We start from the raw sequence: 57,671 nt of genomic DNA, 5'->3' as shown, positions 1-57,671 counted from the left end.
AAAAACTGGAAAAGTAATCAAAAGAATTCCGGCTTTTTGCCGGAGGAACGTTTATGGATGACGCGCTTGTTTGATGAACAAGGTTGGGTTGACGTGTATCGCCGCTTGCATCCGGATACGACTGGGGAGGCTTATACCTGGTGGAGCAATCGTGGCCAGGCATGGGCGAATAACGTCGGTTGGCGAATTGATTATCATGTAGCAACGGGGGGCATTGCGGCTAAAGCAAAAACAGCCGCTATCTATAAAGACCAGCGCTTTTCAGATCACGCGCCACTGATTATCGAATACGCATAAAGCTGTCTTTAAGAAAAAATACTCCCTGTATGTATATGATATCAAGCTTAGATTGTCCAGATAATCATTGGACAATCTAAGCTTAACTATTAATACTCCCTCTATTATCTAAAATAGATCAAAAATCGTTTGCTAATCTATTCACTTCGTTTGACACGGTCTGTCGCCACAGTAGCCAGTTTGCCACCCTCGGCGCGGACATAAGTTTCTAGTGCATCCAAATCACGTCCGGCCAGTTGGCGATCTTGTCCTTGCTTAAACATAGTGAATGCATCGCCACCATCGGCCAGAAAACTATTCACAACGACCTTGTAGATTTTTGCCAATTCCAGAGGTTTGCCATTAATCAGAATATTTTGCACCCGCTGGGGTAGTGGCAGAGCGGCGCTCCAGCGGTAGCTAAAGCTACTCGAAACGAATAACTTTTTAGGATTATCCGCCTCGCGTCCTTGCCATTGCTGCTGCAAAACCGCCATGATCTGCTCTCCAGATAAGCTCATACGAACCAGATTGTTACCAAATGGCTGTGATGCGTAGATATCGCCAAAAGTCACGGCTACCGATTTGGTCTCCGCACCCGACGGCAAGTCACTGCGAATACCGCCCGAATTCATGAAGGCAATATCTGCTGGACCACTATTTTGCGCGTACTTCAATTGCGCATCGGCGATAACATTACCCAAACTGCTGTCAAAAATACCCTTAGCACTCTCACGCTTTAAAGGTGCGGCTAGCGTTGTAACCGGGCGCAGGCGGATTTCTGTGGTCAATGCTGCGACTTTATCCACTAACTGCTGCGCTTGCGGATCAGGTTTTAGCTTCTGCTGATCCACAAGATAATTAGTGGCGCTACTAGCAATCACTTGCTTGCTGCCGCGGTCAATAATGAGTTTGGTTTCTGTGAGATAAGCACCGTAACTGCGTGCCTGTACGACTAAGCGACCGTCGATTTTGCAGGTGTATCCTTGGTGGGTATGCCCGGAGACCACCAGGTTGATTGCTTTATCGAGCTTTTTGCTGATATCAATAATCGGCCCGTCTAAACCATCGCATGCATAACTTGCATCATTGGCATCGCCTTTATAATTACCACCCTCATGGATCAGCACCACGATAGCGGAGACGCCTTGCTGTTTAATCTCGGGCACATAACGATTGATCGCCGTTGCCTCGTCCTCAAACTGCAAACCCTTTACACCGTCGCCTGCGACTAAATTGGGCGTGTCGGAAGTAACCGCACCGATAAAAGCGATTTTGACATCACCGACCTGGCGAATCACATAGGGCTTGAGCCAGGATTTAGCTGTCTGAGTATCAATCACATTGGCAGCAATATATTCGTATTTGGCGCCAGAAAAACCTGGGAATGGGCAGCCGCTCAGCGGACACTCGCCTTTTATCTTGCTCAATAAATCAGCACGGCCAGCGTCGAATTCATGATTGCCAACCGAAGTAACTGATAAGCCCATTTGATTAAAAGCCTCAATCACCGGCTCATCCTTTAACAAAGCAGAACCGATAGGCGATGCGCCCATCAGATCGCCGGCCCCGACAAAAATACTGGCAGGTGCTACCAGACGGCGCTGTTTTAAAAGTGCGGCCAGATAAGCGTAACCGCCGGCGGGCGTGGTCATGGCCTCACCGTGATCGTGCCCATGTTCTACCGGTGCCACCGGTGCCAAATAAGGTACAGGTTTATCAGACTGCAAATTGCCATGAAAATCGTTGATACTAAAGATCGTAATTTCACTTGTGCCAGCAGCGATTGACTGTTGTGCCGACTCCAGCCCTGATTGTTGTGTTTTTTGTGACACCGCACAGGCAACTAGCAGTAATGAGACCATCAATGCTGGTACCGACTTCATCGTTAACATATCCATCCTTACAAAAAATGAAAAAAGCCTGCAATCGCGCTAAGCATGATTGCAGGCTCAAATACTGAAGAAGTTGCGACTAAGCCTAAGCGCATCGCAACCTCCGGTCTTGCATTGACTGGTTAGAAATCAGCAGACAAAGTGACAGACATGAAACGTGGTGCGCCTAAGTAATAGAAAACACCTTTTGCCGCAGCAGTGCCATAGGGCAGCGCATTGGTTACGTTAAAGCTAGATGGATTACGATATTTCTCGTTAGTCAAGTTACTAACATTGAGGCGCAACGTTGGCTTTTTCAAATAAGTTGTGTTTGGGAATTGGTAACCAGCGTCAAATCCAAGCAAAGTATAAGAAGGCACCAGTTCGTCGTTAGTCATTGTTGCTTGTTGACTGCTTGTGTACTTAGCCGTCATTCGCGTATACCAAACACTAGTTTCATACTGTGCGCTCAGACCAGCTTTCCAATTAGGCGTCAAAGTCATTTCTTTACCTGCAGTCGGTAAAGTTGCCGTTGAACTGACGACTAAGTTATCTTGAATCTCGCTCTTCGCATAACCCAATGAGCTGTAGAACGACCAGCCATTGATTGGAGTATTACCTAATTCAACTTCAAAACCATGGGTCTTCACTTTACCCACGTTAGCCAAACTGCTTGTATTTGTAGTTGGATCGTAAGCTGTTGCTTGGCGATTTTGGAAATTCACTGCATATACTGTCGCTTGAGCAGTTAATTTATCGCTTTGTAAACGGTATCCAACGTCAAGATTGTATGAAGTTTCAGCTTTGACATCGATAGGCAATGTAGCGACGCCATTAGTTACAGGCAAATTTGAATAAACAAAATTTGGCGGAGCCTTCATATTGCGCGCGAGGCTAGCAAAAATCGAATTGTTGTAGTCAATCTGATAACGGGCGCCTAGTTGTGGCAACAATTCAGAGTAGTTTCTCTTAATGTTATAACCAACTCCAGCACCCTCGCTTGCGTAATTTGTAAAATCACGTTTCATGGTCGGCGCACGCAAACCAAGATTCAGTGACAATTTATCATCCATTAAACTGATTGTATCTTGTGCAAAGAATTGATAAGCGGTACTGATCGTCTTCCAATCACGACTTTCAAATGGAGTGCCGTCTGGACGAGTAATACGACCCTCTCTCAGCCAAATATCGTTCGCGTTGCCATTTGCATCAACGGCAACCATCGGTCCAAACTGCTCATGTACAGCGCGCTCAATCCAGAAACCCGCTAGTAACTGATGATTAGCAAATGAGTGTGTCAAAGAAGCTGTAATACCAGGACGGTTAGTACGTGTAACGCTGCTGTTAGCAACAATAACTTTGTCCAAAGTATCGCCGTCACCGTTCAAATCAACAGTAGCTGTATTTTTGCCCGTGGCGGGATTCAGGAAGGCATTCTCTGCCTGCAAACGTTGTTGGACCCCACCAGTACCATAGCCGTACCAAAAATAAGGGATGATCTTAAGGTCTGTATTTTCACCAATCCGGAACTTGCCGACGACAGATGCGATTACATTTTGGAATGGATTTTTAGTCAACTGGTAGTAAGTATCAGCATTCGCTTGGTTCGGATCACTAGAAGCCTTGCCTGGGCTAGGAGGAACGTGTCCAATGAAACTAGTAGAGTAATCGTAGTAGTAACCGTTCTTCGCTAAGTCCGCTAAATTAAAAGTACTAATATTTTGATTAATCGCGCGGTTATACAAAATCGTACCGTTAATCGAATTAAAACGATCAAAATCAGTGCGGAAGCCAAAATCGACGTGATCACGGTTAGCACCGCCTTGACCTTTCCACTTATCGGCTTGAGCATGCGACACCGAAATGAACATGCGTGAACGCTCATCTAACATACCAGTATCGTAACGAACATACGTTTTGGAGAGCGATAAACCACCCAAAGTTTGCATTATACGTATATTTCGTTGCTTAGCCGGATCACAAGTTGTAATGCCAATGTTACCGCCGGTAGCACCAATTTGTGGTGAATCTACGTCCGTAGAACCTTGAGTAACAAATTGCGTACAAGTGTTTTCCTGATCAACGAACTCTTGCGGAAACACAGAGAAGCTACCTGAATCATTGACAGGCACACCGTTAATAGTCACACCGATCTGATCGCTGTTAAAACCGCGCAAAGTCAAACCACCACCGAACAAACCCGTAGCGTCATAGTTATAGCTATTAACCGCTGGCATCAATTCAAGCGCTTGGTAAGCATTACCAGTTGGACGCTGTTTTGACAATTCTTCTGCGGTCACTGTACTACGCGCTTTGGGCGCTATTTCTTGCACCATCAGACCCATACCAACTTTTTTGCCAGTGATCGTGACGCGATTTGGATCGACTGGTTCATTTGATTCTGCTGTTGGTGCTGTTTGCGCATAAGCAGACATGCTCAGGCAAACCAACTGGCAAGCGACAGCAACCATCGACAAACGCGATGGGAATGTCGATGAAAGTTTTCTTGATTGCTTCATTTACTACTCCTTGATCAAGGTTTTTTTTGGAATTTACTAATAGATATAAAAAATGCACTAAAAACTATTTAAACAAACATCTGATACCAATTTAAGTTACTAAATAAACAATCTATTCCGCTTTTATTTACGAGCAATTTCAACACAGCGAAAAGCGGATCAAAAATTTGAAAATATCTTCCAATCGACATAAGGAGCGTTGCATCATCACAACAAACTCTTCGTTTTAGAAGAAAAATTGCACAAAAAACATTCCAATTTCGATCAGCGCAAACGATTGCTTTGTAACTAAAAACTTTTAATTCCAAAACGCGCAAACGATTGCTTTACCAACTAAAAAAAACGATAAGGGCTGCATCCGGATTTTGTTTTTCAATTCTTTGGCTACAAATTCCATACTGCTACAGAGGAGAACATCATCGTATAATTTTATTAAAAGCAGAGAACGTGCCACGCTTTGGAGTGCCTTTCAGCAAAAACTAAGCTGAGACAAATATCGGGTGATTTTTACACTTTCTTACCAGATATACATTCACTGAAATAAAGTCTAGCACACAAAATTTTGGGTAAGCAAAGTCTGGCATTCAATTATGAACAGTTGATGACAGGTACTAAATTCGCATTAAAACGTGTCATAAATGCGACTTTTTGGACTTTTGAGTCAAATTAGCACCACAGATGTGCGAAGCACATGAGCCGCTAGGCAAGCTGCTTAGGTAAGCAGTTGTCTCAATTAATAGCGGGGATAGTTTTGATATTCGTTCGATAAGGCGGCAGATTAGCGAGGAGAATGCCTTGTTTCTTGGCAAACAAAGGTAACACTTCTGGCAAATGGCGTTGAATTTCAGCAATTCTATTTTGACCAGCAGGATGGGTAGATAGCCATTGTGGTGGCGCACCTTTATTGACCATTGCCATTTTTTTCCAAAGCGCAATACCTGCGCGCGGGTCGTAACCAGCACGGGCAGCGATGTCTAATCCGACCACATCGGCTTCGGTCTCGTCGTCGCGGGAAAATTTCAGCATGCCAACATTGGCGAGACCGCCTGCCACAGAACCTGCCACGTTAGGATCATAGCCTTTTGCACCCGCTACGATTTCTGCCAGCTTGATACCAAAATTGGCGGCAGCCGCCTTGCCCGCCCGCTCTGCGCCATGTTCGCGTAAGGCATGCGCAATCTCGTGTCCCATGACAATAGCGACTTCATCGTCCGTCAATTTGAGTGTATCGAGAATGCCGGTATAAAACGCGATTTTGCCGCCAGGCATGCAATAGGCGTTGATTTGCTTGGAACCGATTAAGTTGACTTCCCACTTCCATTGCGGCGCACGCTCGTTCCAGCGCAATGCGAATGGGATTAAGGCTTTGGCGATTGCACGTAAACGTATCAGTTGTGGGTTGCTGTCTAGCGCTAGGGCATTTTGCTGTTGAGCTTGCTGCATCGTCTGGCTATATTGCATAGCCGCTTTGGATTCTAAACCGCCACCCAATTTGCGAAAGATCGACATTTCACCAACCTTGACGCCATCCTGGTCGCTATTTTTTTGCGCCTGACAGTTTGTTGTCAGAATAAAGAAAATCAGCAGTATGAAGTATCTTTTCATAGCATTAATCGTGTAATTAGCGATCTAACGTTCATAGGTTGTTTAGGTGAGTGCCGAAATGTGAAAACCACGACCGACAGGCTAACCACATTGACCAGATAGCCAAGTGCTACCGGTAAAAGTCCACCTATGCGCTACGAGCTGCGCGCACCTGAATCCGCCACAATAATGCGAGCAAGATGAGCGGCGGAATTGCAGTAAGGCCGGTAGCGACGAATGCAGTGGCGTACGCATCGAGCAGCCCATAAGTGGGAGTTAGAGCCTCTACCGCAGCACCGGAAAAGCCCTTAAGAAACTTGCCCAGCAAAGCATAGGTTGACGAAAGCAACGCATACTGCGTGGCGGTATAGCCCAGACTCGTGAGGCTCGACATGTAAGTGACTAGCGCGACACCAGCGTATGCTTGCGCGAAGCTATCGAGCGTCATCACAGTGGCAAACAAGGTCGGTTCAGGATGCATGCCCAGCAGCGCAAAAGCTGCGGTTCCGACACCTTCTATTACGAGTCCTACGATCAGAGTCGGCATCATGCCGAGCCGCACGGCACTCAGGCCACCCGCCGCGATGCCCGCGAATACCGCAACCAGTCCAAAAGTGCCACGTACAAACGCAACTGTATCCTTTGTCAGTCCGAGGTCGTGGTAATAAGGGTTATACATCGGCCCCATTACGAAATCGGGAAGCCGATACAGCGCGACCATCAGCAACATCAAGAGACCTGCAGTCTTATGCTTGGCGAAAAAGTCAACGAAGGGGCCGATTACTGCGTCGAGGAGACCCCGTAGCGTCCATAGCGGTGGCTTGCTCGTAAGTACGATGTCAGCACGAACAGGCTCAAAAGCAAAGAGTGTCGCGACTACACCAATCGCCATCAGCATTGCCATCGCAACATACGACAGAGACCAGCCTAAGCGCGCAGCCATCGCAATCACGAGCGCATCAGTCACGAGTAGCGCAATGCGGTAACCTAGTTGCGCGGCTGACGTCATCAGGCCAACTTCATCCGAATCTTTAGCCGCCTCGATGCGCCAGGCGTCAATCACGATATCCTGCGTCGCAGATGCGAACGCCGTTAGCAATGCGAACACGCCTATAGCAGCGAGACCACCATTAGTACCAACAACCGCCATACCGAGAAGTCCTATAGCAACCAGCAACTGGCACAATAACATCCAACCACGACGTCGGCCTAAGCGCCCAAGCAGCGGAAGATCTAGCCTGTCTACAATAGGCGACCAGTAAACCTTGAATGCATACGCAAAGCCGACCCAGGAAATAAAGCCAATGGCGAGCAAACTAGTGCCTGCATCGCGCAACCAGTAGCCGAATGTATTAGCGGTTAGCAGGAACGGCAAGCCCGACGAGAAGCCGAGCGCGAGCATTACTGCTACTTTCGGCTGCTTTAATTCGCGAAGCATATCTACTAAGGTACGCTTGCGGTTTGCTGGGGAACTAGAAATTTTTGACATCACTCGCCAATTATCGATTTTCTGGCTTGCGCGCGAGCGCAAGCCAGAGCTAAGGAGGGCTCAGCAGAATGAACACGGACAAGCCCGAACTGGAGCCGAGAAAGGAACCTATCATCACGCATCATACTTGGTAGCCACTGCATGAAAACATCATTTCTTCCGCAATCTAAAGACCGCCAAACTACCGCGCAAATTAGGTAAGAATTGTATCGGCTTGCCTTCACGCAAAGCGACGCACTCTAAAACTTCCAGACCGACTTCGGTCGCCAGATCAGAAAAATCATAAATCGTCGCGCAGCGTAAATTGGGTGTGTCGTACCACTCGTAGGGCAAGGATTTAGACACCGGCATTTTGCCGCGTAGCAGCGCAGTGCGATGCGGCCAATAACCAAAGTTAGGGAAAGACACAATCGCCTCGCGCCCTACTCTGGCAATGTCGCGCAGCAAAGGCTCTACATGCTTCATCATTTGCAATGACGATAAACACAACACGGTATCAAAACCATTATCCTGAAACATACTGAGGCCGTTTTCCATATCTTGCTGAATCACATTGACGCCGCGTTTGGCGCACGCCAATACTTTGTCGTCGGCGATTTCTGTGCCGTAGGCGCTGCATTGCTTATCGCTTTTTAAATAATCGATCATGACACCATCGCCACAACCGACGTCTAGCACCCGCGATTGCGGTTTGATCCAATGTGCAATAAATGCCAGATCAGGGCGGAGCTGACTGAGTTCAGAAAAATTCATGCAAGCTCCTGGTCGATATTCGCAAAATAAGCAGCGATCAAATTCAAATAACGAGCGTCGTCGAGCAAGAAGGCATCATGCCCATGCGGTGCATCGATTTCTGCGTAGCTGACGGTGCGCTGATTACTGACCAGAGCCTGCACAATATCCCGGCTGCATTGCGGTGAAAATCGCCAGTCCGTCGTGAATGAGGCAAGCAGAAATTTTGCCTTGGTCTTTGCCAGCGCCTTACTCAGATCGCCATCAAACGCGCGGGCGGGATCAAAATAATCCAGCGCTTTCGTGATCAACAAATATGTATTGGCGTCAAAATAATCCGCAAATTTATCCGCCTGATAGCGTAGGTAAGATTCAATCTCAAAATCAATCCCAAAGCCGAATTGATATTCGCCGGTACGCAAATCACGACCAAATTTTTCCGCCATATCGTCGTTGGATAAATAAGTAATATGACCAATCATGCGTGCGACTCGTAAGCCGCGACGCGGGACCACATTATGTGCATAAAAATCGCCACCATAAAAATCCGGGTCGGTCAAAATCGCCTGCCGTGCGACATCATTGAAGGCGATATTTTGCGCTGACAATTTAGCGGTCGAAGCGATCACGACACAATGCCGCAAACGATCTGGAAATAACATGCTCCACGCCAGCGCCTGCATGCCGCCCAGCGAGCCGCCCATCACCGCAGCAAACTGCTGTATACCGAGATGATCCGCTACCCGCGCTTGCGCTTGCACCCAATCCTCCACCGTCACCACCGGAAAATCCGCGCCATACGGTTTGCCCGTTTGCGGATTATTGTGCATAGGTCCGGTGGAACCAAAACAAGAGCCAAGATTGTTGATGCCGATCACAAAAAACCGGTTGGTATCGACCGACTTGCCAGGGCCAATCATGTTGTCCCACCAGCCGATATTTTTTTGGTCGTCGGCATAGGCTCCGGCAACATGATGCGAGGCGTTGAGCGCGTGGCAAATCAGTACAGCATTAGATTTGTCAGCATTCAGCGTGCCATAGGTTTCTATCATCAGATGATAGTCGCTGATCGTTGCGCCACTTTGTAAAGTCAGCGGCTGATCAAATTGTATCGTCTGCGGCGTGACAAAACCGATTGATGACGTTGGCGTTGTTGGCACTGGTGGCGCCGATGCCGGTGTTGAAACTGATGTTGTCGATGACGGTACAGTAGTCATGCGTCTTCCTAGCGAGAATCATCTCGTTTTACATTAATTCAGGAAGGCTAAAAGAAGGGCTGAATGAGGAAGAGAGGCGGCATTCAAGCTCGCTTTAGCCGTATTTATTGTTTCAGAAAGTTTTCCAAAACGGCGCCCGCAAGCTGATTTCAAATCGGCGCAATGGGTGAAGGATAACGAAGTATCGCGGTGGCGTCAAACCGGAACAAGTCCAGAGATGTCTCACTCAACGCTCTCGATGGTATCCAAGCAAAACTAACGAGGTTTTAAGTACGAGGCGTTAGAATTTCGCGCCGTACTGATTAATGACTTCGACGTTTGTAAGCAATTGATAGTGACAGCAATATTCACATGGGGAGCTCAATATTTAAAATGTAGTTTAAATGCAAATCATATACTCCCCATATGTATATATAAAATTACCCCTATATACGTGGACAAATCCACTTTTTAGATAATTTATTCTGGAGTATATGACTAAAAGCACTCTCCCACACTCAAACAGATGTGGCCACTGCATATGTCAGTGTCATTTCGTTTAGCGACTTCGGAAGGTCTCTGCGAAAACTATCTAAATAATTTGCAGACCCGAAGTCAAAGCATTCTCTCTAAGAGCGATAACTCACAAGTAAATACCTAAAAATACAGGCTTTGACCGATACGCAACATGTCTGATGTCGTAACACAGACCTATCTGTTCACAAACATCTCATTAGTGACCAGCTTTTGACCTAGATCAAGGAAAGATCATTCGTAGAGCCTATGCTTAAAGGTATGGCATTTTGCTGATTGTAACTTTCAAGACGCTCACGGATCACTCTATCCAATAATTACTCGATAACAAGCACTTTCTTTGCTATTACTTAGGAAATCAAATGTCAAACCGCAGAAAATTTATAGCCCAACTGAGCTGGGGGAGTGCTACCTTTTTATTAAAAAACGCCAGTGCCCAAGTTGTGATGGTTAATGAAACGGATCCACTGCCCTCGTCTATGGGCTACAAAGAAAATAGTAATAAAGTCGATGGTACAAAATATCCTAAGCACGCTACCAGCCAGCAGTGCAGTAATTGCACTCTATACCAAGGAAAAACGGAGAATATTACCGGAGGTTGCGCACTTTTCTCAGGAAAGCAGGTAACTAGTGTGGGCTGGTGCAACGCCTGGTCAAAAAAACTGTAAACGTTGAACACAACAAACAGAAGGAGCAAGGCAAGCGATGAACTCCCATGAGAAACCCATTTCTTTAATTAAATACTGGCACTACAAAATACTATTCATTTTTTGTAATTTTTTAATTCTCTCTTCAGTACACGCATTACCTTCTTTCGCCAGACAGACAGGACAAAACTGTGTTGCATGCCATGCCGGGGGACAATTTCCTGAATTAACGCCATACGGGCGGCTATTCAAAATGACTGGTTACACCATAGGTGAAAGAGGAAATCCTTTAGCAGTGATGGCAGTCGCAAGTTATACAAAAAGTGCGACTCCAACCGCTGACGCCGCGTTTGCAAAAGATGCAGTAGCGCTTTTTCAAACAGGTAGCGTTTTTGTGGCAGGCAAAATCACAAATAATGTCGGCATATTTGCTCAATTTACTTACAACAATTACAGCAGTCAAAATACAGATACGAATCAATGGGAAGGCAAATGGGGATCAGATAACTTTGACCTGCGCTACGCTGATCGATATATCGATGCAAACCGGGATTTGATTTTTGGGTTTAGTGTCAATAACAATCCATCTATATCGGATCCTTGGAACACCGCTCCCGCATGGTTGCAATATGTTCCGACTGGCTTTGGCGTGACCGGCGCCGACGCTAGTCCAATAATCACACAACTAGGCTCGCAAGTAGCAGGCACTGGTGCATATATTTTCTTAAATCAAACTATATATGCTGAGATTTCGGGTTATCAAACTGCGAACGGCTCATTCTCTTTTTTGAGTAAAGGTATAGCTAATACTGATCAGACCAAACTAAAGGGAATTAATCCCTACATTCGCTTGGCACTTAGCCACGATTGGGGTCCGCATAGTGCTATGGTCGGCCTGTTAGCGATGAACACTGATGTCTACCCTGATAACCTGACTCTTGCAGGTCCTACTATTAAGTACCGCGACAGAGGAGTGGATGCCCAGTATCAATATTTACTCGATCCCCATTCTGTTACTGCACAAATCAGCTATGTACGCGAAACCATTAACAATGGAGACATCACTGGCGTAAGTGCAAACGCTTCCAACACGCTGAATCAGCTAAAAATGAAAGCCAGCTACATTTACCGAGCCAAATATGGAGGTAGCCTGAGTTATTTCAGTACGACAGGAACATCCGACAATATCTTATATCCTGATCCTGCCAGTAACCCGGATACTCGAGGATTTGTGCCAGAGTTATTTTGGACGCCAGTACAATATCTAAGAATTGGTGCGCAGTATTATCGATTCAATAGATTCCATGGTGCATCTGTTAATTACGACGGATCAGGACGAAATGCGAAAGATAACAATACGTTTTTTCTGTACGCATGGGGAGCCTATTAAATGATCAATCGTGAACAAGCAACATATCTGCGTCACCAATTTCATGGGGAACAGAGGCGCCGTAAGAGCAATACATTTCTCTTACTCCTGTTAGGTACTAGTATTTTCTTAAGTGCTTGTACTTCAGAGGAAAGGTCGCGAGCGCTAGACGATCCTACAGTATTACCTAAAACGGTGGCGCTTCAGGTTTGCTCAAATTGTCATGGGGTAAACGGTATTTCGACTTCGCCGATTTTTCCCAACTTAGCGGCGCAATCAAAACTCTACCTGACTGAACAATTGAAATCGTTTAAAACTCATGGCCGTTCAGACCCTGAAGGATATGAATACATGTGGGGTATCAGTGCACGTCTGACAGACAATCAGATTGAGGGGCTAGCGCAGTATTTTTCTGAACAGCGTGCTCCTGCAGGGAAAAAGTCCAGCGAAAATCTGTTAATTGCAGGAAAAGCGATTTATGAAAAAGGCATTACAGCAAGCAATACTCCCGCTTGCGCCAGTTGTCATGGCCCTAAGGCTGAGGGCATGCAACTATTCCCTCGTTTGGCAGGTCAGCATGCGGACTATACTAAGAAACAATTAATGGTCTTTAGAAATACCGATCAGCGGCCTGAGGGTGCGCTGATGAAAACAATCGCGCATGGATTGAAAGACCAAGACATCGAAAACATAGCCATTTATTTAGAGGCGATGCCGTCTAGTTGAGTTAAGTTGATCGACGTCAGGTCTGTCTGCAAAAGCAGATCCGGCGTAAATCTACTTTTTTTAAGCCATTCCCAATATCAAATCAGGCGATGGCTAACTGAGCCAAACTTTCTTGAATCACATCAGGATCGTAAGAACGCAGAATCTTTTTGACTAAAGATTGCAAGGACTCGATATTGGTATTGAGGATTTCTTGTTTAATCTCTGGCAGCAAAGCCGGGGGCATCGATAACTCGCGGAATCCCATCCCGATCAGCAAGCGCGTCAAACGGATATCACCCGCCATACCTCCGCAAATCGCGACCGGAATTTCGGCCTTTTGTGCGGCGCTGACGGTCATCGCCAGCAATTGCAAAATGGCGGGATGAATGTCGCTGTATAAATGGGCGACCTCATGATCAGCGCGATCAATTGCCAGCGTGTATTGGATTAAATCGTTGGTGCCGACTGATAAAAAATCCAGCTTTTTGACAAACATCGGCAAGCTGAGTGCCGCAGCAGGAACCTCGATCATGGCGCCGACCGGGACTTTGTCATCAAACTTTTTATCTTCTGCCAGCAAGGATTTTTTGGCCTGTTCTATCATCGCCAGAGATTGATCAATCTCAAATGCGTGCGCCATCATCGGGATCAGAATGTGTACCGGTCCAAAAGCGGAGGCGCGCAAAATCGCACGTAATTGCGTAAGGAATAATTGTGGCTCGGCCAGGCAATAGCGGATTGCGCGCAAGCCCAGTGCGGGGTTCAGAATATTGTGATCGGTGGTGTCGAGTGGTTTGTCAGCGCCTACATCGAGTGTACGGATGGTGACGGGCTTGCCTTTCATGGCGAGCACGGCATCGCGGTAGGCGACGAACTGTTCTTCCTCGGTAGGTAATTCTTGCTCGTGGCCGGTACGTCCCATGAACAAAAACTCTGAGCGAAATAAACCAACGCCGCTGGCACCGGCTTCCATCGCGGTGATGGCATCTTGCGGCAATTCAATATTCGCCAGCAGGGTGATCTCGATACCATCTTGGGTAATGGCTGGGGTCTTTTTGAGCCGGGTTAATTTTTTACGGGTTTTGAGTAAAACCGCTAGCAGGTTGCGATATTCCTCAATCACCTGAGCCGAGGGCGCGACGATGACTACACCGGCGTCGCTATCAATAATCAGCCAGTCGTCTTGCTGAATCAGATGAGAAGCGTTGCCCAAACCAACCACGGCGGGAATACCCAAACTGCGCGATACGATTGCTGTGTGGGAGTTTTGGCCACCCTCGTCCGTCACAAAACCGCTGAAAGCCGCATCGCGGAATTGCATCATATCAGCGGGTGAAATATCCCGCGCAACGACAATCATATTCCCGCGGCGTTCATTCACATTGGCGTCACGTGGTAAGTCATTGGCGCTACCGGTTAAGACTTTGAGCACGCGCTCGGCAACTTGCTGGATGTCGGCTTTGCGTTCACGCAGGTAGTCGTCTTCTATCTCATCAAACTGCGCAGACAAGGCATCGATCTGAGTCACCAGCGCCCACTCTGCGTTGTAATTGCGGGTGCGGATGATTTCTAGCGGCGCTTCAGAGATCATCGGGTCGGACAAGATCAGCGCATGTACATCCAGAAAAGCGCCAAGCTCGGTCGGCGCATCCAATGGCAGATCGGCCCAGATGGTTTGTAGTTCTTTGTGGACCTGAACGATGGCATCTTGCAGACGCAGCACTTCTGATTCGATCTGCTCCTGGGCAACCAGGTAATGCTCGACATCCAGCGCGGCGGGACGCATTAAGTGAGCGCGTCCTATGGCGATACCGCGTGAAACGGGGATGCCCTGCAATGTAAATGATGCCATGCTGTTGTGTCCCCTTTTACTCTTTTTATTTTTGCTACGAGCTAATGGTGTTGGCTTTAGCAGCCAGAATTTTGGCGCTAGCGATGTTCACTACTCGCCTTCACCAAACTTGTCATTCACCAACGCAAGCATGGCGTCAAAACAGGCTTGTTCGTCCTCACCTTCGGTCTCCAGCAAGACTTTGCTGCCTTTGCCTGCGGCTAGCATCATCACGCCCATGATCGATTTACCGTTGACCCGGCGGTTATTGCGGGTGAGCCAGACCTCACACTTAAATTTGCCCGCCAGTTGAGTGAATTTTGCTGATGCTCGTGCATGCAGGCCCAGCTTATTTACGATTTCAATTTCTTGTTGGATCATTGCATTTTCACTTTACTCGACATAATGAACGACCTTATTGGTTTATTAGCTTGAATCTGAACCTACCTATAACCGTACATATAACCGTATTTATCCACTTACTGACAACCTCAATTACCTACTCAGTTAGGAGAAAGCCTTACCCGGTTATCCACTCGCAAAGCGCCATTTTGCCCGCCCGCCAAAGCCATCTCCACCACTACATCCAGAGTATCGTGACGATAGGTAATAGCGCGCAGCAACATCGGCAAGCTAACGCCGGCAATGGTTGCCACCTGATCAGGCTCACCTAACTGACGACAACAGTTCGACGGTGTACCGCCCAACACATCTGTCATGACCAGCACACCTGTACCAGCGTCGAGACGTTTAATCGCTTCTTTTGCAAGGCGATTAACGTCATCAATATTCTGGTCAGCGATAACATCAATCGCTTCAAAATGTTCTGGCATGCCGCGAAACACATGCGCCGCGGCCTGCATAAAGGCCGACCCCAGCGGGGCATGGGTTAATAAAAGTATTCCAACCATATTCACATTTCTTGGGAGTATGCACAAAAACCATGCTTACAGCCCATTATTTATCTGGACACCAGAATATACTCTATAGCAGTATATTCTTACATCAAATAGCGGACTCCAGCGCATCGATGAACATGCCAGCCACATTAAAGCCTTTTTGCTGCGTAATTTCTTGAAAACAAGTCGGGCTGGTGACGTTGACTTCCGTCAAATAATGCCCGATGACATCTAATCCTACCAGCAACAGACCACGCTGGTACAGTATTGGCGCCAAAGTCTCTGCAATCTCCAGATCGCGCGCCGTTAATTCTTGTGCCACGCCAACGCCACCGGCGGCCAGATTGCCGCGTACTTCGCCGTTTTGCGGGATGCGTGCCAACGCAAACGGGACCACTTTGCCGCCAATCAGCAAAATCCGTTTGTCGCCATGCACGATCTCAGCAATGTAGCGCTGCACCATGATGGTTCTGGCACCATTGAGCGTCAAGGTTTCGATCACCGAACCGAGATTCATCCCGTCATCACGGATGCGGAAAATGCCGGCACCGCCCATGCCATCCAGCGGTTTTAAAATAATATCCTGATGGGTTTGGTGAAAAGCGCGAATCCGCTGCTCGTCACGCGTTACCAAAGTAGGCGTAGTAAATTGACTGAACTGAGCAATGCTCAATTTTTCATTATGGTTACGGATCGCGGCCGGCTTGTTAAAGACGCGCGCGCCCTGCTGCTCCGCCAGCTCCAACAGATACGTTGCGTAGATATATTCCATATCAAATGGCGGATCTTTGCGCTGTATAACCGCATCATACGCACTTAGTGCTGACGCTTGCGGGGCTTCGGCACGATACCAGTCATGCGCGTCACCCGTCAGAGTGATCCGACGGACATTTGCCACCACCACGCCGCCTTCTAAGGCCATGTCGTCTGGTCCGAAAGCAAACAACTGGTGCCCGCGAGAATCCGCCTCGCGCATCATGGCGAAGGTGGAGTCTTTATAGGTTTTAAATTGATCGAGCGGATCGGTGAGGAATACGATTTTCATGATGGATCTTTAAATTACTTCTCAAATTAGAATTGCTCGGCATGTCAATCTCCCTCACCCCCAACCCCTCTCCCGCAAGCGGGCGAGGAGAGCGGACGAGACTAATCCGATATCGGCTTAATACACCTCAGGATTTGGATCTGTTTTTTCCAACTCCAGCGACGCTGCCAATAAGGCCAGACGTGCTACTACGCCATACATATAAAAACGATTCGGTGCGGCGGTGCCTGGTTTGGCGGTGATATCCGGTACGGCATGTTGCTGGGCAAATGCCAGCGGCACAAAATGCATGCCCGGTGCGTTTAAGTTTTCATCAACGCCGCGATCTTCATGCACGCGATAGAAGCCGCCAACGACGTAGCGATCCATCATGTAGACGACAGGCTCGGCGACGGATTCGTTGATCTGCTCGAAGGTATGTACGCCCTCTTGTACGATCACATCGTTGACTTCCAGACCTTCTTTAACGACCGACATTTTGTTGCGCTGTTTGCGGTTTAAATCACGTACTTCGCTACCGTCACGCACCGTCATGATGCCCATGCCATAGGTACCGGCATCGGCTTTGACGATGACAAACGGTTTTTCTTTGATGCCGTATTCTTTGTATTTTTTGCGGATCTTTGCCAGAATCGTATCGACGGTATTGGCCAGTTCATCCTCACCGATCCGTTCGTGGAAATTGATGCCGGTACATTTGGCAAAATAAGGATTCAGCATCCACGGATCAATATCAATCAGCTTGGCAAATTTCTTGACAACTTCATCATAAGCGGCAAAGTGATTGGTCTTACGACGTACTGCCCAACCTGCATGCAATGGCGGCAACAAGGTTTGCTCATTGAGATTTTCTAAAATCGGCGGGATACCTGCCGACAAATCATTATTGAGCAAAATCGTACAAGGATCGAAATTCTTCAAGCCAAGGCGACGACCATTGGCGGAGCGTTCCAGCGGTTCTAAAATCAATTGCGTACCGTCTGGCAGATCAATCGCCGTTGGCTCTTTGATGTCTTCAGACAAGGTGCCGAGACGGACATTTAGACCGGTCTGACGGAAAATTTGCATCTGGCGTGCGACGTTTTGCAAATAGAACGCATTGCGTGTGTGGCGCTCCGGGATCAGTAACAAGTTTTTAGCGTCTGGACAGTATTTCTCAATCGCGGCCATTGCCGCTTGTACTGCCAGCGGTAACATTTCTGGAGAAAGATTATTGAAGCCGCCAGGGAACAGATTGGTGTCCACTGGTGCCAGTTTAAAGCCAGAATTGCGCAAATCAACTGAGCAGTAAAACGGTGGCGTATGCTCTTGCCATTCCAGACGGAACCAGCGCTCGATCGCAGGCGTGGCTTCGAGTATCTTTTTTTCTAAATCAAGCAAGGGGCCGTTGAGGGCGGTAACGAGGTGCGGAACCATGATGTCCTTTGTAGTATAGCTGGGCAGGGTACTGCTGATATGCGTAGTGCGCTAAATTGCTGAATAGCATAGGAGGGATTCTAACGGGAATCAGCAATTGACGTGCTTGGCTTGCGTAACTTGGGATGAAATAACAATTATCAAGACATGACAGTTTTGCCACGCGATTCTCGGATCAATATTGCGTAGTCCTTTGGTTTGAAAGTGATGATTATTTTCACGATAATTATTTAGCTATCGCTGACTGATCTCATCAGTAAGTTTCAATAATAAAAAATACTCCCTATATGTATTTATTAATCGTCCATATAATCATTGGACACTACGGCATTATTGATCAAAATATAGGGGAGTATATTAAATTCCTCCTAGAAATCTTATGCTTCAGCGAGCAGATTGAAATGTTCAACCGTCGGCGGCACGGCGAAGAAACCGCCGACAATCGCCCGCCACTCCTGAAACGCCGGTGACTCGCGGAAATCGACGGTGTGGTTTTCCAAAGTCTCCCAAAAAATCATCAGGACGTAACGTTCCGGCGACTCTATTCCTTTGTTGATTTTGTAACCACTAAACCCTTTGGCATGAGAAATCACTTCACTCAGGCCACGTTGGATGGCGATATCAAATTCGGCTTGTTTGCCTGGCTGGATACGAATATCGGCGAGTTCTAAAATCATTTTATTTCCTTTAAATTAATAACTATGGAAGCGTATTGAGGTAAAGCCCATTGACAACTACACCAAGCCCTGATCGCTCAATTCCCTTTTAATATACGCATAAAAAACAGGGGCTGCCACTACGCCCGGCACGCCAAATATAGTTTCCATGACCAAAATCGCGGTCAACAGCTCCCAGGAACGGGCATTGACTTTGGAACCGATAATTTTTGCGTTTAAAAAATATTCCAGCTTGTGTATCACCACCATAAATACCAGCGAGGCCACGGCGGTGTGCAAAGAGTGCGACAAACTTACCACCACGATCACCGTATTGGACAGAATATTACCGACCACGGGGATCAGTCCGGCCAAAAAGGTAATCAAAATCATGCTTTTGGTCAGTGGCAAATGAATACCGGCTAATGGCAAAATCACCAATAAATAGATCGCTGTAAATGCGGTATTAATCAGCGAGATGCGCACTTGGGCAAACACAATTTTCTGAAACATCAGACCCAAGGTCACCACGCGTTGATGCAAAGCGGCTGCAAATGGACGGTAGTTGGCATGCTGTGTCGCTTCCTGCAAGGCGACCATACTGCCTATGATCATTCCCAGCAGCAGATGCACAATCACATGTCCGGCTTCTTGCACCAGCAATTTAGCTTCAGATGCGTGCTCTCTAAAGCCGTTGGTCAGTAGCTCTCGCAAAGCATCGGCGCCTTCTGGCAAGTTATTACTGACCCAATCCGGCATCTGGTCGCTGGAGGCATCAATAATGTCGGCCATTTTTTGCAATAGCACATTAAGGTTACCGCCTTCACTGCGCAAGTAGGCGTAGAGCAGCCAGAGCACCAGAGAAATCGTGGCAATAATCACTACCGACAAGAAAATAACCGCAATCATGCGCGATTGCTGGCTGCTAAATTTTCGCTCTATGGTAGGCGCGAGTAAGTGAATCAGGGAATAGACCAGCAACCCAGAAAACAGCGCCACCAGCAAACCCATCTTCAGCACAACATATAAAGCGATGGCAGCCAGGATATAAGACACCCAAACGGGAGCAGTAGTTTTAGAAGTCAGCATCGTATAGAGCAGTCCGGGTTAACGAGTCGAAAATAAAGGCTGCAACAAACCAAATATTGCCATCAATAATAATGCCAGCGACGCCAGCGTAGCGATCATAAAACCGGGTGCTCGCTTTGCAGCATCTTGGTAATATGCCAATGCATACATCAAACGCCCGACCACCCAGACTGCGCCTGCGATACCCGCCGCACGGTCACTAAACCAAATGGCGGCTAACCATAAGAATGGCAAGAAAAAAATAATTTGCTCAAGCGTATTAGTTTGCACCCGCAAAGCGCGTAAAAATTCGGGTGGACCGTCCATAGAAGGCGCAAGAACTTTATGCTGCATGCGTGCTTTTCCTGCATTCATAAAAGTCCAGAAATATACGGCAAGCGCCGCGATCGTAGCCCAGCTAGTCCATTGCATTTGCATAGTTGCCTTTTTTAAAAATATTAAGGTCTGTTTAGAATTTGATTAAGGTTTGATCAAAACATTACAACCATTAACATCAGAATAACTTGATTTCAGAAAAGTGCTTTATATGTCATGGTTGATACAGAGTTTTACATTTAAATTTCAAATCATGTCTTCTTTTTTTGGAGCCAGACGTTATATGAGGACTGTGATTAATAAAACGAGGTACAAAATGACACTCAATCTGAAGAAAACAGCCCTTATTTCAGCAACGACTGCATTCTTAGGTCTTGGAATGTCCGTAGCGCATGCAGCAGATTACGATGATTTCGCTCGCGTCATCAATGTTGCGCCTCAAGTCGAACAAGTCAACGTGCCGCGTCAAGAATGCCGCACCGACTATGAGACAGTACAACGTCAGCAGCCGCAACAACAGCGCAGTGCTGGCGGCTCTATCATCGGCGGTATCGCTGGTGGTTTGCTGGGTAGCCAGGTGGGGGGCGGCAATGGTCGTATTGCAGCAGCGGCAGCGGGTGCGATTGCAGGTGCAGTGGTGGGTGATCGCGTAGATAACAATGGCAATAACGGTGCCAATCAACAACCAACTTACGACAGCCAGCCAGTGCGTCGTTGTACTAATGTAGATCATTGGGAGACCCGCAATAATGGATATGCCGTAACCTACGAGTACCATAACCGCACTTACACTAGCATCATGCCGTACGACCCGGGTTCACGTTTGAAATTGCATGTATCCATCACACCACGTCCTTAAACTTGGATTTTAAAGTCTGGCAAACGCCAGGCTGTGCTCTGAGATGAAAAAATTGCCGCGATCTGCGGCAATTTTTTTCGTCATTTTTCCCCGTAATTCGCACACATCCCCTCGAATTTAAACGGGAATCCGGCGACCTTTATAGTATGATCTTGCCGCAACACCACAAAAATTGATTTGTGCCACAGGTACGTCTTATCCTCATTCTGGTTCAGACGCATCGCAGGGCACGAAGTCAAACATTTACCGCGTTTTGATTTTCATCTTATGCGAAAAATATTAAAACAATACGGTTTGCTCATCTGCCTTTCGCTCATCCTGATCGCTGGATTCGGATTTATCACGCTCGCCAGTTATAAAGTATCGCGCGATACGGTGTACCAAAATAGTTCTGAACAAGCCTTGCCCGTCACCAGTGACGCCGTACTTGCAGAACTGCAAAAAGATATCTTGCGACCCGTTCTGATCGCTTCGCAAATGGCGAATAATACCTTTGTGCGTGATTGGATCATCAATGCCGAACTTGATAAGGCAACTGATCAAAAACCGGACCAAAAGTCAGAACAAAAGTCAGACCAAGAACAGCAACAAAATATAGAACAAATCACGCATTATTTAAAAGAAATCAAATCAAAAAATAATGCCGCTACCAGCTTTTTAGCATCCGCCATTACCCATCAGTCTTATTCGCCCGATGGCACGCAAAAAACAATCGTCGCTAGCGAAGCACGTGACAAATGGTTTTTCCGCGTAGCAAATTTAAAAACCGCCTACGAAATCAATGTCGATACTGATATCGCCAATCGTGACAGCATGACGATTGCTATCAATCACCGTATACTCGATTACAACGGTAAATTTATTGGCGTGGCAGGTGTCAGCGTTACCTTAGATACGATGAGGCGTCTAATCGATAGCTATCAATCGAGCCTGCATCGCAACATCTATTTTGTAGACCAAAAAGGGACGATAGTCTTAGCTGGCAGCGCGATGAAGCGAAGTCTGAGTAATCTGCAAGATATGCCCGGCATGCGCAGTATCGCCGGACAGATTTTAGCCAACAAAAAAATTGAATCGCAACTTCTGGATTATAAAAACGAAACCGAACATATCGCTGTCAGCGAGCGGTTTATTCCAGAATTAGGCTGGCATTTGCTGGTCGAGCAAGAGGTCGGTAGTAATATCAAACCTCTGCAAGATATCTTCCAGATTAACTTGGCAGTTAGTGCCGCGATTATGTTGATCGTGGTCGTATTATTGGTGCTGTCGGTACGACACTTCCAGCAACGCTTAGAAAAATCTGCGGCCACCGATCAACTGACGTCACTCCCAAATCGCCATGCATTTGATTTTGTATTTCAACAAGCCCTGCTCGATAGCGGACGCTCACGTTTGCCTTTGTGTGTAACGTTGATCGACATCGATTTTTTCAAAAAAGTGAATGATAAAAATGGCCACTTAGTCGGTGATCATGTTCTGAAAGAAATCGCTTTGATTGCCAAACGTTCTTTGCGTGAAAGTGATGTCATTTGCCGCTGGGGTGGTGAAGAATTTTTGATCTTATTAAAAAACTGTACCCTGGAAAAGGCCACCTCGATTGCCGAAAATCTGCGCAGTACAATTGCGGCGAATGATTTTTCACGCACCACCGATCTGGCGAAAAAGCGTTTGGCAGTTACCGTCAGCATGGGTGTGGCTCAATGCAAAGATAACGAGACGGAAGACAGCGTATTTGATCGTGCCGAAGTAGCGCTACAACAAGCCAAAGAGAATGGCAGAAACAGCGTTTATTTCTCTGAATAAGGTGTCTGCTTGCGCTGCGCCAAGGCGACCGTTGGTGGGGTAAACGCTTGATATAGTGCACCTGCGCTTGCATCCCAATCGTTGACAACCTGCAGCTGCTTAGCGACTGTGGTCATATCTCCCCGCGCAATGGGGCCGGTCAGTGCGGCGGCACTTCCTAATTGAAAAACGTTATCCAAACTTTGTTGTGCCAGGGGCTGTGCCATCGCCTTTGCCAATTCTGGCGGTATGCCTGCCGCCTCGTAAGCATGCAAAGCAATATCCATCAAGGTCACTAGATAATTACTCGCAAACACCGATCCTGCGTGATATAGCAACTTATTCTCGGCACTAATCTGAACAGTCTGCGCACCGATTTTTTGTATGGCGGGAAGAAGTACATCCAGCGCACGGTCATCACCTTCCAAACTACAAATCGTCCCGGAAAAATTGGCGGCAACATAAGCAGCATCAGCAAAACTGCGGACCGGATGAACGCTGGCAACCGCCGCACCTGTCGCAATCGCTGCTGCTAATTCGCTGGATGCTTTCGCACCGCTGCAATGGAATACGATGTTGCTTGCAGCCAGCAAACCCGCGTCTGCCAATGACTGACAAGTAGCCGCAATATGATCGTCCGGCACGGTCAGCAGGTAAATATCGGAAGGAGTAAGTTCCGCTATCGCAGACACCGCACTGCCTGCACCAGCCATCGCCACCGCTTGCTGCGCACTGGCCATAGAACGGTTACAAATTTGTTGAATCGTAAATAGTTGGTGTCGCACGAATTGCTGTGCGAATACCTGACCCACTTTGCCAGCACCGATCACTGTCAACGTTTTCATTTGGCGGCATCTCCCAAAAAACTACGCAAGCCCTCAAGATCGAGTACGGTAATACCACCGTAGTCAATACTCAGCAGTTTTTGCTTCTCTAATATCTGTAAAGCCTGATTCGCACGCTGACGTGACACACTGGAAATATAGCCAATCTCTTCCTGAGAAATTTGCAATTGCATACTGGTGCCGGGATTCAGATAGGGATTGAATAAGGACGCCAGACAGCGTGCTACCCGGGTGTCTGTATCAAGCATGCGATCGTATTCCACCAGTGAGATAAACAAGCCTAAGCGTTCATTGAGTTGTTGCAATAAAAAACGGTTAAACGGAATGCTGTTGTCTAATAGCCAGTCAAAGGTACTGCGCGGCATAAACGCGACTCTGGTGTCGCGCAGGGCGACGACATCATATTTACGTGCTTCTGTTTTGAGCACCGAGCCTTCGCCAAACCAGCCACCTGCCAGCATGCAGCTATAGGTCACGGTCTTGCCTTCGGGTGACATACTGCTCATCTTCAAAAAGCCGTCAATCACCCCCATCCAATAGTCAACCGTATCGCCTTTGCGGCAGACGTAGCCGCCTGCGGGGACAAAACGCTCTATGACTTCGGCTTCTACCTTTTGCATATGCTCTGGTGTCAGCATGCTCGCCCACATCGTACGGGAAAACCGGTCGGTAGAGGTCACAGCTGAAGTCACTGCAGGAGTCAACGTTGATGCTGATGTTGACGCTGGAGCAGAGCTAGCGGGCGACGATAGATTTGGCTGAATCGGCTGATCTGGAGGAATTGGTTGCATCGTTTTTGCTATATTAGTATGGTGCGGCGCAGCACCGAAATTGTGTTGTTTCAGCGAGATTGTCGGGCAAATGACAGCACTGAGAATTTGATCTGGCTACACTCCAGCTAACAAAAATACGCAAAAGAATATTTACTGAAAACGCGTGCTGGGACATTGTATAAGCGAAACTGTAGGTAAGGTCAGCTATTACAAACTCCCGATCATTCTCGCATGCGTACGACGCTAACAAAGTTAGTAAGTATGCCGTAAGGGATAGTAAGGACACTCAGTCGATAATCATAAAACAAGTATGAAATGATGGAGACAAATGAAGCATATCGACGTCAACCAAGCAATGCCGGATTACACCACCTTCCCTAAGCTCCTACTACGTAATGCGCAATTGCATGCATCGCGTCCGGCGTTCAGAGAGAAGGATTTGGGTATCTGGCAAACCTGGAACTGGGCACAAGTCTGTGATGAAGTCCGTGCGCTGGCTTGTGGGCTTGCAGCGCAGGGATTCCAGCGCGGTATGCACCTTGCCATCATTGGCGATAATCGTCCGCGTTTATATTGGGCCATGGCTGCCGCGCAATGTCTAGGCGGGATTGCGGTGCCGCTCTACCAAGATTCACCAGCGGCAGATATGGCTTATGTGCTGGAGAATGCAGAAATCCAGTTCGCAGTTGTAGAGGATCAGGAGCAAGTCGATAAACTATTAGAAATCAAACAGCACTATGCCGGGATTAGTCATATTGTGTTTGACGATGATCGCGGCATGCGTCATTACCACCAAGACGAACTCACCTCTTATGCCGTGCTGCAAGACTTGGGACGCGCTTACGACAAAGCCCATCCGGACTTTTTTATCCAGCAAGTTAATTTAGGTACAGCTGACGACACCTCCGTCATGCTCTACACCTCAGGCACTACCGGCAAACCTAAAGGCGTATGCCAAAGCCACCGCTCGTTTATCCACGCAGCGACAGGCGGCACGGGCTTTGATCAGCTCAGCGAACGTGAAGATATTTTGTCTTACCTGCCAATGGCCTGGGTTGGTGATCATTTGTTCTCGTATGCACAAGCAATGACGGCAGGCTTTACCGTCAATTGCCCTGAGTCCGGTGAGACGGTATTGACCGATTTGCGCGAAGTCGGACCGACCTATTATTTTGCTCCGCCACGCGTGTTTGAAAATATGTTAACCACGGTCATGATACGAATGGAAGATGCTAGCGCCATCAAGCGTAAATTGTTTCATCACTATATGGAAATCGCCCGCGAAATTGGTAGCGATATTCTGGATGGCAAACCCGTATCACTGCTCAACCGCATCCGCTACGCAATCGGCAATCTGCTGATCTATGCGCCCTTAAAAAACGTACTCGGCTTATCACGTGTACGGGTTGCTTATACTGCCGGTGCCGCAATCGGTCCTGATCTGTTCCGGTTTTATCGCTCTATCGGCATTAACCTCAAGCAGTTATACGGCTCCACTGAAACCTGTGCCTACGTGTGCTTGCAGCCCGATGGCAACATCAAATTTGATAGCGTAGGTCAGGCAGCGCCAGGCGTAGAAATTAAACTCGCCAGCAATGGCGAGGTACTGGTGAAATCTACCTCAATGTTATCGGGCTACTATAAACGTCCTGACGCCACCGCCGAGGTGATGGATGCAGATGGCTACTTCCATACCGGCGACGCTGGAATATTTGATAGCGACGGCCACTTAAAAATCATCGACCGTGCGGCTGATGTGGGCAAGCTGATCAATGGCGATATCTTTGCTCCCAACTATATTGAAAACAAATTAAAGTTTTTCCCCTATATCAAAGAAGCTGTCGCCTTTGGCAATGGTCGCGATACGGTCTGCGCTTTTATCAATATTGATCTGGAAGCCGTCGGCAATTGGGCAGAGCGGCGCGGCATTGCTTATGCTGGCTACACCGATCTGGCAGCCAAGGCAGAAACTTATCAGCTAATCGTTTCTTGTATCGAGAAAGTCAATGCCGATCTGGCGGGCGAAGCCCTGATGGCTAACACCCAGATTCATCGCTTTTTGATACTGCACAAAGAGCTTGACCCCGATGATGATGAACTCACCCGCACACGCAAAGTACGACGTAGTTTTGTCGCGCAAAAATACGCCGTGCTGATCGATGCGCTGTATTCCGGTAAGCGGTCGCAATACATAGAAACTCAGGTCAAATTTGAAGATGGCCGTCAGGGATTAGTCAATGCTGATTTGCATATCAGCGATGTAAAAACCTATGCAGCGCATCAACAGGCGGCATGACTCATGAAAAACACAGTATGAATGCGATGGTAGATCCGATGACGATGGTGACTATGGCGACACCCACGAATGGCAGAAAAATCGGCGAAGTGATCCTGGATCTGCAGGGCATCTCGCTGGCGTTTGGTGGTATTAAAGCGCTGACGAATATCTCTTTCAATGTCAGAGAGCATGAAATCCGCGCCATTATCGGCCCCAACGGTGCAGGTAAAAGTTCAATGCTCAATGTGATCAACGGCGTGTATCACCCGCAAGAGGGGACGATCACTTATCGTGGTCAGCGGCGTAAAGATATGAACACCTATGCAGCGGCAAAAAGTGGCATCGCCCGGACATTCCAGAACATCGCTTTATTTAAAGGCATGAGCGTACTCGACAACATCATGACGGGACGCAATCTGAAAATGAAAAGTAATTTTCTGATGCAAGCCTTGTATTGGGGGCCGGCTCAAAAGGAAGAAATCGAACATCGTCAAAAGGTCGAAGAAATCATCGATTTTTTAGAAATCCAACATATCCGTAAAACACCGGTAGGTCGTCTGTCTTACGGTTTGCAAAAAAGAGTCGAGCTAGGTCGTGCCTTGGCAGCGGAACCAGAAATCTTGTTACTAGATGAACCCATGGCAGGCATGAATGTGGAAGAAAAACAAGACATGAGCCGCTTTATTCTGGATGTCAACGATCAGCTCGGCACCACCATCGTATTGATTGAACATGATATGGGCGTGGTCATGGATATTTCAGACCGCGTGGTCGTGCTGGATTATGGCAAAAAAATTGGCGATGGTACTCCGGCAGAAGTGCTGGCGAATCAGGAAGTGATTAACGCGTATCTCGGCGTCGCCCATTGAAAGGCTAGACCAGAATGAATATCAATTTTTTCTTTGAAGTCTTAATCGGCGGCTTGCTCTCTGGTGTGATGTACGCACTAGTGGCGCTTGGCTTTGTGCTGATTTACAAAGCCTCCGGTGTATTCAATTTTGCCCAAGGCGCGATGGTATTTTTTGCGGCATTGACCTGCGTTGGTCTGACTGAGAAATTCGGCTTGTCATTGTGGCTGGCAATTCCACTCACGATGGGTGTGATGGTCTTACTCGGCTTGGCGATTGAACGTGTGGTATTGCGGCCTTTGGTCAATCAACCTGAGATCACCTTATTCATGGCAACCATCGGTTTAACTTTTTTTATCGAAGGCCTGGCGCAATTACTGTGGGGATCGCAACCACACCGCCTGAACTTGCCAATCGAAGATGTGCCGATTGAATATCTGATGGAAAAGTTCAACATCATCATTTCGCAGTTTGATGTCATCGCCGCACTGATCTGCGCGCTGCTGGTTACTGGGCTGGCGTTACTGTTCTCTAAAACCAAGATTGGTCGCGCCTTACGCGCCGTGGCGGACGATCATCAGGCGGCATTGGCGGTTGGCATCCCCTTACAACAAATCTGGGCCGTAGTCTGGTCAGTAGCAGGCTTGGTGGCGCTGGTAGCAGGCTTGCTGTGGGGCGCACGTAACGGCGTGCAGTTTGCGCTGACGTTTGTTGCACTAAAGGCGCTGCCCGTGTTGATTCTCGGTGGTTTTACCTCGGTGCCTGGTGCGATTGTCGGGGGCTTGATTATTGGAGCGTCTGAAAAATTAGCCGAAGTCTATATCGGCCCGATGGTTGGCGGCGGGATTGAAGGCTGGTTCCCATATGTACTGGCATTATTATTTTTACTAGTGCGGCCAGAAGGCTTGTTTGGCGAAAAAATTATCCGGCGGATTTGATTTGGCTTAGCTAAGTTGGACGAGTTGGACGAAATGGGAGCTTCTAAAAACCCTTTAATCGAGATGCAGCGCTGGTCATAGCGTGCGCCATGCGCACCGCAGCGGACAGCACGGACAATGTACCGGTGCGCATGGCGCACACTACGATGATCAGGTCATTTATTACAATGATTTTTTGAAGTTTATGAATTAGAACGTCCAATACTTATGTGCCTTCCCAGCCAAAAATGGCCTGAAAGCCCCATAGATATTGGGGATAAAAAAATGGAAACATCTAAAAATGGTTTCAACATAAAGGAAATACATGTTCTATCGTGAAGCAGGTCAGTTCAAGTCTAGCTATGCCGCAGACAACCAGATTTTTCCGTTGCGGCAGGACAGGATCGCTATGGTCGTCCTTCTGGCACTGGCGTTTTTTGTCGTGCCGCTGATTGCGTCGGCATACACCTTTTCTGCGATCTTGATTCCTTTTCTGATCTTCTCGCTGGCGGCATTGGGCCTAAATATTTTGACTGGATATGCCGGCCAACTGTCGCTAGGCTCCGCTGCATTTATGGCAGTAGGTGCGTTTGCCTCGTATAACTTTGTGTTGCGTGTTCCTGGCATTCCTTTATTGCTGGCATTTGTGTTGGGCGGCTTGTGTGCCGCAATAGTGGGGATTGCATTTGGTTTGCCGTCCTTACGCATACGTGGTTTTTATCTGGCGGCAGCGACGCTGGCAACACAATTTTTTGTAGTCTGGTGTTTGACCAAAGTACAGTGGTTTAGTAATTACAGTTCTTCTGGCGTGATCACCGCGCAGGAGATGATAATTTTTGGTGTGAGCTTTACTACCCCAGTGAAAAAGTATCTACTCACTCTGAGCATCGTTTGTGTGCTCGCCCTGCTGGCAAAAAATATGGTGCGCTCCAATGTCGGGCGCTCCTGGATGGCGGTACGCGACATGGACGTTGCGGCAGAGGTCATCGGCTTTCGCCCTATGCGTACCAAACTATTGGCGTTTGCGGTATCGTCGTTTTATTGCGGTGTGGCGGGTGCTTTGTATGCTTACGCTTATCTTGGTACGGTGGAGCCTGATGCCTACAATCTAGATTTATCCTTCCGAATTTTGTTCATGATTATCATCGGTGGCGTGGGTTCTATTCTTGGGTCTTTTTTAGGCTCGGCCTTCATCATCTTGCTACCGATTTTTCTGAATATGATCGCGCATGGTTTGTCGCTGCCGACCAGCGTAGCGTCCAATCTGGAGCTAATGGTATTTGGCGGTTTAATTATTTTTTTCCTGATAGTAGAACCACATGGTCTGGCGCGCTTGTGGCAAATTGCAAAGGAAAAATTGCGCTTATGGCCTTTCCCGTATTAAGTTGTATCAATCAATAAGTAATCAGTAAAAACAGTAAAAAAAACATCAAGCAACAAGTACAAATAGTTGCAATATCCATCCAAAAAAGGAGACATCATGAAATTGCTTAAATCAGTATTACTCAGTGCAGCCTTAGTCAGCACTGTTGCACTATCTGGGCTGGCACAAGCGGATGAACAGTTCATCCCCTTACTGTCGTATCGGGTCGGTCCGTATGCCGCGGGTGGCTCGGGATTTTATGGCGGGATTATTGATTACTTTAATCTGGTCAATGCCAAAGGTGGTATGAACGGCGTCAAGCTGACATGGGAAGAATGTGAAACTGAATATAACGCCTCACGCGGTATTGAATGTTATGAACGTCTTAAACAAGCCAAAGGAGGCGCCTCCTTAGTTGATCCGCTTTCTACCGGTATTGCATACGGCATTTTAGATCGCGTGGCAGAAGATAAAATCCCGATGACCATGCTGGGATATGGTCGTTCTGATGCGGCCAACGGTAAGGTCTTTCCTTACATCTTCCCGCTGATTACCAGTTACTGGAATCAGGCTGCCGCCATGACCAAATATCTGGGCGACAAATCCGGTGGTATGGATAAGCTCAAAGGTAAAAAAATCGTTTATCTGTATCACGACTCCGCCTTTGGTAAAGAGCCCTTACCTGTGCTGGAAGCACAAGCTAAGCAATACGGATTTGATCTGGTCAAAATCCCTGTTGCGCATCCTGGGAATGAACAACAATCACAATGGCTGCAAATCCGTCAAGCCAATCCTGACTACGTCATTTTGTGGGGCTGGGGCGTGATGAATGCGGTAGCGATCAAGACAGCGCAACGCAATGGCTTCCCACGTGAAAAAATGCTCGGTGTCTGGTGGGCAGGTTCTGAGGAAGACACCATCCCGGCGGGTGATGCAGCAAAAGGCTATTCTTCCATGACTTTTAATACCCCAGGCAACTATCCTGTGCTGGATGAAATCCGCAGCAAAATCTATGCAAACGGTAACGGCAATCTGGCAGACAAAACCCGTATTGGTTCGGTGTATCACATGCGTGGCGTAACTGCTGGCATGTTGTGGGTTGAGGCCATCTTAAAAGCACAAGAAAAGTACGGCAAAGGCAAGCAAATGACGGGCGAGCAAATCCGTTGGGGCTTCGAGAATCTGAACGTGGATGATGCACGTCAAAAAGCCTTGGGCGCTTTTGGTATGTTCCCGCCGGTCAAAACATCTTGCGACGATCATGAAGGTTCTGGCGCAGTCAAAGTACAGCAATGGAATGGCAGCAAATGGGTCGCCATCACACCGAACTGGATGGTTGGTGACAAAGCGCTGACGCGTAGCTTGCTCGAAGAATCGTCGAATAAATATGCCACTGAGAAGAAAATTACACCAGCTTGTTTGAAATAAATTGTTGTGTTGAGAGAGTCGCTGTGCCGGCGAAAAATATCATTGGCGCAGCTTCTTTCCCTACCTAATTGATCAACAATAAATTGGAAAAATTCGCAGGTGAGATCGATATGACGACCCATAGTATTGCTGGTATCAATGATGCGGTAGCGGCCAGCCCCGCCTATCTGAGCGTGAATAATATTGAGGTGATTTACGACCACGTCATCCTGGTATTAAAAGGGATTTCGCTGCAAGTCCCGCAGGGAAAAATCGTTGCTCTGCTCGGTGCTAATGGCGCAGGGAAATCAACCACGCTCAAAGCGATCTCCACCTTATTACGCAATGAACGCGGCGATATTACCAAAGGCGATATTTGTTTTAAAGGACAGCGGGTTGACCATCTGACGCCGAACGAATTAGTCAAACGCGGCTTGTCGCAAGTGATGGAAGGTCGTCATTGTTTTGGACATCTCAGCATAGAAGAAAATCTGTTGACGGGTGCGTACACGCGCAAAATCTCACGCGCTGAATTAAAAGAATCGCTAGAGATGGTGTATCACTATTTCCCCCGTTTAAAACAGCGCCGCACGTCGCAGGCAGGCTATACCTCTGGCGGCGAGCAGCAGATGTGCGCAATCGGTCGTGCACTGATGGCGAAGCCTTCAATGATATTGTTAGATGAACCGTCGATGGGCATCGCACCACAATTAGTCGAAGAGATTTTTGACATCGTCAAAAGTCTGAACACCAAAGAAAACGTCTCATTTTTACTGGCGGAACAAAACACCAATGTCGCTTTACGTTACGCCGATTTTGGCTACATCCTAGAAAACGGGCGGGTCGTGATGGAGGGCGACGCCAAAGAGTTGGCAACGAATGAGGATGTCAAAGAATTTTATCTCGGCGTCTCTGGTGCGGGTCGCAAGAGTTTCCGCGAGATGAAATTTTATCGTCGTCGCAAGCGCTGGCTGGCGTAATTAATACCTATTTTAAATCTCTCAATAACGTTACCCCCTACTAGAACAAGCTATGAACGCCTATCTGGATGCATTAGAAACCCGCCACCCGCCAAGCCGTGAGCAAGCACTAATGACACGCTTGCCGCAGCTGATTGCACACGCGCAAACCGCACCGGGATGGGCGCAGATTTTGCGGGGAGTACAGGCGTCTGAGATTAAAAGCAGGCAAGCGCTGGCACAGTTGCCAGTGACGCGTAAATCCGATTTAAAAACCATACAAAAAACAGCATTACCTTTTGGCGGATTGACGACAACAGCACCTCGACAGTTAAGTCGTATTTTTATGTCGCCGGGTCCTATCTTTGATCCTGAAGGTCGGACACAAGACTGGTGGCGCTTCGCCAGACCGATGCACGCGGTCGGCCTGCGTGCAGGTCACATCATACAAAACTGTTTTTCTTACCACTTTACGCCTGCGGCTTTTATGGTGGAGGGCGCGGCGGCTAAGCTGGGTTGTACCGTGATTCCAGCAGGCATAGGCCAGACCGAGATGCAAGTCCAAGCCATGGTGGAATTACGTCCTGATGCTTACGTAGGCACGCCCAGTTTTTTAAAAATCATCATCGACAAAGCGGCAGAAATGGGCGCGGATATCAGCAGCGTGCAATACGCGATTTTGGGCGCAGAAGCCTTACCACCCAGCTTACGAAAATGGCTGCAAGAACACGGCATACCGAATGTGGTGCAGATGTATGCCACTGCAGATATCGGCAATATCGCTTATGAGACGCTGACCAACGGACAAGTCAATCCAGGTATGGTATTGGACGAAGATATCTTGCTAGAGATCGTCCGCCCGGGCACCGGTGATCTGGTAGCAGAAGGGGAAGTCGGCGAAGTCGTGATCACCTCCTTCAATCCGGATTATCCTTTAATCCGGTTTGGTACTGGCGATATGTCAGCTACCTTGCAAGACATCTCACCATGTGGGCGTACCAATACCCGTATTAAGGGATGGATGGGCCGCGCCGATCAGACCACCAAAATTAAGGGGATGTTTGTGCACCCGTCGCAGGTTGCAGAGATCGTCAAACGCCATCCGCAGATTCATAAAGCCCGTCTGGTTGTGACAGGCGAAATGGCAAATGACGTGATGACTTTGCATTGCGAGGTGGATAAAACAGCCGAAACGTCCACGCAGACAGACTTAAAAGAAGCCTTGATCAGTTGCATGCGTGACCTGACTAAACTACGCGGCGATATCGTGTTTATGGCGGTAGGTAGTTTGCCCAATGACGGCAAAGTCATTGATGATGCCAGAACCTATCAGTAGATTTTGCTTATTGAAGCTCGAATTCTAAATCCCGAATCCACATCCGCCACTGATGCAGCGGCGGATGTCAAAGCGCAAAACCCTGCCAACTACCAACGACGCCAGTGACCATATCCGTAGCCGCCATAGCCATAACCCCAGGCTGGTGCAACGACAACAGGCGCGGGTCTGACATACACCGCCGGACCGTATGGTGCCGGTCCGTAGACCGCACAGCCTGATAATAAACTTGAGGCGACGACCGCTGTGATGATGGCATAGCGGGAAACATGCTGAGATAAACTCAATGAGAAGTTGTTCAGTGGCAGGCGCATGATGGGCTCCTTTTAATTAATTGTCCGTGTAGGGAATTAACTCTTTGGAGGCGATTTGCGTTGACGAAAAGCTTGTAAGCGAATGTTGCGTCCGTAAGCAACTATGACTAATTTTTTGACCCGGCTTGATGACGACTCATCGATATTAAGGTGTTCATTCCGGTGAAATGAGCATGGTAATAGGCGGCCTGCCATCTATGATTTTATTTATACTCCCCATATGTATATTTAATTGTCCATGTATTAATTAGACATTAGAGCATTTTTATGAAAAATACAGGGGAGTATATTTTAATTTATTGATTGATCTGTATAAATTAACGTCTGAGCCAGGGTCTGAACCATGGCCCAAACAACTCTTTAAGTTAGTTGGATTCTTTGATCAGACGACCCGAGGTTTTTTGTATCGGTCTGGCGTTCATCGGATACAAACGGTTGAAGATCGCTAATTGCTCTGCGGATATTTCTATCGGCTCTTTCATGACCAGCCACAATACGCCTTCGGTACAAGGTGGTTCGGTCAGAGACCCCATAAAAGTGTAATAGTCGCGCTTGGCTGGCAGTATCTCGTTTAAATCCATTGCAGCAGGTCCTTGCATCGAGTCATTTTTTTCCAGCGGCAAATTATTCCAGACCGATTGCACCAGACTATGCGGTTTGCCGCGCTCGATCAGCACTGCGAGGATCGCGAGTTTGCCATCAGCATCTTTGTGTACCAGATGCACGACCATCTCAAAACCTTTGCCATTGACGCGCTCTTCCGCTGGCTTATGGAAATGGAATTGCACCAGCTCAAAACTACGGCCATTCACCGTAATGTAATTGCCGGGACCAAGGTTGACCTGAATCGTATGACCTGTGTCCGTGACTCTGAAACCAGCCGGTTTATAGTCAAAACTGATGGGAGCCAGGTCCACCCGGATACCGTCACGGATATCAATCGGCGATTGCCGCTCGCCGCTATCGCACTTGGCGTTAGCAGGGCTGATCTTGCCCCAGTTTAAAGGGCCGCCCTCTCCTTCATAACTCCATTGCACCGGTTTGCTGGATGCCATGCTGCCGTTGGGACTCATGGTCATGCCACGGCTGTCCATGATTTTTTCTTTTGACGTGTCAGCGCTTACTGGTTTTCTGACCGGTGGCGCATAGGCGTAACTTCTAGCCATTGCCTTAGGATTGCTACGGGACGTTTCTTCTTTTTCTTTGCGGATGATAGCGAGCTTGTCGGCAATTTTGGCGGCCAGCTCATCGGCGGCTAGAGCTTCTTTGGCACGCGCTGCGGCGGCAGCTTTACTTTCTTTGGTTTCTTTCGGCTCTTTGTCTTTGCTGTCTTTTTCTTTCGCAGCGGGTTTTGCTTCGTCTTTTACCGAAGCCTCCTCTTTTGCGGCAGCTGGTTTAATCGGTTTAGACGGAGTCGGCTCGTCATTCGCCTGCACCTGGGCGCACAGCAATACGGGGATCAGCACAGCAATCAGGCGACGCATCATAAGAATTGGGAAGTAGTTGGCGGGGTATGACGAGGTTACGGCAGATTGTGGAAAAAACTTGAATGGCGGCAAGAGATCGCTACGATGAAGGCAATTTTAGCCTTGCAACTGCCGGCAGTTTGATCCGTGTACGTTATGATAAAAATATACTGGTAATTAGTATATATAGGTTGTCCATATAATTACTGGACAATAGAGCACTTTTTATAAAATAGAAGGGGAGTATATTGAACGGATGGCTATATTCAGGTTAAATATTGATCATCATCACATTGATGTTCAAAAAAACTGAAGCGTCATTCCGGCGTGTTTTAAGCCGGAAACTAGCGACAGCAAACGTTATCAAGATGAAGACACGGGATTCCGGCTAAAACCATGCCGGAATGACATGAGGAAGTAATGCGCTACCAGCAAAATAAAAAAGCATCCGGTGTGGATGCTTTTTAGAGTGATTTTTGAGCGCGCCTGCAAGTTTGTCCAGGACACACTGGCAATCAATTACAGCGCCATCAAACGCGCTTTCGCAGCATCGTATTCCAGCTTAAAACGTGCAACGACTTCCGCCACGCTAGGCGCATCCTCCATCAGACCTACACCTTGGCCTGCGCCCCAGATGTCGCGCCAGGCTTTGGCTTTACTGCTGCTGCCAGAACCAAAGTTCATGGCGGTTTTATCGGCGACTGGCAAATTGTCCGGGTCGAGGCCAGCAGCGACGATGGATTTTTTCAGGTAGTTGCCGTGCACACCGGTGAACAGGTTGGTGTAGACGATATCGGCTGCGGAGGATTCAATAATTGCATTGCGATAGCCATCATCCACATTCGATTCTTGCGTTGCCAGCCAGCGTGAGCCGATGTAGGCAAAATCTGCTCCCATAGCTTGCGACGCCAAAATCGCATCGCCGGAGGCAATCGAACCGGACAACGCAATCGGACCTTTGAAGAACTTGCGCACTTCGCCGACCAGCGCAAATGGCGACAAACCACCGGCATGGCCACCAGCACCAGCAGCGACCAGTATCAAACCATCGACACCCGCTTCCAACGCTTTTTCTGAGTGACGGATAGAAATCACGTCATGCATGACGATACCGCCGTAGCTATGGATCGCGTCCAGCATCTCTTTTGGTGGTGCGCGCAGGGATGAAATGATGATAGGAATTTGATGCTTGACGCACATTTCTACGTCATGGGCGAGGCGATCATTGGATTGATGCACGATCTGATTAACCGCAATCGGCCCGACTTTAGCGCTCGGATTGGCGGCTTGATAGTCGGCCAGTTCTGCTTTCAGATCGGTCAGCCAAGTGTCTAGTAATTCTGCCGGACGAGCGTTGAGAGCGGGGAAAGAGCCGACGATACCAGCCTTGCATTGGGCGGCGACCAGCTTAGGACCGCTGGCGATAAAGAGCGGTGAACCTATCACTGGCAGCGAGAGATTTTGTAAGGCTTTAGGTAGATGAGAAGTGGTCATAATCTTGTCTCTATTGTGGTTTGTCTGGTCTGAACTTGGTGCTGACGTTTTTGCTAATGTTTGTACTGATCTTAGAAATTATTTTGGTATTTATTAATGGTGCTGATATGATGTTATCAGAAAAAACGTTGTTTTTCATAAAAAATTTGCGGGTCATTATGCCAACACAAAAACCCAAAGTGATTGATTTTAAGCAGGGGCAGGAAGAGCTACGCAGCACTTTGCGCCAAGGCATGCTGGATGCCGCCAGCCGCTTGCTGGTGGAAGAAGGCGCGGCCGCGCTCACGGTGCGCAAGGTAGCTGAGGCGGTCAATTGTTCGACAACCTTGTTGTATTCTTTATTCGGTGGCAAAGATGGCTTGTCCAATGCCTTGTATCTGGAAGGTTTTAGTCGACTGAAGCAAGACTTTGCCACTTATGAAGCGAGTCTGCCGCTTGCCGAAAAGACGCATGGTCTCGATCGGTTGTGGATGTATGCCACCAATTATCATCAATACGCCCGCCGTAATCCTAGCTATTACATGGTGATGTTTGGCGATGCGATTGCCGGTTTTGTACCGCCGCTAGAATCGCGGGTCGCCGCCTGGGAATCCTTTACGCCGCTAATCAATGAGTTTGACCACTGCATACAAGAAGGCAGTCTGCCCACGACGACTAAATCGACCAATGCCGCGCGTCTTTTGTGGGCGGCAATGCATGGCGTGATCAGCCTGGAACTCAAAGGGTATTATTTAAAAAAAGAGCATTCGGATGAACTGTATCGCGCAGCCGTGAATGCCGTATTGCAATCGCTTAAACAGCCTGAAGCATAAGAATTCTTAAAAATCCAAATCGGAGACACCATGACTTACCAATGTTTTTCCCTGTCTATCAGCAACAAAGTCGCTCATCTGCAACTGAACCGCCCTGCCAGTATAAACACCATGCAACCGGTGTTTTGGCGTGAACTAACCGAGATACTGCAAACCCTGCAACGCGAAGCCAGCGCCAGAGCCCTGGTCATTTCTTCTACCGGAAAGCACTTTACGGCGGGCATGTCGCTGGATGTTTTTTCTAGCGGCGGCATGACGATGGATGATTTGACGGCAGTCGGTCGTGCCAATATTGTGCTGGCACTGCAAGACATGCATCAGGCGTTTAATCTGATTGAAACTTTGCGTATGCCCGTGATCAGCGCTATTCAGGGTGGTTGTATCGGCGGCGGCGTGGACATGGTGTGCGCCAGTGACATCCGTCTGGCAACAACAGATGCTTTTTTCTGCATCCAAGAAATTAATATCGGGATGACCGCCGACCTTGGCACCTTGCAACGTCTTCCAAAATTGATACCCGAAGGCATCGTCCACGAAATGGCTTACACGGGTCGCCGCTTGCCAGCACAACGCGCCTTAGCGGTTGGCCTGGTCAATGAACTATTTGATACGCAAGAAAACATGCTCGCCGCCGCGCTGCAAATGGCGGCTGAAATCGCGGAGAAACCACCGGTAGCGATCTGGGGCAGCAAGCAAGCGATTCACTACGCCCGCGACCATTCTACGCATGACGCCTTGCAACAAATGGGCTGGCTGCAATCCGGTATCTGGCAAAACAGTAATTTGATGGAAGCATTTATGGCGAAGCAACAAGGACGCCCTACCGAATATGCCGATCTATTGCCAATCAGCTCGTTTGCGGATGCGGCTTATCAAGTCAAATAATTAATCTGATTTGATAAGCCCTTGAAGAAACAATAAATCAATAAAACAGGAAGCGGTAAGTAAGAAACAGTTGTTGGTTTACTCACTCACCGAGTGTTTGAACCAACAACCAAGCACACAACTTACTGTTTATAAGATCGGTGCCGCTTGCTGCTTGCTCTCTTTGACTTGCTTACCGCGACCCGACACCAGCATGACCAATTTTTTCAGCAGGCGATAAATCAATCGCAAGAACAATAGCGTGAACAAGGCCTCCAGCATGGTCATGGTAAATCCCAATAAAGGATTAAAGCGCTGGATGCGGCGATGCATCTTGACCATCATACGATCACGTGCAATCTCAATACTGTCGTAAAAAGTTGGCACGACCAGCAGCGTCAAAATCGTAGAAGTAATCGTGCCGCCGATAATCGCGATTGCCAGTGGACTATAAAACTCGCCGCCTTCACCCAAGCCTAATGCGACCGGCATCATGCCTGCAATAAGTGCAAACGTCGTCATCAAGATAGGACGCAAACGGATGCGGCCAGCATGCATCAGAGCATCTTCGCGGTTCATGCCTTCCTTTTCATTTTTGCGTGCCGCATCGAGTAACAAGATGGCATTTTTTGCGACCAGTCCCATCAGCATAATGATGCCGATAAAACTCATCAGATTGAGTGTGCTACCTGTCACCAATAACGCGACGACCACGCCGATCAGTGACAAGGGCAAGGACAACATCACACCGAGCGGAGCGGTAAAAGAACCGAACTGAATGACCAGAATCAGATACATCAAACCGATACCCGATAACAAGGCAATCAACATGGCGCTAAATACTTCTTGCTGATCCTGACCAGAACCACCCAGTGACAAACCATAGCCCGGCGGATAGTTAAATGACTTTGCCAGCTTCAAGGCATCGTCAATCACTTCGCCATTTGACCGGCCCTGGGCGTTGGCAGACACGGTAATCGTACGCTTGCCATTGGCATGTTCGATACCAGAAGGGCCTTTACCCATAGAAATCGTCGCAATTTGATCCAGCGGTACCATTTGATTTGTACCGGTGACAGAAATCGGCAGACGTTCAATATTCTCTTTGCTGACACGGTCATCGGGATGCAAACGTACCGCCACATCACGGGTTTCACCAGTAGGATCAACCCAGTCACCCACCTCAATGCCGGCAAATGCAACCCGTAAAGCTTGTGCCGCGTCGTTGGATGAAATACCCATAGAATTGGCTAAGCCACGGTTCAGTTCGATCTTCAATTCTTTCTTAGGATCTTGCTCAGACAATCCAATATCTACGGCACCAGGAACTTCACGCAACTTATCCATGTAGGCGCTGGTGATTTCAAGTAATTTGCGGGAATCAGGACCGGTAAAATCAATTTGTACCGGCTTGCGGGCACCGTTGTTCAGATCATCCAGCACCACGTATTCTGCACCGACCAGACCACGGACTTTTTCACGCAATTCAACCGCAATTTCTTTGGCGCTGCGCTTACGTTCGGTACGTTTTCCGATGTCCACATAGATACGTCCACCAGCTGGATTGATTGTGCTATTGGTTTCTTTAGTCTCAGGAATACTGCGTGCAATTGCTGCGGCGCGTTCCATTTTCAGGCGAGCATATTCCAGTGATGAGGATGCCGGTGTCCGCACTTGTATCATCAAGTTGCCGGAATCCGCCGTAGGCAAGAAACTGGTGCCGCCCCATTTAATCTGCAAACCCAAAGCCGCGATCAAAGTCACCAGCGCAATTGTCCCCATCCAGCGGCGATGATGCAAAGCCCAGGCGATCACTTGGCTATAACGGTCGGACTGATGATCAAACCAGTCATTAAAACGCGCTAGGATTTTACTAATACCTTTTTTAGGTGCTGTGTGATGATCGACAGGATCACCCCAATACGCAGACAACATAGGATCGAGCGTAAAAGAAATACCCAGGCTGACCAAGACGGAACAAGTCACCGTCAAGGCAAACGGACGGAACCATTCGCCGGGCATACCCGGCATAAACGCCACAGGAATAAATACCGCAATGATAGAGAAGGTGGTCGCAGCAACCGCCATACCAATCTCAGCCGTACCTTCCAGTGCAGCAGTACGGCGATCAGAGCCGCGCTGCATGTGCCGCACGATATTTTCCCGCACCACAATTGCATCATCGATCAGTACGCCAATCGCTAGCGACAGTCCCAGCAAGGTCATGAAGTTGAGGGTAAAGCCACACAACCAGACCGCGATAAATGCGGCAATCACCGAGGTAGGTAAACTCAAAGCGGTGATCAGCGTTGAACGCCATGAATTGAGGAAAGCGTACACCACAAAAATAGTTAAGCCTGCACCCAAGACCAGCGATTCGATCACATTATTCAAACTGTTTTGTGCATCTTTACCGCCATCCCGCGTGATTTCCAGCTTTGTACCGGGATGGTTTTTATCCAGATCGGTATTAATTTCTTTGACCATATCGCGTACCGCTTTGGCGACGCTGACGGTGCTCGCGTCATGCGAGCGGGTGATCAATAAACCGACGTTAGGATTGCCACTACGTATACTCAATCCATTGACATCAGCAAAGCCGTCTTCAATCGTGGCGACCTGTGCCAGACGCACGATTTGATCGCCATTGCGTTTCACCACAATATTCTGGAACTCTTCTGGTGATTCAATGCGACCAACCAGACGGATACTTTCTTCCTCCAAAGTACCGCGTAGTTTACCGACCGGCGCGTTGGTATTCTGGTTGCGTAGCGCATTGACGACTTCTCCAGCGGAGACATTAAATTCGCGTAGTTTTTCTGCGCGTAGTAAGACCGACAGTTCACGCTTTAAAGAACCATTGACCTCTACGTTGGCAACACCGCTGACACCGCGCAATTTGTCCGCTAACTGATCTTCTGCCAAGCGGGAAATTTCGGCATGCGTTTGCTTGCTGGAGGAAAGTGCCAGATTCAAAATAGGTTGCGCAGCTGGATCCCAGCGTTCAATAATCGGCTCCCGCATTTCTGTCGGTAATTTATAGCGGACACTGGCGATGACGTTACGCACTTCATCACTGGCTTCGATCATGTTTTTCTTAAACACGAACTCCACGTCGAATTGGGCAGTGCCTTCTTTTGCGCTGGCATAGACTTGGCTCGCACCAGACACGCTGAGCAAAGATTTCTCGATCCGGTTGATGATTTCGCGCTCTACCGTATCAGGCGATGCGCCTGGATAGGCAATCACAATCGATAGACCGGGTACCTCTACATCGGGATTTTGATTCACCTTGAGCTTGGTGATGGCGAGCAAACCCATCGCCATCAGCGCAACGATCAAGACAATCGTCGCGGTAGGTCGTTTGATACTGAAGTCGGATAAAAACATAATCAGTTTCCTTCCGAAGTCGCGTTGGAAGTGGCATTCGCATTACCAGTAGCAGAACTTGTCGCTGCCGCAATCGCTACTTTAGCCACTGCCATTTCTATCGACTGACCGTCTTTAAAATTAGAGCTTGGATTACGCATGATGATGTCGCCTGCACTCAGACCACTACGCACCTCATAGTTGCCAGTGCGCTGATCGCGCTTACCGATTTGCAGATCGACCTTACTCAGAGTTTTTCCTGCGATCTTCCATGCATAGGATTTGTCACCCGACTTGACTACTGCCGCTTCTGGCAACATTAAGGCGCTGACGGTCGCGGCCTCGATATTGCCTTCGGCATACAGACCAGAGACACGCGGCTGATTGGTATCAGCAAAAGTAACCAGCACTTCCACCTGGCGCGTGACATCATTCGCAGCCGGATCAACCCGGCTGACTTTGCCACGGAATTCTTGCCCGCCATAACCATTGATGCGGAAGCTGACCGCCTGACCAGTTTTTACCATTGCAATTTTGTCGGCAGAGACGCGACCTGCAAAACGCATGCTGGTAGGGTCGATCACCTTGACCAATTCTTTACCGATGGATGCCGTATCACCTGCCGATACCTTGCGTTCACTAACCACACCATCAAACGGTGCCCGCACAACCGTGCGCTGTAACTGCTGCCGCGCGACGACCGCACGCGCTTTGGAGGCGGATAATTCGCTTTGTGCGCTATTGCGACGTACCTCCGCATCATCCATCGCTTGCATCGACGTCATGCCTGAGGCACGTAGGGTTTTTAAGCGTTGTAAGGCGCGATCCGCCTGATCCAGCGCCGACGCCGCATTACGGGCGTTGTCTTCAGCCGAGGCCAAATTGTCGCGGATCGAGGTTTCGTCCAGTTTGACCAGAATATCGCCATGCTTAACGATATCGCCGTTTTCTTTCAAGACCTGCAATACCACGGCAGAAACTTCGGCACGTAAATCTGCCTTACGCTCTGGCTGTATCGATCCGGTTACGACCGGTCCTGATGCCAGCGCATTGCTTTGTACGGTCATGACATCTTCTGGCGCGATGACAAGTTTGACTGGTGGCTTAGCATCCTTTTTGTCGCCTGCGCTGGTTTTGTCGGAGGCGGTATTTGCAGCCGAACTGGCAGCAGCACTGCTAGCGGCGGACGCAGCAGCACTCGCTGTATCTTTTTTATCTTTGCTGCATGCAACCAGACCAGATGTGATAGCAATTGTGGTGGCGAATACGAGAACCGTTTGTCGTAACATGATGAATCCCTGAGGCAAGAGGAATGGGGGAATGATGCCGCAGTATGAGCAAGCACCAGTTTGGCTTCAAGAGGCGAAGTGGCGAGTTGCTGTTTTGGACGGATGAAATGCCATTTTTACAGCTTGAAGTGCAATAGCCTGCTGTGCCAGATTCCTAGACTTCTCTTGCGGCGCTGCTTTTCGCTTAAGATGCAAGGCGTCCATCCTCCTGCACTAAGCTCCTGAACTAAGCCAGAATGTCACAAGCACCTGTACTCACTCTGCCCGGCACATTTCGCCCAAGAATCACCTTGCAAACTCTGGGGCGCGGCGATGGCCTGCTAGGGATGAAACCGACCGGCACTTTTGGTCCGCGTGGTGGCAGCGTGACGGTAGTGCAGATCGACTGGCTGTATAAAATCGACCACACGGTCGCCCCTTCCACCCAAAACAACATTACCTGGCAGACACCGGCGCCAACCACCCTGCTCAACCGCCGGCCACATTCCACTCAGGAACTACTTGATGCGCAAGCTAAGCCTTTTCTGTTACTGCGTGATCTGGGTGCAGAAGCCGATGCACTGGACAAAGTCTGGGAACTGAATTTACAACCCTTGCCTGCAAACTGTTTGCAATGGCGGGATGAGGCGGCGGCAACCGAGTTGGGTCCGTTCTGGAGTTTGCAGCAAGAACATTTTTTTGGCGATTTTTGGGCTGAGCAATTGCCAGTATTACAGGCGCTGGGCTGGTCGGTGGTGATACGTCCTGGCTTTGGCCATCAAAGTGTGCCGGTGGAAGCCTGGCATCTACGCATTGACCAAGATAGCGGGGAACTCAGGCGTAATGAAGAACAGACTACTCGCCTTCCAAATACGAACGGTATCGATAGCAATGCTATTGCCAACATCAGCCGGCTTGGGCTACCTGCGCGGGAAGGCTCATGGCTACTGAGTCTCGGAGTTGAGATTGATGGACAAATTCTTGATCTGGTACCTTTGCTTGCCAATTTGCTCCAACGCGACAGACGCTGGTTAAACATCAAGCAAGTCATGGCGATTGACGATCTGGAAGTCGTACAGCTAAGGGCACCAGGCGGCAAACGGATTGACGCTGTAGCCGCACCTTTAAAAGCCATCGTGATGCATATGCTGGACTTGCTCACTGACGACACCCGCCTGAACAATCCAGCCTCAACCGCTTTACATTTGTCCGCCTGGGACACCCAAAGGCTAGAAGCCCTGCGCCAGAGTTTGTTAGACAGTCAGGCCGACCGTGCCGGTGTGCATGGCAGCTGGCAATTACGAGGTGACTTGGGGCTGCGTGCACTGGCAAACCGCTTAACAACAGCGGGAAGCCCGCAAGCCGTGACCGCGCCAGAAGGCTTAAACATTACGCTGCGGCCTTATCAATTGCATGGCGTAGCGTGGCTACAATATTTACGTACCCATCACCTGGCAGGGATTTTGGCGGACGATATGGGGTTGGGCAAAACGGCGCAAGCGCTGGCGCATATTCTGATAGAAAAACAAGCTGGGCGTCTTGATTGCCCTGCCCTCATCGTATTACCTACTTCGCTGATTTTTAACTGGCAGGCTGAGGCGCGGCGTATGACACCCGGGCTGCGCGTACTGGCTTTGCAAGGTGCGGAGCGTGCCGACAGATTTGACCAAATGTCAGAGGCGGATATCGTCCTGACCACCTACCCGCTGTTGTGGCGCGATCTTGCCTATCTTGAGGCGCATCAATTCCATTTACTACTACTGGATGAAGCTCAAACCGTCAAAAATGCGGCCAGCCGCAGTGCCGATGCAGTGCGCCGGTTGCGCGCCCGGCATCGTCTGTGCATCACCGGAACCCCCTTGGAAAATCATCTGGGCGAATTGTGGACCCAGTTTGATTTTCTGATGCCAGGCTTTCTCGGCGATATGCGCAGTTTTACACGCTTATGGCGCAAACCCATCGAAGTCAATGGCGAAACCCTGCGGGCTCAATTGCTATCGCAACGGATACGGCCTTTTATTCTGCGCAGGCGAAAGCAAGATGTTGCCAGCGAGCTGCCGCCAAAAACCGAAGTCATCAAACGGCTGAAACTGCAAGGCCAGCAGCGCGATTTGTACGAAAGCGTACGCGTCGCTGCCGACGAACAGGTGCGGCGCATCCTGCAGCGCAAAGGATTTACCGGCGGCCAGATCACGATTCTGGATGCCTTATTAAAACTACGCCAAGTCTGTTGCGATCCTTATCTGCTAAAACAAGCACAGGAGCGATCAGGAACAGCAAGATCGCCAACGATGGAGCGAGCCAAACTGGAGCTGCTCAGCGATATGCTGCCGAATCTGGTCGCTGAGGGACGCCGGATACTGGTGTTTTCTCAATTTACAGAGATGCTGGCGCTGATTGCCACAAGGCTGAACGAACTAGAATTGCCATGGTTATCGCTGACGGGGAAAACACCACCGGCCCAGCGCGGTGCGGTGGTCGCAGAATTCCAGAGCAAAACGATACCGGTATTGCTCATCAGCCTGAAAGCAGGCGGCGTAGGACTGAACTTAACCGCTGCCGATACCGTCATTCACATGGACCCGTGGTGGAATCCGGCGGTCGAAGAACAAGCTACCGCACGCGCGCATAGGATTGGTCAAGAGCAAGCCGTCTTTGTGTATAAATTGGTGGTCGAAGGCAGCATAGAAGAACGCATACTCGAGTTACAAGCACGTAAAGCAGCGCTGGCGGAAGGTATCTTAGGCAGCGATGCTGCGCTGGCACCGAAGTTTACTGTGGAGGATTTACAGGCCTTATTGGCGCCACTGGGAAACTAAATGTAGCGACATGCATTTACATTCAAGCTACATGCGGACTCCAAAAAGCACCCTCTCCCGCAAGTGGGGGAGGGTGCAGTTCGGTTTAGTTCAAATCGATACTTAACGCTAACAGAGCCGTAAAATTCATATACTCCCCTAACTTGAAGTATAAATATGCCTTATTGCCCATATAATAATTGGACGATTAAAAATTACTGGGGATGAGTATTTGCATTCTGTATTTTTCATTACTGCCATGAATATCAATTCGTTGGCATAGAACCTGTCTGATGCCCGGCGTCAATCAGTACATCAATTAGCACCAACCGCCTGATAGGCTAGGCGCTTAAATTCAAATGAAAACGGATGCCAGAAGCTCATCTGCTTTTGCGCCATCAGCACGCCAGCCAGGTTGTTCTTGGGTGAAATCCACCAATGCGTTCCCGCGATGCCGCCCCACTCAAATTCCCCTGTAGAGGCGGCCGGATCTATCGACGACGGTACTAAGGTCACGGCACCACCCAGTCCGAAGCCTTTGCCGGGGATGTTACCCACGCCTGGAAAAGCGATGCCAGTGCCGTCGGGTAAATGATTGCGCATCATCAGTGCGATGGTCTCAGGTTGTAATAGCTGAACACCACCGGGCAGCAATCCGCGTAGTAGCGCGATCATGTCGTGCAAGCTGGACACCAGACCGCCGCCGCCAGACAAGCGTGGCACGGGCGTGACGAAAGCGCCTGGATAAGGGGAATTTTCCAGCCGCTTTAGTCCGCGTTGCAAAATATTACTGGGATCGCTGCCAGAGTAATACGCCGTTAGCCGATTTTGCTTCTCACTGTTGACCCAAAAACTGGTGTCCTGCATACCTAGCGGATCAAAAATATGCGCCTTCAAATACATATCAAAAGGGACGCCACTGACGACTTCGACCAGACGAGACAAAACGTCCGTGGCGATCGAATATTCCCATTGTGTCCCGGGATGGAAGGTCAAAGGCAACTCTTCCAGCACATCAATCAGGGTGGATAAAGGTGCGGCTGCGTTCAATACTTTGCGCTCAACATAAGCTTTGTAAATCATGCTGCCGTGATCCAGCAGGCCATAACTTAAGCCCGAGGTATGTGTCAGTAATTGGCGAATGGTGATTGATGACCTAGCGGGTTCGGTATCCTCCAGACTGATGGCGCCGGGTTTAAGTACGCGGCGCTTGGCCAGTTGCGGTAAATACTGCTCAATCGGATCGTCGAGCTGCAACTTATTTGCTTCCATCAATTGTAAAACGGCGATCGAGGTCACCAGTTTGCTATTTGAAAAAATACGGAATAAATGATCTTCACGCAAAGCGATACCGTTCTCTTTGTCTGCCCAGCCAGCACAATGCACATCGACCAGGTCGCGCCCGACCAGCACCGCAGTGGACACGCCCGCCAAAATCTCTTTATCAACATAACGCTGCATGGCATGATGGACGGAACTAAAATCGTAATTACTCTGGTTTATCATCGTCGTATTGTGCAAAGAGTTAAAAGCGCTATCCTACTTTAATTAGGACTTACGCAAAACTGCCCCAGTTCCGATGCGGCTCCTTGCTGGAACAATTGTGCGTAAGCCCTGTTAATTTCATTTTTTAAAGACCTGTGATGACAATTTCCGATCCGCGCGCTTTTTTACGTTCCTTGTATCAGACTGCGGTGGATGCTGTCAGTGCAGAGAAATGTCTGCCAGCTTTTCTGCCGCCACCACCCAAAGGACGCACGATTGTGATCGGTGCGGGTAAAGGTGCAGCAGCCATGGCCAAGGTGGTTGAGCAACATTGGCGAGGAAATACGGATCAACTCACCGGCCTTGTAGTAACCCGGTACGGGCATTGCGCAACCTGCAAAACAATCGAAGTAATCGAGGCAGCACATCCGGTACCAGACGCTGCAGGTCAGCAGGCTGCCGCTCGTATATTGCAAATAGTACAGGGATTAACAGCAGATGATCTGGTGCTATGTCTGATCTCTGGCGGCGGATCATCCTTGCTCGCGCTACCAGCGGCTAATATCACGCTGGAGCAAAAGCAGGCAATCAACAAAGCACTGCTGAAAAGTGGCGCGAGCATCGGTGAGATGAACTGCGTCCGTAAGCATTTGTCTGCCATCAAAGGGGGGCGCTTGGGTTTGGCCTGTGCACCGGCACAAGTCATAACGCTGTTGATATCCGATGTTCCAGGTGACGAAGCTGGTGTGATTGCCAGCGGCCCGACCTTGCCAGACGCGACCACCTGCGAGCAATCATTAGCCATTTTGCGCAAATACGCGATCACTATTCCTGCAAATATCGAGCAGCATTTGTTATCCGGTGCAGGTGAGACGCCAAAGCCGGACAATCCCATTTTTCAACAACATCAGCATCACATCATCGCCACGGCCCAACATGCATTGGATGCCGCAGCAAGCGCAGCGCGTGTTGCCGGGATTAACGCCTATATTTTGTCTGATGGAATAGAAGGCGAAGCACGCGACATAGGCATGATGCATGCAGCGCTGGCAAAACAGATTGCAAATAAAGATCAACCATTCAGCAAACCCTGTGTGATCTTGTCTGGCGGCGAAACGACCGTCACCGTGCGTGGCAACGGGCGCGGCGGGCGCAATGCAGAGTTCTTACTCAGCCTGGTCAAAACGCTGGATGGACATCCCGGGATTTATGCACTGGCTTGTGACACCGATGGCATTGACGGCTCTGAAGATAACGCCGGAGCGATCTGCACACCAGATACAATACGACGCGCACAAAAATTAGGGCTGAGGCCTGCGGTACTGTTGGAGAATAATGACGGCTATGGATTTTTCTCTGCACTAGGTGACTTAATTGTGACAGGGCCAACGCTGACGAACGTGAATGATTTCCGGGCGATGCTGATACTTTAAGTCGTAATTACGCCCATCAAATGGTTCAAAAAATATCAGAATTTTGCGCCAAATCAGTTAAATTTTTTGGGCTGTATATTTATACTCATAACCAGTATATTTTAACTACCCATAATATTAATGGGTAATAGACGATATCCATCATAAATAATGGGGGAGTATATGGTGATTCAAGTAAATTTGACCGGTCGAAATTGAAGCAGATGTCATCCCCCATGCCTCCCGCTGTTGTTACAGCTACGCCTACTGATATTGCGCTGGCTTTCGCACGTCCGGTTGAGCCGACCTCATCGGCACTCAGATTAGAACTGTCTGGCATTTGCAAGCGCTATCCCACGGTAATCGCCAACGACGATGTTAGCTTGAGCGTAACGGCAGGTGAGATTCATGCTGTGTTGGGTGAAAACGGTGCCGGCAAATCGACGCTGATGAAAATCATCTTTGGTGCCGTCAGACCTGATGCAGGCTCGGTGCGCTGGAATGGTCAGGAAGTCCGCATCAATAATCCGCAAGAGGCCCGTCGGTTAGGTATTGCGATGGTGTTTCAGCATTTCTCTTTATTTGATACGTTGACCGTCACCGAGAATATTGCGCTTGGCTTGGCCGCTAAAACCAACATGGCAGATCTGGCAGAGCAAATACGCAAAACTGGCGACAACTACGGTCTGGAGCTAGAGCCGCAGCGGCATGTTCATACACTGTCGGTAGGCGAAAGGCAAAGGGTAGAAATTGTGCGTGCCCTGCTAACGCATCCACAACTGCTGATCCTGGACGAACCAACCTCTGTGTTAACGCCGCAAGCAGTACAGACATTGTTTATTACCTTGCGCAAAATCGCGAAGGATGGTTGCAGCATTTTGTATATTAGCCACAAGCTGGATGAGATCCGCGAGCTTTGCCATAGCGCGACTGTCATGCGCGGCGGCAAAGTCACCGGACGTTGCGACCCACGTCAAGAAAGCGCAGCCAGTTTATCGCGTCTGATGATCGGTGCCGAACCAGAACAACCACGCGCGATTACCCCCCATGCCCTCGGTAATATACGTTTAAAAATTCAGCAATTATCGCTACCAAAAGCCCATGCGTTTGCCACAGCACTGGATAACATTCATCTGGATTTATTCGGTGGTGAAATCGTTGGTATTGCAGGCATATCCGGCAATGGTCAGCAAGAATTGCTCGCCGCCTTGTCAGGCGAAGACAGACGCGCCAAGCCTGATATGATTTTGCTGAAAAATAATCCGGTCGGTCATCTCGGTCCCAAGGCCAGACGTGCGCAAGGTCAGAGTCTGGTGCCGGAAGAACGTTTGGGACGTGGTGCCGTGCCAGAGCTGAGTTTGTCCGAAAATATGTTGTTGTCGCACCAGAGAGCGCCTTTAGTCGTCAACGGCATGATCCGGTTTAAACAAGTGGTAGAGGCAGCAACACAAATCATTGATCGCTTCCGCGTAAAAGCGGGCGGACCGGCGGCATTGGTAAAAAGTCTGTCTGGCGGCAATCTGCAAAAATTTATTGTCGGGCGCGAGATCATGCTGCAGCCAGATGTCTTCATCATAGCGCAACCGACTTGGGGCGTAGATATTGGTGCGGCGGCACAAATTCATCAAGAGATACGCTTGCTGAAAGAAGCTGGTTGCGCCGTGCTGGTAATTTCCGAAGAGCTGGATGAATTGTTTGCCTTATGCGATCGCATGCATGTGATGGCCAAAGGCCGGCTGTCGCCGTCAATATCCAGCGCAACAGCTACACGGGAGCAAATAGGCTTATGGATGAGTGGTTTGTGGGAAGAATGGCAGATCGCACAAACCGTTTCTATCGGTAATGTTGATATACCCAAATACACTGGGAAAAAATCGTCGCGAGGCACTTCTTGATCGGTTTGCGCGGCAAACCTCGCCGTTCAGGGCGGGGTCAAGAGCGCGGACGGCTAAGCCGTCCGGTTTGGTGCTTCTAGTGTGGTGTCTGCTGCTGTTCGATGTACTGCCGGATAACGGCAATGGGTGCGCCGCCGCAGCTACCGGCAAAGTAGGAAGGCGACCATAGCGCGCCCCCCCCATAGCTTCTTGCGGATGCTAGGGTAGTTCTTCTTTCGAATCATGCGGCTGGAAACGCCTTTCAAGCTATTGACCAGATTGGAAACGGAAACCTTGGGCGGGTAATTCACTAGCAGGTGTACATGGTCATCCTCGCCGTCGAACTCCACCAGTTCCGCTTCAAAGTCCGTGCAGACGCTGGCGAACATCGGGCGCAGGTCGTCAAGAATTTCTTTTGTGAATACTTCACGGCGGTATTTCGTTACAAAGACCAAATGTACATGCATCAGGAAAACGCAGTGTCTTCCGTGTCGAATATCGTTATCATTACTCATACACCAAACTATCATTGAACTATGCAACGCTTACAAGCCTACAAATACGAACTGATGCCCGATGGCGAGCAAGAGCGCCACATGCGCCGCTTCGCTGGGTCATGCCGGTTCGTCTATAACAAGGCGCTGGCGATGCAAAAAGAGAACCACGAAGCAGGTAACAAGTTCATTGGCTACGTCGCCATGGCGAAGCACTTGACCGGGTGGCGCAATGGTTCTGACACGCCTTGGCTGAGGGATGCGCCATGTCACCCGCTGCAACATGCGCTGAAGGATTTGGAGACGGCGTACAAGAATTTCTTCGATAAACGCGCCGACTTTCCAAAATTGAAGCGCAAGGGTAGCGGTGATACTTTTCGCTACCCCGACCCGAAACAGATCAAGCTCGATCAGGGTAACGACCGCATCTTTCTACCCAAGCTCGGCTGGCTGCGTTACCGCAACAGCCGTGATGTGATGGGCGAGGTTCGCAATGCCACCGTAAGCCAGTCGGGCGGAAAGTGGTTCGCCTCGATCCAGACGCAGCGCGAAGTCGAACAGCCATTGCCCACGGCAACAAGCGCTATCGGCATCGATGTCGGCATTGCCCGGTTCGCCACCATGAGCGATGAGAGCTATATCGCGCCACTCAACAGCTTCAAGAAACATCAGCAACGCCTTGCGCGCTACCAGCGCCGCATGAGCCGCAAGGTCAAGTTCAGTAGCAACTGGAAGAAGGCGAAAGCCAAAGTCCAGCAGATTCACACCGGCATCGCCAATGCCCGTAAAGACTTCCTGCACAAAACCACAACGACGATCAGCCAAAACCACGCGCTCGTATGCATTGAGGATTTGCAGGTACGGAATATGTCCAAGTCTTCCAAAGGCAATAGCGAACAGCCCGGCAAAAAGGTAGCGCAAAAATCTGGCCTGAACCGTTCTATTCTCGATCAGGGTTGGGGCGAGTTCAGACGCCAACTGGCGTATAAGGTGCAGTGGCACGGCGGAATGTTAATGGCCGTTCCGCCTCACCATACAAGCCAGACGTGCCCGGCCTGCGCCCATGTATCGAAAGACAATCGGCAAACACAAGCGAAATTTCTGTGCGTCGATTGCGGTTACGAAAATCACGCCGATGTGGTCGGCGCGATCAATGTTTTAGCGCGAGGACATCGCGTCTTAGCCTGTGGAGAGACGGCGCAGTCAGGCCGCTCAGTGAAGCAGGAACCCACCGAAGCGACTCGTAAATCATCGCGCAGCGCCGTAGGAATCCCGGTCCTTTAGGGCGGGGAGGATGTCAATATGCCTTTGTTGCGGCTAGAACTGCGCGTAACGCCATCACGCGTGCTTGTGCTGCAAAAGCAGTTGAAGCTTTGGCGAACTGCCTGACATTATTCCAATCGAAAATCTGGAATAAATGAGTTTTATAAAAAACAATTAAAAAAAAGCCAGTCATTAGACTGGCTTTTAGATGATGTGCAACTACAGTTTATTTAGCAGATGCCTCTGCAGAAGCTGCTGCCGCTGCAGCGACTTTCACTTCTGGTTCCTTAAACTTGGCACCACCGGCATTTGCCATGTGAACTACAGCGCGGGCAACTTCAACATCGTCCAGATCAGGGTTGCCGCCTTTGGCTGGCATACCGCGGATACCTGCAATCGCGTGTGATACCAACGTATCGTAACCTTGAGAAATACGTGCAGACCACGCACCTGCGTCGCCAAATTTTGGTGAACCCGCAGCACCGGTATCGTGGCAGGCAGAGCACACTGCTTTATAGACAACCTCGCCGGATTGCAACACTTTAGGTGCGTTAGCGTCTTTGAATGTGAAGCCTTCATCAGCGATTGGGCTGATACGAGCGGCAATGGCTTCTGGTGTTTGTGCGTCAGAACCTGCACCGATTTTGCTATCGGTGGTCACAAATTTGACTAGCAGAACGATGATGATGATGGGTACCAGAAAGCTGGCAGCAATCGCAACTATCAGTTGTTTTGGAGTCTTGATCGCTGATTCGTGGTCGTCGTGCGGGTCGTGTGCGTTGCTCATGGAGTCCTCGTGGCAATTTATTTATAGTTGAATCTGGGCGCTGCAAACGAGCTTATTGTGTTGCTAAGCTCATCAAACCTGTGATTATAGGTGAAAGCTTGCGGTTTGGAATGAAAAACCCACGCATTAATGACCAGAAACCCACAAGAACCCGTTCATAAGCGCATAAAAATCACGAGACAGCAAATCCAATCTCAATAAATTTGCTGCCATTGTCATTGAAACTGGATGAAAAAGCTTCAAACCCCAATGACACACAAGTTCAGAGAAACAAAGCAACAATCAAGGCAGGGGAAAGTGCTGATTCGCTATCCTCTTGTTTTCTCTCTGCCACTGTGTCACCTAGGTGAAGGGTTCGGGCTTTTGTGTAATTTCTATTATTTATAAAAATTATTTAGATATACTTCCCTGCTCTGATCAAAAAATCGCCATATAGACCAGCAATCACTTGGACAACTAAATATACATAGTGGGAGTATATTATATTCATCCATAATGGATTGCTGACAATTTGCGTAAGTCCTGTAATTAAACTATGGTAGCGTTTGAATAACTTTGTCGAAACTCTTGTTGACCGCCAATGTGGATAGCCACCGAGAAAACGAGTTCTAAATCCCCCCGGCATCTTTTATTAATCTACTGATCTTAAGGTACCTGAATGCGCTTACTAATTGCTTTGATATTCCCTTGGCTAACTTTCTTCACGATTGGTCGCCCTGTTGCAGGCGTCATTTGTTTGATTTTACAAATCACTATTCTTGGTTGGATTCCGGCAACCATCTGGGCCGTCTATGCACTGAGCCAATACAAAACCGATCAAAAAATTGAAAAGGCATTGGGACAAAGACGTAATTAAGCGTTGATACAGAGCTTAATGAAGAGATTATTCAAAAATCGCAGCAATATACCAGAGCTGTTGACCTTGCCCGTGTCTTCATACGATGCAACCTGGATTTAGGTTTCCCTGCCGCGTAAATTGCCTCAATACGCGAGGCAATTTAGCGGGCTATACTGGTGTCGGGAGCATAAGCTCGAATTACTTGTAAGAGCTTTTTCAACTTTCATTGTTCAATTTCAATAGGATGAAACTATGGCAAATATCGCTTTTCTTGGGACTGGATTACTCGGCGCTGCATTCGCTGAAGCGGCAGCAAAACGCGGTGATTCGGTCACCGCGTGGAATCGATCTGCTGACAAAGTTGACGCGTTGACGCAATTTGGAGTCAAAGCTGCAGCAACTCCTGCGGATGCCGTTAGAGGTGCCTCACGAGTGCATATCGTATTAAAAGATGACGCAGTCGTCGAAGAAGTGATCGCCATGGCACGTACAGCACTCGAACCTGGCGCGATCCTCATTGATCATACGACGACCTTGCCTGCACTCACCGCAAAGCGCGCCGAACAACTCAATACCGTAGGACTAAAGTATCTGCACTGTCCCGTGTTTATGGGGCCGCCGGCTGCGCGCAATGCGCAAGGTTCAATGATGGTTGCCGGTCCAAGCGAACTGTTCGAAGCGGTCAAAGAGGAGCTAGCTAATATGACCGGGCGCTTAGTTTATATGGGCGAGCGATCCGACCTTGCCGCTGCCAACAAATTATTAGGTAATGCGATGATCATTGGTCTATCTGCGGTGATGGCGGATGTGTTGACTCTAGCGCAGGCAAGTGATATCCATGGTGAAGATGCGATCAAGTTGCTTGGCATGCTAGACCTCAATGCGATGGTCGGTGGACGCGGACTCAACATGGCAAAAGGCAACTTCACCGCGAGCTTTGAGCTGGCGATGGCACGCAAAGATGTGCGATTGATGTTGGAGACATCAGGTAACCGCCCTATGGCGACACTCCCCGCAATTGCGGACAGAATGGATCAGTTAATCGCAGCCGGGCACGGCGCCGAAGATGCCAGCGTTCTTGGCATTGATGCAGTAACGCGCCCTTAATTAAACCTGGATTTTTCATCAGGCGTACCAGAGGTGCGATCTGAATGCTAAGGGCGTATTTCCTAAGGGAAATTCCCGATTAAAGATGGCTACGGTTTTTGTCGGGACAGACGTAGCCATCATCTGGTAAGGTCGAAAATATTCAAATACATTCGCAGAGTGCATAACCAGAGAGTACATTGCGGAAAGCATAGAGATGCTTAAACCCAGATTTTCCATTAGACCGCTACCACTTCGGAGAAACCCAGACGGCGTGCGGTCATCAGAGGGATAACACCACCGCGATTTGAGTAGGAACGCTACAGCGACAATTGCACCTTTGGCGAACTTGTCGCTGTTCCAATGGAAAATCTGGGTTAAATAAGCCCTGAATGCCCCAGAAACAGACTCCCTTAAACACAGCAGTTTGAAGCGTACCCTTATTTTGTATTGTCGAGTACTGGTGCCGCGATCATCTGCGGCGCTTCCACCGCATATATCAGCGGCTTCCACCTAAGTCCAACAAAGCCAGTCAACGATATTAAGCCGATACGTATTCACCAACGTGTTTGATGATTCGTCATGAGGATAACAATTTTCTACCCGCTCCTAAGGAGTTTGGTCTAACGTAATGAGATGTAAAGGGACTATATTGTACGCACACGCCGATAAGACCTGCATAAAATACCGTGGTCAGGGTCAGTAACACGCCGTAAGCCAACAACAAAATTAAGGAGATCAATATGGAAATGAATCCGGCCCCTGAGGTTATTGCTCAGACATTAGATGCTGCGTTAACACGCTTACGTAACGCGTATCGTGCCAATCCAAATCCTAGCCTTGAGCAACGTTTGGACTGGCTAAATCGCTTGGCAAAACTGACCGTAGATCATGGCGATGCAATCTGTGAGGCGATCAGCGCCGATTTCGGCCATCGCTCAAAGCATGAGACTGAGTTAGCGGACTTATCTCTCATTGTGTCCTCTATCAAGCATACAAAACGTCATCTCGCTGGCTGGATGAAGCCGCGGCGAGTCACCACTGCATTGCAATATTTGCCCGCTAAAAACAAACTCCTTAGCCAGCCGCTTGGGGTAGTCGGCGTTATCGCACCTTGGAATTACCCTCATCAACTGGCAATTGGACCCGTAATTGCGGCATTTGCGGCAGGTAACCGAGTGATGTTGAAGCCGTCCGAATTTACACCGAACTATTCTTTGTTACTGGCAAAGTTAGTCGCAGATTATTTCACTGAAGATGAACTAGTCGTCATTCCCGGCAGTATGGAGGTAGGCCGAGCATTCTCCGAACTCCCGTTTGATCATTTAGTCTTTACTGGCTCTACTTCGATCGGCAGACAAGTAGCAATCGCGGCAGCCAAGAACTTGGTGCCTGTAACATTGGAGTTAGGGGGCAAATCGCCAGCCATTATTGATTCTAGCGCCGATATCAAATCAGCTGCAGCAAGCCTTGCATTTGGCAAATTACTAAACTCAGGTCAGACTTGTGTTGCACCAGATTACTTGCTGGTACCTGCCGACAAACTCGATGAATTGGTTGCAGCATTAGTTGCCGCCGCCAGCAAGATGTATCCGACATTGGATAATAATTCTGATTACACATCGATCATCAATGAACGTCACTTTGCCCGGTTACAAACCTTAGTCACCGATGCAGTTGAGCGGGGAGCACAAACAATTCCATTGACAAGAACGCCCATGTCTAAAGCCACATCAGATGCGCGTAAATTGGCGCCAGCTCTCGTTCTAAATGTGACGCCCGATATGCGTATTATGCAAGAAGAGATTTTTGGTCCGCTGCTGCCCATTGTGACTTATGACGGCAACGTGAAAGTGGCAATTGATTTCGTCAATCAGCGAGAGCGCCCCCTGGCTCTTTATTGGTATGGTACAGATAACACCAGCCGTGATCTGGTACTGTCGCAGACAGTATCCGGCGGTGTCACGATTAATGATTGCTTATGGCATCTCAGTCAAGAATCGCAGCCCTTCGGTGGTGTCGGTCCCAGCGGAATGGGAGCGTATCACGGAGAATGGGGCTTCCGCACATTAAGTAAGGAAAAACCAGTTTTTTATCAAAGCAAAATGAACGGGGTTAGTTTGCTTTACCCGCCCTACGGTAAAACCTTTTCCCGCATGTTAAAACTACTAAAAGCTATTGCCTGAAACTATCACATCTTGATCATAAGACGTTCTTCGTTGCTCATGGCTCGCCATGAGCAACGAAGAACGTCAAAAATGATCGGATATGCGCCATTAGCACTCAAATAGTACCTACGGTGCGCCCACTGGAAAATCTGGGTTTAATGTAAACCCAAGCTTCCATCCTTGAAACGAAAACTACTCTGTAACGAGGCAATACTGCCCCCTGATCTTAAGGTTCTTGTATCGAGGATACCGGTCAATTGTAGTGGTCTAATAAAAACGGACACCAAGATAGGTGGATAATTCACCTATCGAGGAAAGAAATGACAAAGCAAA

At 48.8% G+C, this 57,671-nt stretch carries 45 protein-coding genes and 1 pseudogene (1 of these 46 running past the window's edge); 22 read left to right on the top strand and 24 right to left on the bottom strand.

Annotation, left to right across the window (positions count from 1 at the left end; genetic code table 11):
- A protein-coding gene (locus QN395_RS08080) for an exodeoxyribonuclease III (RefSeq protein WP_322120847.1) crosses the window boundary here: on the top strand, window positions 1-297 show its end. 477 nt of this gene lie to the left of the window's left edge; 297 of the gene's 774 nt are visible here — the last part of the coding sequence; its start codon lies beyond the left edge, outside the window; the stop codon is at window positions 295-297.
- A 137-nt stretch (window positions 298-434) separates the two neighbouring features.
- Here the strand turns inward: QN395_RS08080 and QN395_RS08075 are convergent, their stop codons facing one another.
- From QN395_RS08075 to metX, 6 genes are all read right to left on the bottom strand, one after another.
- A complete protein-coding gene (locus QN395_RS08075) occupies window positions 435-2,162 on the bottom strand; it encodes a bifunctional metallophosphatase/5'-nucleotidase (RefSeq protein WP_323493102.1) in 1,728 nt (575 codons plus the stop codon).
- Between the two features lie 131 nt (window positions 2,163-2,293).
- On the bottom strand, window positions 2,294-4,669 hold the full coding sequence (locus QN395_RS08070; protein WP_322120845.1) for a TonB-dependent receptor: 2,376 nt from the start codon (window positions 4,667-4,669) through the stop codon (window positions 2,294-2,296).
- A gap of 729 nt (window positions 4,670-5,398) precedes the next feature.
- Window positions 5,399-6,274 carry a M48 family metallopeptidase gene (locus tag QN395_RS08065; RefSeq protein ID WP_322120844.1) on the bottom strand — a complete coding sequence of 292 codons (876 nt, stop codon included), beginning with the start codon at window positions 6,272-6,274 and terminating at the stop codon, window positions 5,399-5,401.
- Window positions 6,275-6,401: 127 nt separating this feature from the next.
- A complete protein-coding gene (locus QN395_RS08060; protein WP_322120843.1) occupies window positions 6,402-7,742 on the bottom strand; it encodes an AmpG family muropeptide MFS transporter in 1,341 nt (446 codons plus the stop codon).
- A gap of 150 nt (window positions 7,743-7,892) precedes the next feature.
- Window positions 7,893-8,495, bottom strand: a complete 603-nt coding sequence (metW, locus tag QN395_RS08055; protein ID WP_322120842.1) for a methionine biosynthesis protein MetW — start codon at window positions 8,493-8,495, stop codon at window positions 7,893-7,895.
- Window positions 8,492-9,691: a homoserine O-succinyltransferase MetX gene (gene metX, locus QN395_RS08050; RefSeq protein WP_322120841.1), complete on the bottom strand. Its 1,200-nt coding sequence runs from the start codon at window positions 9,689-9,691 to the stop codon at window positions 8,492-8,494. Before metX ends, metW begins: the two co-directional genes overlap by 4 nt.
- Before the next feature lie 875 nt (window positions 9,692-10,566).
- On the opposite strand from metX, the gene QN395_RS08045 reads away from it, so the two are divergent.
- Genes QN395_RS08045 through QN395_RS08035 form a run of 3 tightly spaced genes read left to right on the top strand, consistent with a single transcriptional unit; the run spans window position 10,567 to window position 12,946 of the window.
- The gene (locus QN395_RS08045) at window positions 10,567-10,872 is read left to right on the top strand and encodes a high-potential iron-sulfur protein (protein ID WP_322120840.1); all 306 of its coding nucleotides are present in this window, start codon (window positions 10,567-10,569) and stop codon (window positions 10,870-10,872) included.
- Between the two features lie 37 nt (window positions 10,873-10,909).
- Complete coding sequence (locus QN395_RS08040; protein ID WP_322120839.1) at window positions 10,910-12,241, top strand: cytochrome C; 1,332 nt, start codon at window positions 10,910-10,912, stop codon at window positions 12,239-12,241.
- Entirely contained in the window at window positions 12,242-12,946 is a 705-nt protein-coding gene (locus tag QN395_RS08035) for a c-type cytochrome (RefSeq protein ID WP_322120838.1), read from the top strand. It abuts the gene before it with no gap.
- A gap of 82 nt (window positions 12,947-13,028) precedes the next feature.
- Here the strand turns inward: QN395_RS08035 and ptsP are convergent, their stop codons facing one another.
- The 8 genes from ptsP to QN395_RS07995 all read right to left on the bottom strand — a co-directional run bounded on the left by ptsP (window position 13,029) and on the right by QN395_RS07995 (window position 20,275).
- Window positions 13,029-14,780 carry a phosphoenolpyruvate--protein phosphotransferase gene (ptsP, locus tag QN395_RS08030; protein WP_322120837.1) on the bottom strand — a complete coding sequence of 584 codons (1,752 nt, stop codon included), beginning with the start codon at window positions 14,778-14,780 and terminating at the stop codon, window positions 13,029-13,031.
- Between the two features lie 90 nt (window positions 14,781-14,870).
- The gene (locus QN395_RS08025; RefSeq protein WP_322120836.1) at window positions 14,871-15,140 is read right to left on the bottom strand and encodes an HPr family phosphocarrier protein; all 270 of its coding nucleotides are present in this window, start codon (window positions 15,138-15,140) and stop codon (window positions 14,871-14,873) included.
- Between the two features lie 122 nt (window positions 15,141-15,262).
- A complete protein-coding gene (locus QN395_RS08020; protein WP_322120835.1) occupies window positions 15,263-15,670 on the bottom strand; it encodes a PTS fructose transporter subunit IIA in 408 nt (135 codons plus the stop codon).
- Between the two features lie 94 nt (window positions 15,671-15,764).
- On the bottom strand, window positions 15,765-16,703 hold the full coding sequence (gene gshB, locus QN395_RS08015; protein ID WP_322120834.1) for a glutathione synthase: 939 nt from the start codon (window positions 16,701-16,703) through the stop codon (window positions 15,765-15,767).
- Window positions 16,704-16,820: 117 nt separating this feature from the next.
- Entirely contained in the window at window positions 16,821-18,119 is a 1,299-nt protein-coding gene (gshA, locus tag QN395_RS08010) for a glutamate--cysteine ligase (RefSeq protein WP_322120833.1), read from the bottom strand.
- 377 nt (window positions 18,120-18,496) lie between these two features.
- Window positions 18,497-18,796, bottom strand: a complete 300-nt coding sequence (locus QN395_RS08005; protein ID WP_322120832.1) for an antibiotic biosynthesis monooxygenase family protein — start codon at window positions 18,794-18,796, stop codon at window positions 18,497-18,499.
- A gap of 57 nt (window positions 18,797-18,853) precedes the next feature.
- Window positions 18,854-19,864 carry an AI-2E family transporter gene (locus tag QN395_RS08000; protein WP_322120831.1) on the bottom strand — a complete coding sequence of 337 codons (1,011 nt, stop codon included), beginning with the start codon at window positions 19,862-19,864 and terminating at the stop codon, window positions 18,854-18,856.
- A gap of 18 nt (window positions 19,865-19,882) precedes the next feature.
- Complete coding sequence (locus QN395_RS07995) at window positions 19,883-20,275, bottom strand: MAPEG family protein (RefSeq protein ID WP_323492202.1); 393 nt, start codon at window positions 20,273-20,275, stop codon at window positions 19,883-19,885.
- 220 nt (window positions 20,276-20,495) lie between these two features.
- Between QN395_RS07995 and QN395_RS07990 the strand changes: the two genes are divergently transcribed.
- On the top strand, window positions 20,496-21,038 hold the full coding sequence (locus QN395_RS07990) for a glycine zipper 2TM domain-containing protein (RefSeq protein ID WP_322120829.1): 543 nt from the start codon (window positions 20,496-20,498) through the stop codon (window positions 21,036-21,038).
- Window positions 21,039-21,305: 267 nt separating this feature from the next.
- Window positions 21,306-22,841, top strand: a complete 1,536-nt coding sequence (locus QN395_RS07985) for a sensor domain-containing diguanylate cyclase (RefSeq protein ID WP_322120828.1) — start codon at window positions 21,306-21,308, stop codon at window positions 22,839-22,841.
- On the opposite strand, the gene QN395_RS07980 is transcribed toward QN395_RS07985, so the two are convergent.
- Both QN395_RS07980 and QN395_RS07975 read right to left on the bottom strand, forming a co-directional pair.
- On the bottom strand, window positions 22,826-23,665 hold the full coding sequence (locus QN395_RS07980) for a Rossmann-like and DUF2520 domain-containing protein (protein ID WP_322120827.1): 840 nt from the start codon (window positions 23,663-23,665) through the stop codon (window positions 22,826-22,828). The genes QN395_RS07985 and QN395_RS07980 overlap by 16 nt on opposite strands.
- Window positions 23,662-24,315, bottom strand: a complete 654-nt coding sequence (locus QN395_RS07975) for a Crp/Fnr family transcriptional regulator (RefSeq protein ID WP_322121671.1) — start codon at window positions 24,313-24,315, stop codon at window positions 23,662-23,664. Before QN395_RS07975 ends, QN395_RS07980 begins: the two co-directional genes overlap by 4 nt.
- A gap of 451 nt (window positions 24,316-24,766) precedes the next feature.
- Here QN395_RS07975 and QN395_RS07970 point away from each other — a divergent pair, with 451 nt between their 5' ends.
- The 7 genes from QN395_RS07970 (at window position 24,767) to QN395_RS07940 (ending at window position 33,546) form a co-directional block, all read left to right on the top strand.
- Complete coding sequence (locus QN395_RS07970; RefSeq protein WP_416200135.1) at window positions 24,767-26,734, top strand: AMP-dependent synthetase/ligase; 1,968 nt, start codon at window positions 24,767-24,769, stop codon at window positions 26,732-26,734.
- A gap of 17 nt (window positions 26,735-26,751) precedes the next feature.
- Entirely contained in the window at window positions 26,752-27,585 is an 834-nt protein-coding gene (locus QN395_RS07965; RefSeq protein WP_416200134.1) for an ABC transporter ATP-binding protein, read from the top strand.
- Window positions 27,586-27,605: 20 nt separating this feature from the next.
- The gene (locus tag QN395_RS07960) at window positions 27,606-28,502 is read left to right on the top strand and encodes a branched-chain amino acid ABC transporter permease (RefSeq protein ID WP_322121668.1); all 897 of its coding nucleotides are present in this window, start codon (window positions 27,606-27,608) and stop codon (window positions 28,500-28,502) included.
- A 304-nt stretch (window positions 28,503-28,806) separates the two neighbouring features.
- Window positions 28,807-29,865: a branched-chain amino acid ABC transporter permease gene (locus QN395_RS07955; protein WP_322120826.1), complete on the top strand. Its 1,059-nt coding sequence runs from the start codon at window positions 28,807-28,809 to the stop codon at window positions 29,863-29,865.
- Between the two features lie 96 nt (window positions 29,866-29,961).
- Window positions 29,962-31,272 carry an ABC transporter substrate-binding protein gene (locus QN395_RS07950; RefSeq protein WP_323492203.1) on the top strand — a complete coding sequence of 437 codons (1,311 nt, stop codon included), beginning with the start codon at window positions 29,962-29,964 and terminating at the stop codon, window positions 31,270-31,272.
- Between the two features lie 110 nt (window positions 31,273-31,382).
- Entirely contained in the window at window positions 31,383-32,231 is an 849-nt protein-coding gene (locus QN395_RS07945) for an ABC transporter ATP-binding protein (protein WP_322120824.1), read from the top strand.
- A gap of 52 nt (window positions 32,232-32,283) precedes the next feature.
- Entirely contained in the window at window positions 32,284-33,546 is a 1,263-nt protein-coding gene (locus tag QN395_RS07940; RefSeq protein ID WP_322120823.1) for a phenylacetate--CoA ligase family protein, read from the top strand.
- 89 nt (window positions 33,547-33,635) lie between these two features.
- Here QN395_RS07940 and QN395_RS07935 read toward each other — a convergent pair whose 3' ends face one another.
- The 3 genes from QN395_RS07935 to QN395_RS07925 all read right to left on the bottom strand — a co-directional run bounded on the left by QN395_RS07935 (window position 33,636) and on the right by QN395_RS07925 (window position 36,820).
- A complete protein-coding gene (locus tag QN395_RS07935; protein ID WP_322121708.1) occupies window positions 33,636-33,860 on the bottom strand; it encodes a hypothetical protein in 225 nt (74 codons plus the stop codon).
- 365 nt (window positions 33,861-34,225) lie between these two features.
- A complete protein-coding gene (locus QN395_RS07930; RefSeq protein ID WP_322120822.1) occupies window positions 34,226-35,347 on the bottom strand; it encodes a carbonic anhydrase family protein in 1,122 nt (373 codons plus the stop codon).
- Between the two features lie 498 nt (window positions 35,348-35,845).
- Window positions 35,846-36,820, bottom strand: coding sequence for a nitronate monooxygenase family protein (locus QN395_RS07925; protein WP_322120821.1), 975 nt, complete (start codon window positions 36,818-36,820; stop codon window positions 35,846-35,848).
- A gap of 158 nt (window positions 36,821-36,978) precedes the next feature.
- On the opposite strand from QN395_RS07925, the gene QN395_RS07920 reads away from it, so the two are divergent.
- Both QN395_RS07920 and QN395_RS07915 read left to right on the top strand, forming a co-directional pair.
- Window positions 36,979-37,632: a TetR/AcrR family transcriptional regulator gene (locus QN395_RS07920; RefSeq protein WP_322120820.1), complete on the top strand. Its 654-nt coding sequence runs from the start codon at window positions 36,979-36,981 to the stop codon at window positions 37,630-37,632.
- Between the two features lie 30 nt (window positions 37,633-37,662).
- Entirely contained in the window at window positions 37,663-38,517 is an 855-nt protein-coding gene (locus QN395_RS07915; protein WP_322120819.1) for an enoyl-CoA hydratase-related protein, read from the top strand.
- A 129-nt stretch (window positions 38,518-38,646) separates the two neighbouring features.
- On the opposite strand, the gene QN395_RS07910 is transcribed toward QN395_RS07915, so the two are convergent.
- Window positions 38,647-41,886, bottom strand: a complete 3,240-nt coding sequence (locus tag QN395_RS07910; protein WP_322120818.1) for an efflux RND transporter permease subunit — start codon at window positions 41,884-41,886, stop codon at window positions 38,647-38,649.
- Between the two features lie 2 nt (window positions 41,887-41,888).
- Window positions 41,889-43,154: an efflux RND transporter periplasmic adaptor subunit gene (locus QN395_RS07905; RefSeq protein WP_322120817.1), complete on the bottom strand. Its 1,266-nt coding sequence runs from the start codon at window positions 43,152-43,154 to the stop codon at window positions 41,889-41,891.
- 236 nt (window positions 43,155-43,390) lie between these two features.
- On the opposite strand from QN395_RS07905, the gene QN395_RS07900 reads away from it, so the two are divergent.
- On the top strand, window positions 43,391-45,952 hold the full coding sequence (locus QN395_RS07900; RefSeq protein ID WP_322120816.1) for a DEAD/DEAH box helicase: 2,562 nt from the start codon (window positions 43,391-43,393) through the stop codon (window positions 45,950-45,952).
- Between the two features lie 294 nt (window positions 45,953-46,246).
- Here QN395_RS07900 and QN395_RS07895 read toward each other — a convergent pair whose 3' ends face one another.
- Window positions 46,247-47,437 carry a serine hydrolase domain-containing protein gene (locus tag QN395_RS07895; RefSeq protein WP_322120815.1) on the bottom strand — a complete coding sequence of 397 codons (1,191 nt, stop codon included), beginning with the start codon at window positions 47,435-47,437 and terminating at the stop codon, window positions 46,247-46,249.
- A gap of 137 nt (window positions 47,438-47,574) precedes the next feature.
- Here QN395_RS07895 and QN395_RS07890 point away from each other — a divergent pair, with 137 nt between their 5' ends.
- Window positions 47,575-48,849 (top strand): glycerate kinase, encoded by a 1,275-nt coding sequence (locus QN395_RS07890; RefSeq protein ID WP_322120814.1) that lies wholly within the window; start codon window positions 47,575-47,577, stop codon window positions 48,847-48,849.
- Window positions 48,850-49,064: 215 nt separating this feature from the next.
- Window positions 49,065-50,723: an ABC transporter ATP-binding protein gene (locus QN395_RS07885; protein WP_322120813.1), complete on the top strand. Its 1,659-nt coding sequence runs from the start codon at window positions 49,065-49,067 to the stop codon at window positions 50,721-50,723.
- 76 nt (window positions 50,724-50,799) lie between these two features.
- Here the strand turns inward: QN395_RS07885 and tnpA are convergent.
- A pseudogene (gene tnpA, locus QN395_RS07880) lies at window positions 50,800-51,217 on the bottom strand (IS200/IS605 family transposase).
- Between the two features lie 21 nt (window positions 51,218-51,238).
- Here tnpA and QN395_RS07875 point away from each other — a divergent pair.
- Window positions 51,239-52,480 carry a transposase gene (locus QN395_RS07875; protein ID WP_322120812.1) on the top strand — a complete coding sequence of 414 codons (1,242 nt, stop codon included), beginning with the start codon at window positions 51,239-51,241 and terminating at the stop codon, window positions 52,478-52,480.
- Between the two features lie 205 nt (window positions 52,481-52,685).
- Here the strand turns inward: QN395_RS07875 and QN395_RS07870 are convergent, their stop codons facing one another.
- Window positions 52,686-53,246, bottom strand: a complete 561-nt coding sequence (locus QN395_RS07870; RefSeq protein WP_322120810.1) for a c-type cytochrome — start codon at window positions 53,244-53,246, stop codon at window positions 52,686-52,688.
- 658 nt (window positions 53,247-53,904) lie between these two features.
- Here QN395_RS07870 and QN395_RS07865 point away from each other — a divergent pair.
- From QN395_RS07865 to QN395_RS07855, 3 genes are all read left to right on the top strand, one after another.
- Complete coding sequence (locus QN395_RS07865) at window positions 53,905-54,102, top strand: YqaE/Pmp3 family membrane protein (protein WP_322120809.1); 198 nt, start codon at window positions 53,905-53,907, stop codon at window positions 54,100-54,102.
- A gap of 234 nt (window positions 54,103-54,336) precedes the next feature.
- On the top strand, window positions 54,337-55,191 hold the full coding sequence (locus QN395_RS07860; RefSeq protein ID WP_322120808.1) for an NAD(P)-dependent oxidoreductase: 855 nt from the start codon (window positions 54,337-54,339) through the stop codon (window positions 55,189-55,191).
- Window positions 55,192-55,913: 722 nt separating this feature from the next.
- Window positions 55,914-57,356 (top strand): coniferyl aldehyde dehydrogenase, encoded by a 1,443-nt coding sequence (locus tag QN395_RS07855; protein ID WP_322120807.1) that lies wholly within the window; start codon window positions 55,914-55,916, stop codon window positions 57,354-57,356.
- Window positions 57,357-57,671: the final 315 nt, after the last annotated feature.

Origin of the sequence: Undibacterium sp. RTI2.2, assembly GCF_035018705.1 — a bacterium.
Taxonomy (GTDB): domain Bacteria; phylum Pseudomonadota; class Gammaproteobacteria; order Burkholderiales; family Burkholderiaceae_D; genus Undibacterium.
This window is presented reverse-complemented; position numbering and strand designations above follow the sequence as displayed.

Coding starts and splice junctions, on each gene's coding strand:
- QN395_RS07980 (WP_322120827.1), bottom strand. CDS start 23,665: ATGAAAACGTTGACAGTGATCGGTGCTGGCAAAGTGGGTCAGGTATTC.
- QN395_RS07855 (WP_322120807.1), top strand. CDS start 55,914: ATGGAAATGAATCCGGCCCCTGAGGTTATTGCTCAGACATTAGATGCT.
- QN395_RS08005 (WP_322120832.1), bottom strand. CDS start 18,796: ATGATTTTAGAACTCGCCGATATTCGTATCCAGCCAGGCAAACAAGCC.
- QN395_RS07970 (WP_416200135.1), top strand. CDS start 24,767: ATGAAGCATATCGACGTCAACCAAGCAATGCCGGATTACACCACCTTC.
- metW (WP_322120842.1), bottom strand. CDS start 8,495: ATGAATTTTTCTGAACTCAGTCAGCTCCGCCCTGATCTGGCATTTATT.
- QN395_RS07990 (WP_322120829.1), top strand. CDS start 20,496: ATGACACTCAATCTGAAGAAAACAGCCCTTATTTCAGCAACGACTGCA.
- QN395_RS07995 (WP_323492202.1), bottom strand. CDS start 20,275: ATGCAATGGACTAGCTGGGCTACGATCGCGGCGCTTGCCGTATATTTC.
- gshB (WP_322120834.1), bottom strand. CDS start 16,703: ATGAAAATCGTATTCCTCACCGATCCGCTCGATCAATTTAAAACCTAT.
- QN395_RS08025 (WP_322120836.1), bottom strand. CDS start 15,140: ATGATCCAACAAGAAATTGAAATCGTAAATAAGCTGGGCCTGCATGCA.
- ptsP (WP_322120837.1), bottom strand. CDS start 14,780: ATGGCATCATTTACATTGCAGGGCATCCCCGTTTCACGCGGTATCGCC.
- QN395_RS07955 (WP_322120826.1), top strand. CDS start 28,807: ATGTTCTATCGTGAAGCAGGTCAGTTCAAGTCTAGCTATGCCGCAGAC.
- QN395_RS07885 (WP_322120813.1), top strand. CDS start 49,065: ATGCCTCCCGCTGTTGTTACAGCTACGCCTACTGATATTGCGCTGGCT.
- metX (WP_322120841.1), bottom strand. CDS start 9,691: ATGACTACTGTACCGTCATCGACAACATCAGTTTCAACACCGGCATCG.
- QN395_RS07945 (WP_322120824.1), top strand. CDS start 31,383: ATGACGACCCATAGTATTGCTGGTATCAATGATGCGGTAGCGGCCAGC.
- QN395_RS08035 (WP_322120838.1), top strand. CDS start 12,242: ATGATCAATCGTGAACAAGCAACATATCTGCGTCACCAATTTCATGGG.
- QN395_RS08065 (WP_322120844.1), bottom strand. CDS start 6,274: ATGAAAAGATACTTCATACTGCTGATTTTCTTTATTCTGACAACAAAC.
- QN395_RS07865 (WP_322120809.1), top strand. CDS start 53,905: ATGCGCTTACTAATTGCTTTGATATTCCCTTGGCTAACTTTCTTCACG.
- QN395_RS08040 (WP_322120839.1), top strand. CDS start 10,910: ATGAACTCCCATGAGAAACCCATTTCTTTAATTAAATACTGGCACTAC.
- gshA (WP_322120833.1), bottom strand. CDS start 18,119: ATGGTTCCGCACCTCGTTACCGCCCTCAACGGCCCCTTGCTTGATTTA.
- QN395_RS07940 (WP_322120823.1), top strand. CDS start 32,284: ATGAACGCCTATCTGGATGCATTAGAAACCCGCCACCCGCCAAGCCGT.
- QN395_RS07860 (WP_322120808.1), top strand. CDS start 54,337: ATGGCAAATATCGCTTTTCTTGGGACTGGATTACTCGGCGCTGCATTC.
- QN395_RS07905 (WP_322120817.1), bottom strand. CDS start 43,154: ATGTTACGACAAACGGTTCTCGTATTCGCCACCACAATTGCTATCACA.
- QN395_RS07950 (WP_323492203.1), top strand. CDS start 29,962: ATGAAATTGCTTAAATCAGTATTACTCAGTGCAGCCTTAGTCAGCACT.
- QN395_RS08060 (WP_322120843.1), bottom strand. CDS start 7,742: ATGTCAAAAATTTCTAGTTCCCCAGCAAACCGCAAGCGTACCTTAGTA.
- QN395_RS07910 (WP_322120818.1), bottom strand. CDS start 41,886: ATGTTTTTATCCGACTTCAGTATCAAACGACCTACCGCGACGATTGTC.
- QN395_RS07920 (WP_322120820.1), top strand. CDS start 36,979: ATGCCAACACAAAAACCCAAAGTGATTGATTTTAAGCAGGGGCAGGAA.
- QN395_RS07870 (WP_322120810.1), bottom strand. CDS start 53,246: ATGAGCAACGCACACGACCCGCACGACGACCACGAATCAGCGATCAAG.
- QN395_RS07900 (WP_322120816.1), top strand. CDS start 43,391: ATGTCACAAGCACCTGTACTCACTCTGCCCGGCACATTTCGCCCAAGA.
- QN395_RS07975 (WP_322121671.1), bottom strand. CDS start 24,315: ATGTGGGCGAGCATGCTGACACCAGAGCATATGCAAAAGGTAGAAGCC.
- QN395_RS07875 (WP_322120812.1), top strand. CDS start 51,239: ATGCAACGCTTACAAGCCTACAAATACGAACTGATGCCCGATGGCGAG.
- QN395_RS07925 (WP_322120821.1), bottom strand. CDS start 36,820: ATGACCACTTCTCATCTACCTAAAGCCTTACAAAATCTCTCGCTGCCA.
- QN395_RS08000 (WP_322120831.1), bottom strand. CDS start 19,864: ATGCTGACTTCTAAAACTACTGCTCCCGTTTGGGTGTCTTATATCCTG.
- QN395_RS07930 (WP_322120822.1), bottom strand. CDS start 35,347: ATGATGCGTCGCCTGATTGCTGTGCTGATCCCCGTATTGCTGTGCGCC.
- QN395_RS07965 (WP_416200134.1), top strand. CDS start 26,752: ATGAATGCGATGGTAGATCCGATGACGATGGTGACTATGGCGACACCC.
- QN395_RS08070 (WP_322120845.1), bottom strand. CDS start 4,669: ATGAAGCAATCAAGAAAACTTTCATCGACATTCCCATCGCGTTTGTCG.
- QN395_RS07915 (WP_322120819.1), top strand. CDS start 37,663: ATGACTTACCAATGTTTTTCCCTGTCTATCAGCAACAAAGTCGCTCAT.
- QN395_RS07895 (WP_322120815.1), bottom strand. CDS start 47,437: ATGATAAACCAGAGTAATTACGATTTTAGTTCCGTCCATCATGCCATG.
- QN395_RS08020 (WP_322120835.1), bottom strand. CDS start 15,670: ATGGTTGGAATACTTTTATTAACCCATGCCCCGCTGGGGTCGGCCTTT.
- QN395_RS08045 (WP_322120840.1), top strand. CDS start 10,567: ATGTCAAACCGCAGAAAATTTATAGCCCAACTGAGCTGGGGGAGTGCT.
- QN395_RS07935 (WP_322121708.1), bottom strand. CDS start 33,860: ATGCGCCTGCCACTGAACAACTTCTCATTGAGTTTATCTCAGCATGTT.
- QN395_RS08075 (WP_323493102.1), bottom strand. CDS start 2,162: ATGAAGTCGGTACCAGCATTGATGGTCTCATTACTGCTAGTTGCCTGT.
- QN395_RS07890 (WP_322120814.1), top strand. CDS start 47,575: ATGACAATTTCCGATCCGCGCGCTTTTTTACGTTCCTTGTATCAGACT.
- QN395_RS07985 (WP_322120828.1), top strand. CDS start 21,306: ATGCGAAAAATATTAAAACAATACGGTTTGCTCATCTGCCTTTCGCTC.